Consider the following 54,556-nt stretch of genomic DNA (forward strand, 5'->3'; position numbering starts at 1 on the left):
ATCCTGGTGGCCGATGAGATCGAACAGTTCGACTTTCTCCTCGCTGATCTGCCTGACATCTGGCAGGAACGGCTGGCTGGTAGCTGGCCTGGGCCCAATACCTGGCTGGTGCCACATCAGGGGCGTTTGCCCGAGTGGGTGACGGGTGAGCACGACAGCGTGGCGTTGCGTGTCAGTGCTCACCCTGTGGTGCGTGCGCTTTGCCGCCTGAGCGGGCCGCTGATTTCCACCTCGGCCAACCCGGCCGGTCGCCCCGCTGCGCGTTCGCGCCTGCGCGTCGAGCAGTATTTCCCGGGGGAACTGGACAAGGTGCTCGGCGGCGCGCTGGGTGGGCGCAAGAATCCCAGTCTGATCCGCGACCTGCGCACGGGCGATGTGATTCGGCCGTCCTGACAGGCCAATGCTCGCGGCTAGGGCCTCTTGTGAGAGTGGCGCTGGCCGCGACTGTTTTACGGCAGCAGGATGGTCGAACCTGTGGTCTGCCTCGAACTCAGCGCGTCCTGCGCGGCGGCCGCCTCCTTCAGCGCGTAGCGGTTGCTGATTTCCACCTGCAGCTTGCCGCTGGCGATCATGCCGAACAGCTCGTCGGCCATGGCCTGCAGGCGCTGCGCACTGGTGGCGTAGCCGGCCAGGGTCGGACGGGTGACGTACAGCGAGCCCTTCTGCGCCAGGATGCCCAGGTTGACTCCGGTGACCGCGCCGGAGGCGTTGCCGAAGCTGACCAGCAGGCCGCGCGGCGCCACGCAGTCCAGCGAGGTTTCCCAGGTGTCCTTGCCGACGCCGTCGTAGACCACCGGGCACTTGGCGCCATCGGTCAGCTCCAGCACGCGCTGCACGACGTTCTCATGGCTGTAATCGATGGTCGCCCAGGCGCCCTGCTCTTTCGCTCGCGCCGCCTTCTCTGCCGAACTGACGGTGCCGATCAGCTTCACGCCCAGCGCCTTGGCCCATTGGCAGGCGAAGGAGCCGACACCGCCGGCTGCGGCGTGGAAGAGGATGGTTTCGCCGCCTTTGAGTTCGTAGGTCTGGCGCAGCAGGTACTGCACGGTCAGGCCCTTGAGCATGACGGCGGCGGCCTGTTCGAAGCTGACGCTGTCCGGCAGTTTCACCAGCTTGTCGGCGGGCAACACATGCAGCTCGCTGTAGGCTCCTAGCGGGCCGGTGGCGTAGGCGACGCGGTCACCCACGGCAAAGCCTTCGACTTCGCTGCCGACGGCCTCGACTACACCGGCCCCTTCGGTGCCCAGACTCGAGGGCAGCGCGGGCGGTTGGTACAGGCCGCTGCGGAAATAGGTGTCGATGAAGTTCAGGCCGATGGCCCGGTTGGCCACCCGCACCTCGCGTGGCCCGGGGGCTGCCGGCTGATAGTCGCGGTACTCCAGCACGTCGCTGCCGCCGTGCTGGCTGAACTGAATGCGCTTGGCCATCTCGGATTCCTTGTCTGCAATGAGCCACCTGCTGGCGGCGAAAGGGTCTATCCAATCCTCCCGATTGACCGACGTCAACTGCGGATCAGTCGCCACGAATGCTATGCTGCCCGCCGATTTCGACCCGCTCCCCGCTCAAGGTGCCGCCGTGACTGACCGTACCGAGGCCGTGAAGGCCTACCTGCTCGACCTGCAAGACCGCATCTGCTCCGCCCTGCAAGCCGAGGACGGCCAGGCCGTGTTCGCCGAAGACGCCTGGCAGCGCCCGGCCGGTGGTGGCGGGCGCACGCGGGTGATCGAGAATGGCGCGCTGATCGAAAAAGGCGGGGTGAATTTCTCCCACGTGTTCGGCGACAGCCTGCCGCCTTCGGCCAGTGCCCACCGTCCCGAGCTGGCCGGTCGTGGCTTCCAGGCGCTCGGCGTGTCGCTGGTGATCCACCCGGAAAACCCTTACGTGCCAACCTCGCATGCCAACGTGCGCTTCTTCAGCGCCGAAAAGGCGGGCGAGGAGCCGGTGTGGTGGTTCGGCGGTGGTTTCGATCTGACGCCCTACTACGCCAACGAAGAGGATTGCGTGTTCTGGCACCAGGTCGCCCATGACGCTTGCGCACCGTTCGGCGCCGAGGTCTATCCCAAGTTCAAGGCCTGGTGTGACCGCTACTTCCACCTCAAGCATCGCGGCGAGCCGCGCGGTATCGGCGGGCTGTTCTTCGACGACCTGAACGAGTGGGATTTCGACACCTGCTTCGCTTTCATGCGCGCCATTGGCGATGCCTACATCCAGGCTTACCTGCCCATCGTCCAGCGCCGCAAGGCCATGCCGTTCGGCGAGCGTGAGCGCGAATTCCAGGCTTTCCGCCGTGGTCGTTACGTCGAGTTCAACCTGGTGTTCGACCGTGGCACCCTGTTCGGCCTGCAATCGGGTGGGCGTACCGAGTCGATCCTCATGTCGCTGCCGCCGCACGTGCGCTGGGGCTACGACTGGAAACCCGAGCCGGGCAGCGAGGAAGCGCGGCTGACCGAGTATTTTCTGACTGATCGCGATTGGTTGGCGCGGGCTTAGCTTCCATTCTCTTCTGTAGGAGCTGCGCCCCGCAGCGGTGCTCCTACAGGACGGTGTCAGTTTCGTAGATGTCTACTGTTACAGGACTTTCCATGGATCGTTACTGCGTCTTTGGCAACCCCATCGGCCACAGCAAATCACCGCTGATCCATCGCCTGTTCGCCGAACAGACCGGCCAGGTGCTCGATTACCAGGCGCGGCTGGCGCCGCTGGACGACTTCGCCGGCAATGCCCGCGCCTTTTTCGCCGAAGGCCTGGGTGGCAACGTGACCGTGCCGTTCAAGGAAGAGGCCTTTCGCCTCTGCGACACGCTCACCGAGCGCGCGCGCCGGGCGGGGGCAGTGAACACCCTGAAGAAACTCGAAGACGGCCGCCTGCTGGGTGACAACACCGATGGCGCCGGCCTGACCCGTGACCTGCAGGACAACGCCGGTTTCAGCCTGACCGGCAAGCGCATCCTCATTCTTGGCGCAGGGGGTGCCGTGCGTGGCGTGCTGGAGCCCTTCCTGGCGCAGCGCCCGGCGAGCCTGGTGGTGGCCAACCGCACGCTGTGCAAGGCCGACAAGCTGGCGATGGAGTTCAAGGATCTCGGCCCGTTGCGTGCCGTCGGCTTCGACTGGGTCGATGCGCCGGTAGATCTGATCGTCAATGGCACCTCGGCCAGTCTGGGCGGAGAGCTGCCGCCCATCGCCCCGAGCCTGATCCAGCCTGGCCATACGCTCTGCTACGACATGATGTACGCCAAGGAGCCGACCGCCTTCAACCGCTGGGCGGCCGAGCAGGGCGCCGCGCGTTGCCTGGATGGCCTGGGTATGCTGGTCGAGCAGGCCGCCGAGGCATTCGAGCTGTGGCGCGGCGTGCGCCCCGACACGGTGCCGGTGCTTGCCGAGTTGCGGCGGCAACTGGCGGGTTGAAGAGTCCCCATGGCCGACGAAGCGCTCCCTAGGATCAAGGGCTATCACGCCCACGTCTATTACGACGCCGCTACTCTGCAGCAGGCGCGTGCCCTGTGCGAGGCGGCGGCGCAGCGCTTCCCCCTGCAAATGGGCCGGTTGCACCAGCAGCTCGTCGGGCCACACCCGTGCTGGAGCTGCCAGTTGGCCTTTCGTCCCGAGCTGTTCGCCGATCTGTTGCCCTGGCTGATGCAACACCGCGATGGGCTCGATGTGTTGGTGCACCCGATCACCGGTTTCGAGCTGCGCGATCATCGTGACTGGGCCCTGTGGCTGGGGCGCTCGCATCCTCTGGATCTCAGCGTGCTGGATGCCGACGAGGCCTGAGCGGCGTTACGTCTTTGTTTTGCCGATTGTGTCGCCGTGTTGTCCTGTCGCATCATGCCGGCCGCTTGTCCGCGCGCCCCGTAGAGGCAGGAACCGCTGCAGGGGCGAACAGTCTGGATGAAAGAGTCGCTCGCGGTCTTGCATCCGCCCACGATTCGGATATACCAAGGACACGTCCCTGAAGGAGTGAAGCATGCAGACCTCGCTGCTATGGCTCAAACAGGATCTTCGTCTCGACGATAACCCGGCGCTGCAGGCAGGGCTCAAGAGCGAGCGCCTGTTGCCGCTGTACGTTTTCGACCCCCGCACATTGAGCATGGGGCCTCTGGGCACTCGGCGCCAGGGTGTGCATCGCACCCGCCTGCTGCTGGAAAGCCTCACCGCGTTGGATGGCGCCCTGCGTCAGCGTGGCTCTCGCCTGTTGGTGTTGCAAGGCGAGCCCGAGCGGGTGATCGCGCAACTGGTGGAGCGTCTGGGCGTGCAGGAAGTGCTGACTCACGCCGAGATCGCCCCTGAAGAGCGCGCCCTGCAGATCCGCGTGCGTGACGCCCTGGGGTTGGTGCCGATGCGCGAATTCCCCGGCAATGGGCTGCTGCGCGAGGCGGAGCTGCCCTGCTCGCCCGAGGAACTGCCGCAAGTCTTCACGCGCTTTCGCGAGCTGTGCGAACAGCGCTTGCTGGTGTTCCAGCCACAAGCCGCGCCGGAGGTTCTGCCCGCGCTGCCCGATGCTGCGCTCGACCTGCTGCAGCCATTGCCGACACTCTCTCAGCTCGGCCTCGGTGAGCCGCTCAACGTGCCTGCCAGCGCCTTCCCTTTCTCCGGTGGCGAGGCCGCCGCACAGGCGCGTCTGCGTGATTACCTGTGGAACAGCCAGGGCGTGCGGGAGTACAAGGACACCCGCAACGGCCTGGTCGGCACCGAGTATTCCTCCAAGTTTTCCCCTTGGCTGGCCAATGGCTGCCTCTCTGCCCGGCGCGTGATGGCCGAGCTGCGGCGTCACGAGTCGCAGTACGGGCGCAACGATTCCACGCACTGGTTATGGGTGGAGTTGCTCTGGCGCGATTTCTTCCGCTGGACGCTGGTGCGCCATGGCAGCGCCTTGTTCAAGGCCGGCGGGTTGAAGGCCACCGCGCGCGCGCCGCGCAACCTCGATGAGCGTTTCCAGCGCTGGTGTGCCGGGCGTACCGGCATGCCCTTCGTCGATGCCAACATGCGCGAGCTGGCTGCTACCGGCTTCATGTCCAACCGTGGTCGGCAGGTGGTGGCCAGCTATCTGGTGCACGACCTGCAACAGGATTGGCGGCATGGCGCGGCGTGGTTCGAGGAGCACCTGCTCGACTACGATCCGGCGAGCAACTGGGGTAACTGGGCCTATCTGGCCGGCGTGGGCAGCGATCCTCGGCAGAACCGCGTGTTCAACGTGTTGCGCCAGGCGCGCCAGTACGACCCGGATGCGAGCTACGTGAGCCTGTGGATGCCGGAGCTGCACACGGTAGCCGCGCACCTGCGGCATACGCCATTTTTGCTCCCGGCGTTGCAACTGGAGGCCATGCGCTATCCACGCCTGGAGCAGATGCCGGAGACCTGGCGGCCCTATCTGCCGGCCGCCTAACCCAGTTCGATCCGATTGCGTCCCTCGCCCTTGGCGCGGTAGAGCGCCTTGTCGGCGCGTTCGAAGACCGCGTCGCTGCTTTCGTTGCCACGGAACTCGGTCAGGCCGGCCGAGCAGGTGATCGTCAGCGGTTCGCCCTTGAAATGGAACGGACAGGCAGCCACGGCGTTGCGTAGCGTTTCCAGCAATTGCTGGCCGCCCTCCATGGGCGTGGCGGGAATCAGCAGGACGAATTCCTCACCGCCGAAGCGGGCCATGAAGTCGGTCTTGCGCAGGCGTTTCTGCAGTTCGCTGGCAATGATCTTCAGGACGCGGTCACCGGCCAGGTGGCCGTAGTTGTCGTTGACGCGTTTGAAGTGATCGATGTCCAGCACCGCCAGTAGCAGCTCACCGCCGTAGCGTTGGCGACGCGCCACTTCCAGCTCCAGACGCTCGCTCCAGGCGGCCCGATTGGGCAGGCCTGTCAATGGGTCGAGCAGCGACTTCTGCCGTTGCTCCTCGAGATGATCGCGGAACTGCTGGGCTTCCTGTTCCATCTCCGCAACGCGCTGCACCAGTCCCTGCAGGCGCTCGGCAACCGCTTCCTCGCGCTCGTTGCGCTGGTGCTGATGGGTGGCGACTGTTTGCAGAAGTGCGTCCAGGCGTTGTTCCAGCGCACTTTTCAGTGAGTCCAGATCCACGGCTTCCTGCACGCTGTTCTGCAGCTCATTGACCTGCTCACGCAGTTCCTGATCGAAGCTGCGGGCCTGTTCGACCGAACCGCTGTAGCCTTCGTGCGCCTCGTTGAGGGTGCCGATGAAGACCGCCAGGCGCTCGTTGAGCTGCTTGAGGTAGACGGCAAATTCGCGCTGACCGTTACCGCTGACGGCGAGCACCAGTACCGACAGATCGTCGAGTACGGGCACCAGTTCGTACCAGTTCAACGGCCCAAGCAGACGCTCCAGCAGCGCTTCGCCCTGCGGCTGATGGCGGGGCGGCAGTTCCAGTTCGGCGAGCAGCTTGCGCAGGCTTTCGGCGATATGAGGCGCTACGGTGCTGTAGCCCGGCTCGTTACTCGGCAGGGCAAATTCTGCATCACCCTCAGGCCGCTCAACGGACACCAGGCCGGGAGGTAGAGGCAGGCTGTCGAGCGTTGCCGCTGGCGACGAAGAGGCGGCGACGAGCGGCGGGCGTTCGCTCTCGACCGGCTTGCTCTCAGTGGCTGGTTGAGCCTGAGGCGTAACAGCTATGGGTTGCGCCGCAGGCACGTCAGCGCTCGGGGCGATTGGCGCGGCGGCTTCACTGGCCTCACCCGGTTCGGCGGTGGCACTGTCGCCGCGACCGCCGAACAGGCGTTGCAGCAGGCCCGGCTGTTCCGGCTGACTGCTGCGCAGTTGCTCCAGTGCCTGGCCCTGTAACTGGCTCAGCTGGCTCAGCAGCGCTGGCAGCTTGTAGCTGTGGCTGGTGGCGTCCTCCATCTGCCGGCTGAGTGATTTCAGCGCCTTGCGCACCTCGCGTGGCGGATCCAGCTTCTGCAGCTGTTCGATCACCTGCTGCAGGGCGGTGAGGGCTTCGTCGGAGCGCTGCTGGCGACGTTGCTCGGATTCCAGCACGGCCTTTTCCAGGCGCGGGATCAGGCTGCTGAGCGGAGCATCCATATCGTCGCGGCGGAGGATCTCGCGCATCTCCTTCATGCACTGATCCACGGCCTTGTCGGTACCCTCGGCCGCTAGGCTGCTGCGCACGAGGCCGCGGCGCAGCAGGTCGAGGCGCGCGTCCCAGCGTCTTTCGAGCTTCTCCTGCTGCTCGAGGCTGCTCAGGTACTTGTCTTTCCAGCGCTGGGCGTCATCGCTCATTTGGCTTATTCCAGGGATGGCGGGTTCGTTATAGGCGTTTGGCCACTACTCTGAGCCTTTGGCAGGCGGATTTCCACAGCGACCGGCAGGTGATCCGAGATCGGCTGCTCAAGAACGTTAACTCGACCCAGTTCGAGAGTCGGGCTGAGCAGGATGTGATCGAGGCAGCGCTGCGGTCGCCAACTCGGAAAGGTTGCCTGCGCCTGGGGAGCGAGTAGGCCGAGGTCGCGTAGCGGCGAGTTTTCCAGCAGATCCAGGGCATGGGTGTTCATGTCGCCCATCAGCACCAGATGGCGGTAAGGGGTGACGCGTTCGCGGATGTAGGCGAGCTGGCGCGCACGGGTTTTCGAGCCGAGGGCCAGGTGCATCATCACCACCAGCAGGGCCTGCTCGCCATCGCCCAGTTGCAGGAATATCGCTCCACGCCCGGGCGGACCTGGCAGGGGATGATCCTCGAGCATCTGCGGGCGCAGACGGCTGAGCAGGCCATTGCTGTGCTGGGCGAAGCGCCCCAGGTTGCGGTTGAGCTGCTGGTACCAGTAAGGGAAGGCGCCCAGCTGGGCCAGGTACTCGACCTGATTGACGTAGCCCGAGCGCAGGCTGCCGCCGTCCACTTCCTGGAGGGCGACGAGGTCGAAGTCGGCCAGCAGATCACCGATGCGCTGCAGATTGCCGGCGCGGCCGGCATGGGGCAGCAGGTGTTGCCAACTGCGGGTCAGGTAGTGATGGTAGTGCTGGGTATTGATGCCGACCTGGACGTTGAAACTGAGCAGGCGCAACAGGCCATCGGCCGGCCAGTCGCGTTCCTGAGAGGTGCAGTGCGGGTTGACCTGTGGATCGCACAGGCCAACCGCACGGGTCTTTCGCCAACGGCGCAGCATCGCGAGCGCCTATGACCGATCAGAGCGCTTCGCGCTCCTTGGCGATCAGGTAGTCAGCCACTTCCAGCGCCTGAGTCGGGCCACCGGCCGAGCCGATATCGAAACGGTACTTGCCGCCAACGATCATCACCGGCACACCGCTGATCTGGTAGGCCATGGCGAGTTTCTTGGCTTTCTCCATCTGGCCTTTGACGGCGAAGGAGTTGAAGGTCTTGAGGAAGGCATCGCGATCCACGCCCTGGGTCGCGACGAAATCGGCGAACTCTTCGGGTGTACCCAGCTTCTTCTTCTCCTGGTGAATGGCGTTGAACACGGCGTCATGCACCTTGTGCTCGACCTTCATCATGTCCAGGGTGATGAATGCCTGGCCATGGACGTTCCACAGGCCACCGAACAGCGCCGGGATACGAACGAAGTTGACGTCATCCGGCAGTTGTTTGATCCAGGGGTTGAGCGTCGACTCGAACTGATAGCAGTGCGGGCAGCCGTACCAGAACAGTTCGACCACTTCGATCTTGCCCGGCTTGGATACCGGAACGGGGCTGCTGAGCTCGACATACTGCTGGCCGGCGACCGGTTCGGCGTGGGCGGTGAGGCCGAACAGGCTGCTGATCGCCAGAGCGGCGCCGAAAATCAGGTTACGCATGGGGGAACTCCTTGGCTGGAAAAGCATCGCCCTGATGGCGATTCGGAACTATGACTCGCTATCGTTGAGCCGGTTCCGCCATTGTAGCCATGGCGCATACGAAAAAGGGTGGCCGTAGCCACCCTTCGTCTCGCCAAGTGCAGCGACGGTCTGTCAGTGCAGGCCCTGGATGTAGCTGGAAACCGCTTCGATGTCCTTGTTGCTCAGCTTGGCAGCGATGGAGCGCATGATCATCGCGTCGCCATCGTTGGTGCGGTTGCCTTCGCGGAAATCGGTCAGCTGCTTGGCCACGTACTGGGCATGCTGGCCACCCAGGTGCGGGAAGCCGGCAGCGGCGATGCCGGCGCCGTTGGGCGAATGGCAACCGGTGCAGGCCGGCATGCCTTCTTCCAGCTTGCCGCCGCGGAACAGCGCTTCACCACGCTTGACCAGCTTGGGATCGGCAGCGCCAACGCTCATCTTCTGGCTGGAGAAGTAGGCGGCGATGTCGGCCATGTCCTGGTCGCTGAGGTTGTCCAGCAGGCCGGTCATTTCCACGACCTGGCGATTGCCGGACTTGATGTCGTGCAGTTGCTTGAGCAGGTAGCGCTCGCCTTGGCCGGCCAGCTTGGGAAAGTTTGGTGCAGGGCTGTTGCCATCAACGCCGTGGCAGGCGCCACAGACAGCGACTTTACCCTGACCGGCTTGAGCATCACCGGCAGCCTGTGCCACACCGGTGAGGCCCAGGGTCAACAGCAGACTCACGAGTACTTTGTTCATCAGCTAATCCAATTACGGCTAAGAGAGAAAGGGTTATCGGGCGGTACTGCTCATTCGGTCATCAACTTGATGACCGCCTGGTAGTCCTCTGCCGTGCAGTCCATGCACAGCCCACGGGGCGGCATGGCATTCAAACCATTGGTGACACTCTGCACCAGCGCGTCCATGCCTTTGGCCAGCCGTGGTTCCCATGCAGCTTTGTCACCTTTCTTCGGTGCCATGGGAAGCTGGCCGTTGTGGCAAGCGCCACAGGCGCGGTCGAATACCGCTTGCGGATCTTGTGCGGCATGACCGTTCAAGGACAGCAGGGTTACGGCAGCCGCGAGCAGCATTTTCTTCATCAAATCGACCTCATCAGGGTGGGAACATCCAGCCTCTATCGGGCGGTATGAAATGGTCGTTCCCTATTGCTACGGTTCCTGCGGGTGGGACAAAGCGCACACAAAATCTGCGGCATTATATACTGGCAATGCTGAAACGGAAACGACGCCACCTGCCACACGCCTTTGCGTATGGCAGGTGCGCGGAAATGTCGCAAGTCCCCGATCCCTGTGCCGGATCTGGGCACCCACCGGATATCCCCATGCTCGCGAAGAACCCCATTATCGGTCTGTGTCAGCAGGCCAGCTTCCTCATCAGTGCCGCCAAGGTCGATCAATGCCCCGAGGACAGTGGCCTGGAGGTGGCGTTTGCCGGGCGTTCCAACGCCGGCAAGTCGAGCGCGCTCAACACCCTCACCCACGCCAGCCTGGCGCGCACCTCGAAGACCCCAGGGCGCACCCAGTTGCTCAACTTCTTCCGCCTGGATGACGAGCGTCGCCTGGTCGACCTGCCCGGCTATGGTTATGCCAAGGTGCCGATCCCGCTCAAGCAGCACTGGCAGAAGCACCTGGAGGCCTATCTGGGCAGCCGCGAGAGCCTGTGCGGTCTGGTGCTGATGATGGATATCCGCCATCCGCTGACCGAGTTCGACTGCATGATGCTCGACTGGTCGAAAGCCAGCGGCATGCCGCTGCACATCCTGTTGACCAAGGCCGACAAACTGGCTTTCGGCGCGGCGAAGAACGCCCTGCTCAAGGTGCGTCAGGAGATTCGCAAGCAATGGGGCGATGGCATCGGCATCCAGCTGTTCTCGGCGCCCAAGCGCATGGGCGTGGAAGAGGCGCAGATGGTGCTGGCAGGCTGGTTGGATCTGTTGCCGGAAGAAAGTGACGACGCCTCTGAGGAGGCCTGATGTATCGGGTGCGCTATACGCGCCCGGCGACATCGCTGTCTGGCACTTTTTTCCAGGCAAAAAAAACCCCGAGCTTCGTATGGGGAGGGAGAAGTTCGGGGTTCAAGGTCTGAACCGCTAGGGCGGGGTTCAGATGTCTGCCAACACTTAACACAACAAAGGAGCATTGAAGGGCTTAACGGCCATTCACGAACTCTGACCCGGGCCAAATGCGGAAAGTTCAGCGGTTTTAAAAACTATTTGCCATAACGAATGGCAGAGTCTGCTCTGAAACCCATAAGCTAGAGCGGCCGCGGCTTGGCGCCGCGGCGTGAGGGTCAGTGAGCTTCGTCCCAGTTGCTGCCGACACCGACTTCAACGAGCAGCGGCACGTCCAGGTCGGCGGCGCCGCTCATCAGGTGCTTGAGCTTGGTGCTGACTTCATCGACCAGATCCTCGCGCACCTCCAGCACCAGTTCGTCGTGCACCTGCAGGATGATGCGCGCGTCGATGCCACTGTCCTGCAGCCAGCCGTCCACTTTGATCATGGCGCGCTTGATGATATCCGCTGCCGTGCCCTGCATCGGCGCGTTGATCGCGGCGCGCTCGGCACCCTTGCGCATGGCCTGGTTCTGCGCGTGGATTTCCGGCAGGTACAGGCGACGGCCGTAGACCGTCTCCACATAACCCTGCTCGGCCGCCTGCGCGCGGGTGCTTTCCATGTAGGTCAGCACGCCGGGGTAACGGGCGAAATAACGGTCGATGTAGGCCTGCGCCTCCTTGCGTTCGACGTCGATCTGTTTGGCCAGACCGAAGGCGCTCATGCCGTAGATCAGACCGAAGTTGATCGCCTTGGCCTTGCGCCGCTGATCGCTGCTCACCTCCTCCAGGGCCACACCAAACACCTCGGCAGCGGTAGCCTTGTGTACGTCCAGGTCATGGTGGAAGGCATCGAGCAGGCCTTTGTCCTTGGCCAGGTGGGCCATGATGCGCAGTTCGATCTGCGAGTAGTCCGCCGCCATCAGCTTGTAGCCCTTGGGCGCGACGAAGGCCTGGCGGATACGCCGCCCTTCGGCAGTGCGGATCGGGATGTTCTGCAGGTTCGGGTCGCTGGAGGACAGGCGCCCAGTGGCGGCCACCGCCTGGTGATAGCTGGTGTGGATACGCCCGGTGCGTGGGTTGATCTGCTCCGGCAGCTTGTCGGTGTAGGTGCTCTTGAGCTTGCTCAAGGAGCGGTACTGCATCAGCACCTTGGGCAGTTCGAAGTCCTGCTCGGCCAGTTCGGCCAGCACCGCCTCGGCGGTGGAGGGCTGGCCCTTGGCGGTCTTGCTGATCACCGGGTAGCCGAGCTTTTCATAGAGGATCACGCCGAGCTGCTTGGGCGAGGCCAGGTTGAATTCCTCACCGGCGATCTCGAACGCCTTGCGCTCCAGTTCGACCAGCTTGTCGCCCAGCTCGACACTCTGCTCGCCGAGCAGTTTGGCGTCGACCAGCGCGCCGTTGCGCTCGATGCGCGCCAGTACCGGCACCAGCGGGATTTCGATGTCGCGCAGCACCTTGGCCAGGGACGGCAGCGATTCCAGGCGTCCCCACAGTTCCTGGTGCAGACGCAGGGTCACGTCGGCGTCCTCGGCGGCGTAGGGGCCGGCCTGCTCCAGGGCGATCTGGTCGAAGGTCAGCTGCTTGGCACCCTTGCCGGCGATGTCCTCGAAGCGGATGGTGCTGTGGTTCAGGTACTTCAGCGCCAGGCTGTCCATGTCGTGACGAGTGGCGGTGGAGTCCAGCACGTAGGATTCGAGCATGGTGTCGAAGGCCACGCCCTGAACGGTAATCGGTGTGCTGGCGTTGGCCAGGACGTTGATGTCGTACTTGGCGTGCTGGCCAACCTTGGCCTTGGCCGGGTCTTCGAGGATCGGCTTGAGCGCCTTGAGCACCGCATCGCGATCCAACTGCTGCGGCACGCCCATGTAGGAATGCGCCAACGGGATATAAGCCGCTTCGCCAGCCTTGACCGCAAAGGACAGGCCGACCAGTTGCGCCTGTTGGGCGTCGAGGCTGGTGGTCTCGCTGTCGAAAGCGATCAGCTCGGCCTGTTCCAGCTTCTGCAGCCAGGCGTCGAACTGCGCCTGTTCCAGCACCAACTGATAATCACCGGCGCTGGCTGGCGCTGGCTCGGCTGCCTCTTCGGTGGCTTCGCCAGTCGGTTCGGCGAACAGGTCGCCAGCCGGCGCAGCAGCCTTTGCAGCCAGCGCCTTGTTCTGGCGCAGCAGATCGTCCAGCCAGTTCTTGAATTCCAGCTCGCCGTACAGCTCGACCAGGGCAGCCTGATCCGGCTCGCCGGGATGCAGCGAGTCGATCTCGATATTCAGCGGCACATCGGTCTTGATGGTTGCCAGCTGATAAGACAGGTAGGCCATCTCGCGGTGTTCCTCGAGCTTGGCCGGCAGGCCCTTGGCACCGCGAATGGGCAACGCCGGCACCTTGTCGAGGTTGGCGTAGATCACGTCGAGGCCGCCACCGACACCGACCAGCAGGCCGAGCGCGGTTTTCTCACCCACACCGGGCACGCCGGGAATGTTGTCGACCTTGTCGCCCATCAGCGCCAGGTAATCGATGATCAGCTCAGGCCCGACACCGAATTTCTCTTTCACGCCATCGGCGTCGTAGACGCTTCCGGTCATGGTGTTGACCAGCGTAACGTGCGGGCAGACCAGCTGCGCCATGTCCTTGTCGCCGGTGGAGATGACCACATCGCGCTTTTCCCCGGCGGCCTGACGGGCCAGGGTGCCGATCACGTCATCGGCTTCGACGCCTTCGACGCACAGCAGCGGCAGGCCGAGGGCTCGCACGCTGGCGTGCAGCGGCTCGACCTGCACGCGCAACTCGTCCGGCATGGACGGGCGGTTGGCCTTGTACTCGGCGAACAGCTCATCGCGGAAGGTGCCGCCCTTGGCGTCGAAGACCACGGCAAACGGGCTGTTCGGGTACTGCTTGCGCAGGCTCTTGAGCATGTTCAACACGCCCTTCACCGCTCCGGTGGGCATGCCCTTGGAGGTGGTCAATGGCGGCAGGGCATGGAAGGCGCGGTACAGGTACGAGGAACCGTCGACCAGAACGAGGGGGGCTTGGCTCATGCGCGGGATCAACCTTTTCGGCGGGTGCAGCGGTAGAATGGCTGCATCGGTGAAAAATGAAGGAGCAAGGTTATCATGGGTACGCTGAATCGCCTGTTGCTGGTCGGCCTTATGGCCTGTCTTCCGCTTGCTGCTCATGCCGAGGATCCGGTTTCTGCCGATCCTGACGTCACCATTCGCCAGGATGGCGATCGCACCATTCAGGAATACCGCGTCAATGGCTTCCTCTATGCCATCAAGGTCATTCCGAAGAATGGCAAACCCTATTTCCTCGTTCGCGCCGATGGCAGCGACGGCAACTTCATCCGCTCGGACGACCCGGACATGCTGATCCCGTCCTGGGAAATCTTCAGCTGGTAACAAGGCAACGAAATGTCGGTATTCACCCCCCTGGAGCGTCACGAGCTCGAAGTATTCCTGGCGCCCTACGGGCTGGGTCGGCTGAAGAGCTTTCAAGGCATCGCCGCTGGTAGCGAGAACAGCAACTTCTTCGTCAGCCTGGAGCAGGGCGAATTCGTTCTGACTCTGGTAGAACGTGGCCCGGTCGATGAGATGCCATTCTTCATCGAACTGCTCGACGTGCTGCACGATGCCGGCTTGCCGGTGCCCTACGCCCTGCGCACGCAGGATGGCGAGGCGCTGCGCACCCTGGCCGAGAAGCCGGCGCTGCTGCAGCCGCGCCTGGCCGGCAAGCACCTGCATGAGCCCAATGCCCATCACTGCCAGGAGGTGGGGCGTCTGCTGGCGAACATTCACCTGGCGACGCGTGCACAGCCCATCGAGCGCCGCAGTGATCGCGGATTGGACTGGATGCTGCGCGAAGGGGCGGCCCAGGCCGGCAAGCTGCCGGAAGGGGCGCAGGCGCTGCTGGGGGATGCGCTGGGTGAGATCGAAGGGCTCAAGCCTCGCCTGCTCGCCCTGCCCCGTGCCAACCTGCACGCCGATCTGTTCCGTGACAACGCCCTGTTCGACGGTAACCATCTGGCTGGGGTGATCGATTTCTACAACGCCTGTTCGGGGCCGATGCTCTACGACCTGGCAATCACCCTCAATGACTGGTGCTCGCACGAAGACGGCAGCCTCGACAGCGTTCGCGCGCGCGCGTTGCTCGGCGCCTACGCGGCGCTGCGGCCTTTCACTGCTGCCGAGGCCGAGCTGTGGCCGACCATGCTGCGCGTGGCTTGCGTGCGGTTCTGGCTGTCACGTCTGATCGCCGCCGAGTCCTTCGCGGGCCAGGATGTGCTGATTCATGATCCGGCCGAGTTCGAGCGCCGCCTGGCGCAGCGCCAGCAGATCGACCTGCCACTGCCGTTCGCGTTGTAACACGAAGCGAAACGCCGGCTATTTGTGTGGGGTAGTGGCGTAGGGCGAACCGGGACGCCGGCCGCTCGTAGCGCCAGCGAACAGTCCGCCAGGCTATGCCCAGTTCGGCACCACGACGCTCCAGCGTCATACTGCTTCCGAGCGGCCGGCGTTCCGGACGCCCTACGCCCCTGCCTTTCGCCCTGCGGTGGATGAAAAGAGCGTCATCCACCCTATGTCGGCATCCGCGTCGTATCAGCTACCGCTGACCAACCCCGGCAGTTGCTCGGCCAGCTTGGCGTTGTTGATCGGCGCGCGGATGAAGCCGCGTTGGGTGCCATCCGGGCCGAGGATCACCAGGTTGCCGCTGTGATCGACGGTGTAGTTTTCCTTGCTGGTATCAGCCGGGATGTAGGGGATGCTCACTGCGTTGGCCAGCTTCTGCAGGCTGGCTTCCTCGCCAGTCAGGCCCTGGAAGTTGGCATCGAAGTAACCCAGGTATTTCTTCAGTTGCTCGGGCGTGTCGCGGTTGGGATCGACGCTGACCAACACGATGCGCAGGCGCTCGCGGGTCGCTTCGGGTAGCTGGCTCTTGAGCTGGCGCAACTGGGCCAGGGTCGCCGGGCAGATGTCCGGGCAGAAGGTGTAGCCGAAGAACAGCAGCGTCCAGTCACCCTTGAATTCGTTCACCGGTGTTGCCTGGCCATCCTGATTGGTCATGCTCAGTGCCGGCAGGGTGCGCGGTTGCGGCAGCAGGACTATGCCGGCATCGAGCAGGGCAGCCGGGTCGCCCTGGCCCTTGCTACTCAGCACCTTGTTGACGGTCAGGCCCAGTACCAGGGCAACGACGGCGATGAGAACGAAAACGGTGGTATGGGTGCGGGTCATAAGGGCCTTTACAGATTGAGCAGCAGGTAATGGTCGAGCAACAGGGCGATGAACAGCAGGAAAAGGTACCAGATGCTGTACTTGAAGGTATTGATCGCCGCGTGCGGCAGGCTGTCACGGTACAGCACCCAGGCCCAGTACAGAAAGCGCCCGCCCAGTAGCACCGCACAGGCGAGGTAGAGCGGCCCGCTCATGTGAATGGCGTAGGGCAGCAGGGTCACGGCGAACATCGCCAGGGTGTAGAGCAGGATATGCACCTTGGTGTAATGCTCGCCATGGGTGACCGGCAGCATGGGGATGTCGGCCTTGGCGTATTCCTCCTTGCGGTGGATGGCCAGGGCCCAGAAGTGCGGGGGTGTCCAGGCGAAGATGATCAGCACCAGCAGCAACGGCTCGGCGCTCAGATGACCGGTGGCGGCGACCCAGCCCAGCAGCGGTGGCGCGGCGCCGGCCAGGCCGCCGATGACGATGTTCTGCGGCGTGGCGCGCTTGAGAAAGCCGGTGTAGATCACCGCGTAGCCGAGCAACGAGGCCAGGGTCAGCCAGGCCGTCAGCTCGTTGGTGAAGGCCAGCAGCAGGGCCTGGCCGGCCAGCGCCAGAAGCAGGGCAAAGGTCAGCGCGGAGGTCGGCGAGACGCGCCCGGCCGTGACCGGGCGCTTGTGCGTGCGTGCCATGATCGAGTCGATACGCCGATCCACCACATGGTTGACCGCCGCCGCTGCGCCCGCGCACAAGCCGATGCCGAGGTTGCCGAACACCAGCACCGTCCAGGGCACCCCGGCACGGGTGGCGAGGAACATGCCGACCAGCGAGGTGATGAGCATCAGCAGCACCACCTTGGGCTTGGTCAGTTCCAGGTAGTCGCGCCAGGTGGCGTGTGCGGCGTGGGCACGCAGGGTGGTGGCCATGACGACTCTCCTTTGCTTGGTTATTTACCGACCTGAACCAGGCCGACAGGCGCCAGCGTGTGCTTGGTAACGCGCCTTTCATTCGTGCTGCGCGTGGCCGTGGCCACCTTGCGCAGGCGGTAGTTGACCAGCACCAGTGTGAGCAACAGGGCAGCGCCGCCAGCGTTGTGAGCGACCGCAACCAGCAGCGGCAGGTGGAAGATCACGTTGCTGATGCCCAGGCTGACCTGCGCGGCGAGTGCCAGCAGCACCAGGCCGGCCAGGCGCGACAGTTTCGCCGCGTGCAGGCGCCAGGCCAGCAGCAACAGCGCCAGGCTGACGAACAGTGCGCCAAGGCGATGGCTCATGTGGATGGCCGTGCGCGCATCGCTGTCGAGCTGGCCGCCCAGGTAGTTGGGGCCGATGTGCTGGGTCAGGTGAAAGCCTTTGCCGAAGTCCATCGCCGGCCACCACTGGCCGTGGCAGGTCGGCAGATCCACGCAGGCCACGGCGGCGTAGTTGGAGCTGACCCAGCCGCCGAGGGCGATCTGCCCGATCACCAGCAGCAGGCAGGCGGCGGCCAGTGTGCGTAGCCGTGCTGAAACCTGCAGCATGGTGAAGCGGCCGGACAGGCGCAGCGTGAGCAGCGCCAGCAGGCTCAGGGTGGCGAAACCGCCGAGCAGGTGCGCGGTGACCACCTGCGGCCACAGCTTGAGGGTGACTGTCCACATGCCGAAAGCCGCCTGCACGATCACCAGGGCGAGGATGGCCAGCGGCAGCTTCAGCGGTTGCTGCGGCTGATGGCGCAGGCGCACGGCTTTCATTGCCAGAGCGAGGATGACCATGCCGAGGGCACCAGCGAAATAGCGATGGATCATCTCGGCCCAGCCCTTGGCCACCTCGACCGGTATCTCGGGAAAGCGGCTCTCGGCGATGGCCTGTTTGTGCTCGCTCATCGGTACGCCGAGAAAGCCATAGCAACCTGGCCAGTCAGGGCAACCGAGGCCGGCGTGGGTCAGGCGGGTGTAGGCGCCGAGCAGCACCACCACGGCAGCGAGCAGGGTGGCGAACAGGGCGAGTCGGTATCCGGGTTTGCTCATGTGCTGTCCTCTTCAAAGGTGGGACACAGGGCTTGCTCAACCGATCAGGGAAATTTTCAGCAGGTAGCGCAGGTCATCGAGAATCGCCTTGCCCTGGCTGCTGCTGTCGTAGCGCAGCACCAGGTTGCCGTGCGGGTCGACCAGCCATAGCTGGGCTCCGGGCTGGGCGTCGCTGGCCTGCTGATAGGTACGGCTGTCGAGGCGATAGCGGCCGAGCTGGGGATACTCGCGTTGCAGGGTGGCGCTGTAGTCGGCGCTCAATGGTTCGCCACTGGCCAGGCTGTGGCTGGCGCGTGATGTCTCGCGGTTGAGGCCGATCTGGATCTGCCGCGCCAGGTACACCAGGCGTTGGCAGTCGGCTTCGCAGGCGCCAGGCGTGGTGACCAGGATCTGCCAGCGTGGCGCCAGTTCGCCTTGCACGCCGAGATCCTGCAGGGTGCGCCCATCACCGATCAGCGTGCCGTGATAGGTGCGGGTTTCCGGCACCCAGAACTGCCAGCGATACATGGCGCTGGCCAGTAACATGGGGCCGAAGACGATGGCCAGCAGAAGCAGCAATTGCAGGCGCCCACGCCCTTTGCGTGGGGCTTCAGGCAGGGTGATGGCTGGGTGCATGGCGTTTCTCCCGTGCGTTGTGCACACCGAGGTAGATGAACAGGCCGAGCAGCGCCACCGCCATGGCGAACCATTGCACGGCATAGCCCTGATGCTTGGCCGGGCTCATGGCCACCACCGGCCAGTCGACCCGGTAGCTGGCCAGGCCACTTTCCAGGCGTAGCTCCAGCGGCAGGCCGCCACGACCGAGCCGGCGCCACAGCGCCGCGCTGTCGACCTCGCTGATCAGCTGTGGCCAGTCCTTTCCAGCCGTTGCCTTGCCTTGCAGATGCAGGCCGCCGGGCGGGGCGACATAGACCCAGGCATCGAGCTGGATCGGCCCGTCGGGGGTGCTGTATTGCGGTGCCAGGCGGCGATCCGGCCAGGGCAGCCAGCCGCGGTTGAGCAACACCCAGAGGCCGCTGGGTTGGTCGTAGAAGGGTTGCAGCAGCTCCACGCCGGCGCGGCCATCGCGGATGCGGTTGTCCAGCAGCAGGCTGTGCTCGCCATCGAAATGGCCCTGCAGGTGGACGCGGCGATAGGCAGGGTCTGTGCCCTGCTCGAGTTCCATCAGTCCGACCGGGGCGGCTTGCCGACGCGCCTCGAAGCTGGCCAGCAGCAGGCGCTTTTCTTCGGCGCGTTGCAGTTGCCAGACGCCCAGGCCACAGAACAGCGGCAACAGCAGGGCGACCAGGATGCTGGGCAGCCAGCCGGGGCGGAAGGCGCTCATTGGGCGCCTCCGTTTGGCATGAGCTGGCTGGCTATACTGCAAGGCATCGCCCAATCCCCCCGGAGTCTCGCATGCTCAAGGCCGCGATCGTCCTCATGCTGCTGGCGACCATCGCCAGCCTGTTCAGTGGCCTGTTCTTCCTGGTCAAGGATGAAGGCCGTGGTTCTCGCGTGGTCAATGCCCTGAGCGTCCGCGTCGGGCTGACCGCCATCACCCTGGCCCTGGTCGCCTGGGGCTTCTACTCAGGGCAACTGGTGTCGCATGTCACCTGGTAGCGACATGCCTCACAGCACGTAAACGAAGACGAACAAGCCCAGCCAGACTACGTCGACAAAGTGCCAGTACCAGGACGCGGCTTCGAAACCGAAGTGTTTTTCGGCGTCGAAGTGGCCCTTGTGGATGCGCACCAGCATCACCGTGAGGATCAGCGCGCCGAGGGTGACGTGGGCACCGTGGAAGCCGGTGAGCATGAAGAAGGTCGCCCCGTAGATGCCCGAGCCCAGGGTCAGGCCCAGTTCGGTGTAGGCCTCGATGTATTCCTCCACCTGCAGGAACAGGAAGCAGGCGCCGAGCAGAATGGTCGCGGCCAGCCAGGCTTTCAGGGCGCCCCGGTTGTTCTTCTTCAACGCGTGGTGAGCGAAGGTCACGGTGACGCTGGAGGACACCAGCAGCAGGGTATTGATCAGCGGCAGGTGCCAGGGATCGATCACCGCCGTGGGCGGCGGGAACAGCTTGGAGTCGGGGTTCTGCAGCAGCGGCCAGCTGTATTCGAAACCCTCCCAGAGCATGTTGGCCACACCCTTGTCGCCTTCGCCGCCGAGCCAGGGACCGGCCCACGTGCGGATGTAGAACAGCGCACCGAAGAAGGCAGCGAAGAACATCACCTCGGAGAAGATGAACCAGGTCATGCCCCAGCGGAACGAGCGATCCATCTGCGCGCTGTACAGGCCGCCGCGGCTTTCCCGGATCACATTGCCGAACCAGCCGAATAGCATGTAGGCCAGGATCAGCCCGCCGACGAAGAAGATCAGCGGGCCGTTGGAGGTCTCGCGCCCGGCGGACAGGTCATTGAACCAGGTGCCGACACCGGCGACGCTGGTCAGCAGCCCCAGGGTGGCGATGATCGGCCACTTGCTCTGGGCCGGGACGTAGTAGTTTTCGTGACTCGACATAGCCTATCTCCCTATGGAGCCGCCTGTGCCACGGGCGGTTTGCGCGCGGTGATATCGAACAGGGTGTAACTCAAGGTCAGATGCCTGACGTCCTGCGGCAGGTCGCGGTCGACGATGAAGCGCACCGGCATCTCGATGCGCTCACCCGGCTGCAGCACCTGCTGGGTGAAGCAGAAGCACTCGGTCTTGTGAAAGAAGGCCGCGGCCTTGGACGGCGATACGCTGGGAATGGCCTGCGCCGTCATCGGCTTGTCAGTCGGGTTGTAGGCGACGAACAGCATGTCGCTCGACTGGCCAGGGTGAACCCGCAGTTCATCGGCCTTGGGTGCGAATTCCCAGACCATGCCGGCCGCGTTGGTGGCGAGGAACTGCACTCGCACCTCGCGGCCGATGTCGCTCTGCTGGGTACCTTCATAGGCCCCGGCCGTCTTGCCATTGATGCCGAAGGCGCGGCACATGGCGTCGTAGAACGGCGGCAGGACGAATACGCCGAAGCAGAACATGACCACCACCACGGCCAGCAGACGGATGACCAGGCGCGGTGTGCTCATGGCGTTCATGAGACGCACCCACCTGGAAGAAGTTGGCGGGTTGCACCCGCCCTACCTGGACGTTTCATTTCACCTCCGGCGGCGTGCTGAAGGTGTGGTAGGGCGCCGGTGACGGCACTGTCCATTCCAGACCGTCGGCGCCGTCCCAGGGCTTGGCCGGGGCCGGCTTGCCGCCCCGGATGCACTTGATGACGATGAACAGGAACAGCAACTGCGTGGTGCCGAACAGGAAGGCGCCGATGCTCGACACCATGTTGAAGTTGGCGAACATCAGGTTGTAGTCGGGGATGCGTCGCGGCATGCCGGCCAAACCGACGAAGTGCATGGGGAAGAACGCCAGGTTCATACCGACGAAGCTCAGCCAGAAGTGCAGCTTGGCCAGCACTTCGTCGTACATGTGGCCGGTCCATTTCGGCAGCCAGTAGTAGGCCGAGGCGAAGATGCCGAAGATCGCCCCTGGCACCAGCACGTAGTGAAAGTGCGCCACCACGAAGTAGGTGTCGTGGTACTGGAAGTCCGCCGGGGCGATGGCCAGCATCAGGCCGGAGAAGCCGCCGATGGTGAAGAGGATGACGAAGGCCACGGCGAACAGCATCGGCGCTTCGAAGGTCAGCGAGCCCTGCCACATGGTGCTCACCCAGTTGAACACCTTCACCCCGGTAGGCACGGCGATCAGCATGGTGGCGTACATGAAGAACAGCTCGCCGGTCAGCGGGATGCCCACGGTGAACATGTGGTGCGCCCAGACGATGAACGAGAGGAAGGCGATGCTCGCCGTGGCATAGACCATTGAGGTGTAGCCGAACAGCGGCTTGCGCGAGAAGGCCGGGATGATCGAGCTGACCGCGCCGAAGGCCGGCAGGATCATGATGTACACCTCGGGGTGGCCGAAGAACCAGAACACGTGCTGAAACAACACCGGATCGCCGCCGCCGGCGGCATTGAAGAAGCTGGTGCCGAAGTGGATGTCCATCAGCATCATGGTCACGCAACCGGCCAGCACCGGCATCACCGCGATCAGCAGGAAGGCGGTGATCAGCCAGGTCCAGACGAACAGCGGCATCTTCATCAGGGTCATGCCCGGGGCGCGCAGGTTGAGGATGGTGGCGATCACGTTGATCGCGCCCATGATCGAGCTGATGCCCATGAGGTGGATGGCGAAGATGAAGAAGGTCACCGACTCTGGCGCGTAGGTGGTCGACAGCGGTGCGTAGAAGGTCCAACCGAAGTTCGGCCCGCCGCCTTCCATGAACAGCGTGCTGACCAGCAGACCGAAGGCCGCCGGCAGCAGCCAGAAGCTGAAGTTGTTCATCCGTGGCAGGGCCATGTCCGGCGCGCCGATCATCAGCGGGATCATCCAGTTGGCCAGGCCGACGAAGGCGGGCATCACCGCGCCGAAGACCATGATCAGGCCGTGCATGGTGGTCATCTGGTTGAAGAATTCCGGCTGCACGATCTGCAGGCCCGGCTGGAACAGCTCGGCGCGAATCACCATCGCCATCGAGCCGCCGAGCAGGAACATGCAGAAGCTGAACCACAGGTACATCGTGCCGATGTCCTTGTGGTTGGTGGTCAGCACCCAGCGCATCAGGCCCTTGGCCGGGCCATGGTGGTGGTCAGTATGACCGTGGTCGATCACTGCACTCATGTCCTTACTCCTGCGCCTTGGCGAAGTCGAGAATGTCCTTGGGCGTGACCATGTCACCGACATTGTTGCCCCAGGCATTGCGCTCGTAGGTGATGATGGCGGCCAGGTCGACCGGCGACAGTTGCTTGCCGAAGGCGGCCATGGCGGTGCCCTGCTTGCCGTGATAGACGATGTCCATGTGGCCCTTGGCCGGGCCTGTGGCGATGGCCGAGCCCTTGAGCGCCGGGAACATCGGCGGCAGGCCTTCGCCGGTAGGCTGGTGGCAGGCGGCACAGGTGGTGTTGTAGGCCTTCTCGCCGCGCGCCATCAGCTCTTCCATCGTCCATTCCTTGCTGGTCAGCTCGCGCTCGGCCAGGGCGGCCTGCTTGCGTTCACCCAGCCAGGCGGCGAAGTCTTCCTTGCTCTTGACCTCGACCACGATCGGCATGAAGCCGTGATCCTTGCCGCACAGCTCGGTGCACTGGCCACGGTAGGTGCCGGGCGCCTCGATGCGCGTCCAGGATTCGTTGACGAAGCCGGGAATAGCGTCCTTCTTCACCGCCAGCGCCGGCACCCACCAGGAGTGGATCACGTCGGCCGAAGTGATCAGGAAGCGCACCTTGGCACCCACCGGCAGCACCAACGGTTCGTCCACTTCCAGCAGGTAGTGTTCGCCCTTGGCTTCACGGTTGTTGATCTGCGTGCGCGGGGTGGCCAGGTTGCTGAAGAACTCCACATCCTGGCCCAGGTACTTGTAGTGCCACTTCCACTGGTAGCCGGTGATCTGGATATCCAGATCCGACTCGGAGGTGTCGTAGATGTCGATCAGGGTCTTGGTCGCGGGGATCGCCATGACCACCAGAATCGCCAGCGGCACGACGGTCCAGAGGATTTCCACCGTGGTGCTTTCGTGGAAGTGCGCAGGTTCCTGGCCGGTGGAGCGGCGGTGGATGATCATCGACCAGAACATCGCGCCGAAGACGATCACGCCGATCACGACGCAGATCCAGAAGATGGTCATGTGCAGATCGAAGACGGAGCGGCTGACCTCGGTGACACCGGGCGCCATGTTCACCGTCCACTGGGCGTGCGCCGAGCTCAATATCAGCCACAGCAAGAGGCCCATCCAGACTCGTGGATGTCGCATCATCGCGGGTTCCCCTCGATATTGTTCTTGTTATCTATCCCGCCGGCTGAGCCATGTGGGTGGGGTCGACTGCCACGTGACGGGCCTGGGCCTTCATGTGCCCTGCTCCGTCTCTACTGCTGGCAACTGCTGCCGAAACCTCGTGCCTGAGCCCGTCCGGTTCCATCAGGTACTGCCTTTCGAGTTGGAGTATAGACAGCGACCTTGAGGCCGCAATGTGCCCGCCTGGCCGCCCCGCTGGCGGCGAACGAAGCGGTGGACACCGCATCTGACGCGGGCTGGAGCGAAAATCGAGGCGCCGGATATAGCGCGCTCGCATAAGTATGAAAAAGTTATGACAATCGCGTCTTAGCCGGCCCAAGCCGCCAGCTAAGGTTCACGTCCATGTTCTGAGTTCATCGGAGTCGTCATGAACACTGCTGCCATCCGCCAGTTCATCGCCCAGGCGCGCGAGCATGAAACCGCCAGCCAGGCGCTCAGCCAAACCCTGCAGGCCCGCTTCGCCGGGCTGCACCCTGCCATTCGCTTGCCGGACGAGGATGCCCCCGGAGTGCTGACCGGCTTCGTCATTGCCTATATCGAGGAAGTGCCGGATGTGCTCGACGCGGCGGCCGAAGTGGCGCGCGAAGCCGGCATCGAGGAAGCGATCAAGCCGGTGCTGAAGATCGCCGAGCAGTTCTTTCTCCAGCCCCCCGCGCTGATGGCCGGGCACGAAGGGCTCGATGGCCTGCTCGACGAAGCCTATCTGGCGCATCGCCTGGTGGAAGAGGTCAACGACCGCTATATCGCGCATCTGGGGCGCCCGCTGATTCCGCTGGACACCACCCGCGCCAACCTGATCGCGCACCAGTTGATCGGCGAGCCGTTCGCCAACCAGCTCGACGAGGCGGTGCATCATGCCCTCACCGGCATGCTCGACGACGCCAGCTTCGACCAGCCCTCGGTCGAGGCCTACCGCGAACGCCTGGCTGCGCCGGATACCGAGTCGGCCTGGCTGCGCTGGCCCTGCCTGTCGCGCCAGTTGGGCGTGGATCTGCAGCTTACGGCGTGATTGCCAGGAGAATCAGCGACAGCGTCAGCAGCGAGCCGAGGGTGGAAAACAGGATCGCTCGTGACACCAGCGCTGCCTGGCGCTGGTAATACTCGGCGAGCATGAACGGCCCGGTGCCGGTTGGCAGCGCACTGAGCAGCAGCGCGGCGTGCGCCCAGAACGGTGGCAGGTCGAGCAGCACGAAGGCGATGAACCAGGTCACCAGCGGTTGCAGCACCAGCTTCAGCGCCACCAGCGGCCAGGCGCCCTTGGCCGGGCCGCTCTGTCGCTGCGCCAGGAACAGCCCCAGCGACACCAGCGCGCAGGGCACGGTCGCCGCGCCGAGCAGGCGCAGGAACTCATCCAGCGCTGGCGCCAACTGCAGCCCGCTGAGCGACCAAAGGGCGCCGAGCAGCGGCGCTACCACCAGCGGGTTCTTCAACAGGGCCAGGCTCACCTGAGCAATAGCCCCGCCCAGCCCCTTCTGGCTTTGCAAGCCGACCTCGATGCACACCACGGCCAGGGCGAACAGCACGCAGACCACGATCAGCGAGGCGATCAGCGCCGGCGTCATGCCGTCCTCGCCGAGCACCAGCACGCACAGTGGAATGCCGATGTAGCCGGTATTGGCATAGCCGGCGCTGAGCCCGTCGATACTGGCGTCGACCAGACTGCCGGTGCGCTTCCAGCGGTACGCCAGGGTGACCAGGAACACCGCCAGGGTGCCGCCGCTGAAGGCCAGCAGGAAGCCGGGCTGCCAGATGTGCGCCCAATCGGCCTTGGCCGTGAGGCTGAACAGCAGCGCCGGCAGGCCGAGCCAGACCACGAAGCGGTTCATCTCCGAGGCGGCGGTCGGCCCCAGGCGGTTGGTGCGTCGGCACAGATAACCGACCAGGATCAGGCCGAAGATCGGCAACAGCACATTGAGAACGGTGGACATCGGCACAGCCATTGGCGCAAAGAGGCCGAGCCTAGGGGCGCTGGCCGTCGAGGGCAAGCCGTGGCTGTGATTCCGCTGCCGCGATGGGCGTCTAGCATTGACCTGCCGGGTCAACCCGGCGCTGTCGCGAGCCCGAGCATGCAAGCGCTGTTGAACGAAATCCTCGATGAAGTCCGCCCGCTGATCGGCCAGGGCAAGGTGGCCGACTACATCCCCGCGCTGGCCAGCGTGGTGCCCGACCAACTGGGTATCGCCGTGTACGGCAACGACGGTCAGTTGCATGTCGCCGGTGATGCGCGCACGCCCTTCTCGATCCAGAGCATTTCCAAGGTATTCAGCCTGGTGCAGGCCATCGGTCACAGCGGTGAGGCGATCTGGCAGCGCCTGGGCCACGAGCCCTCCGGGCAGCCGTTCAACTCGCTGGTGCAGCTCGAGTTCGAGCGTGGCAAACCGCGCAACCCGTTCATCAATGCTGGCGCGCTGGTGATCTGCGACATCAACCAGTCACGCTATGCCGCGCCGGCGCTGTCGATGCGCGATTTCGCTCGGCGTCTGTCGGGCAACCCGGAAGTGACGGTGGACAACCATGTCGCCGAGTCCGAATACCAGCACCGTGCGCGTAACGCGGCGATGGCCTACCTGATGCAGGCCTTTGGCAATTTTCACAACGATGTCGAGGCGGTGCTGCGCAGCTATTTCAGTTGCTGCGCGCTGCGCATGAGTTGCGTCGACCTGGCGCGCGCCTTCGGCTTCCTGGCCAACCAGGGCTTCTGCCAGCACAGCGGCGAGCAGGTGCTGTCGCCCCGGCAGAGCAAGCAGGTCAACGCCATCATGGCCACCAGCGGGCTGTACGACGAGGCCGGCAACTTCGCCTACCGCGTCGGTCTGCCGGGCAAGAGTGGTGTCGGCGGCGGCATCGTTGCCGTGGTGCCGGGGCGCTTCAGTGTCTGCGTGTGGTCGCCGGAGCTCAATGCTGCCGGCAACTCGCTGGCGGGTATCCGGGCGTTGGAACTGCTCAGCGAGCGCATTGGCTGGTCGGTGTTCTGAATACGGGGCTGGATGCGCCAGCCCCGGGCCGACTCAGTCGGCCATTTCCCCACACAGATCCAGCGCCAGCCAGCGCTCGACCTCGGCCTGCGCCAGGCCGGCGCCAAGCAGGGCGAACAGCTTGCCCAGCGCCGCTTCACGGGTCATGCCACCGCAGGACACCAGGCCGGCTTCGGCCAGGCGGCTGCCGGCGGCATACACGCCGAACTCGACATGGCCCTGCATGCACTGGCTGATGGCCGCCAGCACCACGCCCTGCTCATGCGCTTCGCGCAGCGCCGCGATGAACTCGGCATCGCCGGCCGGGCCGGTGCCGCTGCCATAGCATTCCAGCAGCAGAGCGCGAGCGCCGCTGGCCACCAGCGCGCGCACCTGGGCGGCCTGCACGCCGGGGTAGAGCGGCAGTACGGCGAGGCTGACCGGCTGGCGCACCTGACGGTAGTCAATGGCTGCATCGATGCTGGCAGCTCGCTCGGCCTGGCGGCTGCGCTGCAGCACCTGGAAGGCGTCGAAGGCATCGCTGCGCAGTTTGGCGCAGCGCGCGCCATGCATCAGCTGGCCGTTGAAGTACAGGTGCACGCCCGGCGCCACGCCCTGGTGCAGCGCACGCAGCGCGCCGAACAGGTTGGGCCAGGCGTCGCCGTTCGGTACGCCTGCCGGCTGCATGGAGCCGGTGAACACCACCGGCACATTCAGGCCCAGCAGCAGGAAGCTCATCGCTGCCGCGCTATAGGCCAGGGTATCGGTGCCGTGCAGCACCAGCACGGCGTCGCAGCCGTCGGCTTCGACTGCCTCGACGATGGTCTCGCGAATGGCCAGCCAGTGCGCCTGGGTCATGTTGGCGCTGTCGATCAGCGGCAGTAGCTCGCGGAAGATCCAGTTCGGCAGCTCGGCCGGGTTTTCCTCGGCCTGCTGAGCACGCATGCGCGCTTCGAAACCGGAGGCCGGAGCCAGGCCAGCTTCGCTCATCTGCATGCCGATGGTGCCGCCGGTGTACAGCACCAGGAGTTTTTCAGGGGTCGCCATGGGCTTTCCTCGGTAAACGTCAGGCAAGAAAAAGGGGGGCAGCGCCCCCCTTGTTTCACGCGGGCATCAACGCTGGTAGACGCGATCGCCAAGTTCGGCATGCGCAGCCGGGGCATCCGCCGGAGCGTGCCAGGCCTTGGGATCGAGATCCAGATCGGCGTACTGCTTCGGATCGAACACCGGCGACTCGACACCGGCCTTGATCTGCGCGTCGTAGTCACGCATCAGGCGCAGGCCGACCTTGAACAGCAGCGCCAGGGCGATCAGGTTGCAGATGGCCAGCAGACCCATGGTCACGTCGGCGAAGGCGAATACGGTGCCCAGATCCTGCACCGAACCCCACAGCACCAGGATCACCACCAGCACGCGGTAAACCATCACCGGCATGCGCTTCTCGGTGAAGAAGCCCAGAGCGTTCTCACCCAGGTAGTAGTTGTAGATCAGGGTGGTGAAGACGAACAGCAGCAGCGCCAGGCTGACGAACACGCGGCCCCACTCACCGACCACGGCCGCCACGGCGGTTTGCGTCAGTACCACACCGGCCATGTCCGCGCCCGGCTGATAGACGCCGGACAGCAGGATGATCAGCGCGGTGCAGGTGCACAGGATCAGGGTGTCGATGAACACGCTCAGCGACTGCACGATGCCCTGCGCGGCCGGGTGCTTGACCTCGGCGACAGCGGCTACGTTCGGTGCGCTGCCCAGACCGGCTTCGTTGGAGAACAGGCCACGCTTGACGCCCATGATGATGGCCGCGCCAATGCCACCGGCAAACGCCGGTTCCAGGCCGAAAGCACTTTTGAAGATCATCGCGAAGGTGGCCGGGATGTGTTCGGCGTTCATGCCGATTACCACCAGCGCCATGGCGATATAGGAGAAGGCCATGACCGGCACCAGTACGTCGGCCATGCTGGCGATGCGCTTGATGCCGCCGAAGATGATCAGGCCGATCACCACGGTCAGGGCAATGCCGCTGGCCAGGGTCGGAACGCCGAAGGTGTCATGCAGTGAGCTGGCCACGGTGAAGGATTGCACGGCGTTGAAGCCGAAGCCGAAGGTCACCAGCAGCAGCAGCGAAACCACGATACCCAACCAACGCTGGCCGAGGCCGTGCTGGATGTAGAACGCCGGGCCGCCACGGTAGGTGCCGTCGGCCTCGCGACGCTTGTACAGCTGCGCCAGGGAGCATTCGAAGTAGCTGGTGGCCATGCCGACCAGTGCCACGACCCACATCCAGAAGATGGCGCCTGGGCCACCGAGCATGATCGCCACGGATACACCGGCGATGTTGCCGGCACCGACGCGGCCCGCCACCGAGAGCATCAGCGCCTGGAACGAGCTGAGCTGACCGGGCTTGCGCTCGAACGCTTCGGCGAAGATGCGGAACATGCTGCCGAAGTAGCGGAACTGGACGAAACGTGAGGCGATGGTGAAGAACAGGCCGAGACCGATCAGCATCACGATCAGCAGCTTGCTCCAGATGAGGTCATTGAGAAGATCGAGCATGGAGGCTTTCTCTCTTGTTGTTCTGAATGGGAAATACGCCTCTCTGGGCGGATTGCGGAATGGTTCGTGATAGAGGCCTCACTGGGCAATTTCGCAGATCGCGGCGAACTGACGCGAGTTGATGCTAGAATCGCGTCACTCGCATCACCTCAGGGCGGCCGTATGTCCGATTCCTTCGGCACCAATCTCAAACTCCTTTGCAGCCACTACCGCTCGATTGCCGAGGTCTGCCGCAAGCTGGCGATCAATCGCGCGCAGTTCAATCGCTACCTGGCCGGGCAGAGCCGGCCGACCGCGCACAACCTCAAGCGCATCTGCGATTTCTTCGGAGTCGAGGCTCATGAGCTGGCGCTGCCGGGCGAGGCGTTCGCTCGTCTGATGGGCACCCGCCATGGCGAGTTGCAGCCGCGTGCCGGCGGTGATCCGTTGCTGGAGCTGTTCGAGCCGCTGCGCGGCCATGCCAGTTCGCTGGCGCGTTATTGCGGCTACTACTTCGAGTATTCCAACTGCATGTCGGTGCCGGGGCAGATCCTGCTGTCGCTGGTGCATCTGCGCGAAGAGCGCGGCAGCTACGTGTTCGAGCGCCAGGAACGGCAGGAGCGCGCGCGCGGCGGCGTTGCCGAGGACTGGGTGCGCTGCCGTTATCTGGGCGCCGCCTTCTACCTGCAGGATCGGCTGTTTCTCATCGACTACGAGTCGCTGACCGGCAACGAGATGAGCCAGACCATTCTCATCCCCAGCTTCAAGAGCCACATCACCCGCCTCAATGGCCTGAAGACCGGCGTCTCCAGCGGCGACCGGCGCACCCCGGCCTGCACCCGCGTGGTCTGGCAATACCTGGGCAGCGAGATCAACCGGGTCAACGCCTACCGCCAAGTGATGCTCTACGCCCCGGATGATCCGCGTATCGACGACGACATCCGCCAACGCCTGGGCGGCGCGCAGTTGCGTGAAGGACTGTTCGAGATCGAATAGCCAGTCTGCAACTAACTCATTGAGACAAAAGGAATATTTTCCTGTCACAGGTGGCTGTGCCGGGCGCATTTCTTTATCGTGCGCGGCCTTCGAACCGGTTCCCCTCGTTCAGGTGGTCTGCCTCGCAGTCCTCGAACCGGCTCCATCCCTCTTGTCCAGGACGTATTGCATGCTCGATAGCACCCTCGCACAACTTGAAAACCTGGTGGCCGAACTGCTGCAGCAGAACCGACAGCTCACCAGCGACAACCAGCAACTTCGCGCTGAGCTGAACAAGGCCAGCGAAGACAACGACGCCCTGCAACTGCAATTGCTGGAGCAGGAAGAACAGCAGAACCACGCCGTCGCCCGTCTGCAGGCGCTGGTACAGCGCGTCGGTGAAGGTCGCGCCGAGGCATGAGCCGCGAGGGCGTGCGCGTCCTGCACCTGTTCGGCCGTGATTACTCGATCAAGACGCCGGAAGCCGGCGCAAATCTGCTGCACGAAGCCATTGGTCTGTTGCAGACGGAAATCGCCAGTAACGAGCAACGCTACCCCAAGGCCGCCGGTCAGGAGTTGCTCCTGCTCAGTGCGCTCAATCTGCTTGCCCGGCAGTTGGCGCAGGCTTCGGCGAGCGATGTCGAGCCACGTTTGCAGGCGCTCAATCAACTGATCCAGGCGCAGTTGCAGGATCGCGCCTAGGCCGACTCGCGCAGCGCCTGCAGACGTTGGCGCTGCTGCCCCTGCTGATCGAAATTCTCTGTCGCCAGCCAGCGCTGGAAGGCGTCGCGACAGCGCGGCCATTCGCCATCGATGATGGAGAACCAGGCCGTGTCGCGGTTCTTGCCCTTGTTTACCCGGTGCTGGCGAAACAGGCCCTCATGGACGAAGCCGAAACGTTCGGCTGCCCGCACGGAGCGGGTGTTGGCCGCGTTGCACTTCCATTCCAGACGGCGATAGCCCAGGTCGTCGAAGGCGTGCCGCGCCAGCAGATAAATGGCCTCGGTCGCACCTGCCGTGCGCTGCATGGGCGCACCAAAGGCCACGTGGCCAATCTCGATGCAGCCATCTTGCGCGACGATATTCAGGTAGCTGAATACCCCCAGAGCGCGGCTGCTGGCCTGGTCGATCACGGCATAGAACAGTGGGTCGCTGTGCTCGGTATTGTTCGTCAGCCAGGCATCAAACTGGCTGCGCTCGCGGAACGGGCCGTAGGGCAGGTAATCCCAGAGCGCCGGATCCGGGCCCTGCAAGGCGCGCCAGAGATCATCGCCATGACGCGCGACTGCGAGTGCCTCGAGACGCACGAAACGGCCCTGAAGCACACGCTGATCGGGTGTCGGGCGGGGTTGCCAGCTCGAAAGGTCTTTGGCCATCAGAAAAGCTTCCTGTACTGGATGAATCCGGAACGGTCGCCGATGCGGTCGTAGAGCATGCGGCCCTGGTAGTTGGTTTCCTGGGTCAGCCAATGCACGCGGCTGGCGCCGGCGGCGCGTGCCTCGGCGTAGATGTGCTCGATCAGCGCACGCCCCACGCCGCCGCCGCGAATGTGCTCGGCCACGAACAGATCCTGCAGGTAGCAGTAGTCACCGGTCGTCCAGCAACTGCGGTGGTAGATGAAGTGCACCAGGCCGACCGCTTCGCCGTCCTGCCAGGCCAGCGCGGCATGCATCGGCTCGGCCTCGTCGAGGAAGCGCTGCCAGGTGATGGCGCTGGTTTCAGCGGGTATCTCGGCCTGGTAGAAGCGCTGGTAGCCCTGCCAGAGCGGCAGCCAGGCGGCGTGATCGGCAGCGGTGATGGGGCGGATGTCGAGCATGGGTGCATTCCTTTCGAGGTCAGTCACTGGTGTTCATCTGCGCGGCCAGTTCGCGCTCGCGCGGGTTGGCTGACGCGGCCAGGCCGGCGCGCACGCCAGCCTGATCCTGCGGCGAGCGGTTCTGGCTGAGTTTCCATTTGCCCTCAATGCGGCGGATCGGCAGGGCGAAGCCGACGATGGCGCGCAGCATGGCGTCGAGGTATTCGCGCGGCGCATCGCTGACCGCCCAGGGCTGCGGGCGGCCCTGTTCGTGGTGGTCGCTGAGGCGGCTGACCAGTTGCAGCAGGCGCTCGGGCTCGTCGAACACCTCGGCTTGGCCCCAGGCATGCACGGCGATGTAGTTCCAGGTCGGCACCACCTTGCCGTGCTCGGCCTTGGCCGGGTACCAGCCGGGGTGCACGTAGGCGTCCGGGCCGCTGAACACCACCAGGGTTTCGGCGCCGTCCGCCAGGTCGCGCCAGTGCGGGTTGGCGCGGGCGAAGTGGCCGTACAGGGTGCCGAACTCGCCTTCGCCGGCTTCCAGCAGCAACGGCAGGTGGCTGGCCTGCAGCCCCTGCTGGCCGGCGCTGCTGAGCAGGGCCAGGCCGCTGGCGCGAATCTGCGCGTGCAGCGCTGTCAGGTCGTCCTGGCGAAAGGCGGTGGGGCAGTACATGGCAGCTTCTCCTGGCGTGATGCACCCATGCTAGGCAGGATATTGGTCTGACGTAAGATCCATTACTGATTACTTCGATGGAGCCAATCCCGCTGCCATGGCCAACACACCCGCCCTGCCCTTCGATCTTTCCGGCATTCGCCTGCAGCCTGGTCAGGGCCTGGCGCGCCAGCTCTACCAGGCGTTGCGCGAGCGCATTCTCGATGGCCGTCTGGCGGGTGGGACGCGCCTGCCGGCCAGCCGAGAGCTGGCGGAGTTGCTCGGCATTTCGCGCAACACCGTGACACGCGCCCTCGATCAGCTCTATGCCGAGGGCTATGTCGCCGGCCGCGTGGGTGACGGCACCTATGTCGCCGAACTGACGCGCCAGCGGCCACAGCCCGCTCCGCCGTCAAGCGATGCGCTCGGCAGCCCGGCCCTGCAACGCCTGCAGCAGCATCACCTGGCATTGCCGCCGGTGGATGCGCCGCGCGCGTTCCGCATCGGCGTGCCGGCCTTCGACCTGTTTCCCTTCGAGACCTGGGCGCGCTTGCAGGCGCGGTTCTGGCGACGGCCGTCACTGGCGCGTCTGGGCTATGGCGATCCGGCGGGAGACTGGCAGTTGCGTGAGCTGATCGCGGCCTATCTGCGTAACGGTCGCGGCCTGGAATGCGACCCCAGCCAGATCGTCATCACCTGCGGTGCGCAGCAAGCCATCAGCCTGTGTGCGCAGTTGCTGATCCAGTCCGGTGATCGCGTGGCAGTGGAGAACCCGGGCTACCGCGCCGCCGGGCATGCCTTCGCCGTGGCCGGCGCGCAGTTGCAGGGCGTGCCGGTGGATGCCGATGGCTTGCAGGTCGAGGCGTTGCTGCGGATAGGCGGCTGCCGGCTGGTCTACCTGACGCCGTCGCATCAGTACCCGACCGGTGTGACCCTGTCGTTGCCACGGCGCCTGGCGCTGCTGGAGTGGGCCAAGCGCGAGGGGGGCTGGATCGTCGAAGACGACTACGATGGCGAGTACCGCTACAGCGGAACGCCTCTGGCGCCGCTGGCCGCGCTGGATCGCCAGCAGCGGGTGATCTACGTCGGCACCTTCGGCAAGCTGGCCTTCCCTGCCCTGCGCCTCGGCTACCTGGTGTTGCCGCCAGCCTTGGCCGAGGCTTTCGCCCAACGGCGGGCGCTGGACATGCGCCATTCCGAGGTCGGCACCCAGGCGGTGATGGCTGAGTTCATCGCCGCCGGGCATTTCCAGCGGCATATCCGGCGCATGCGCCAGGCCGCCAGGTCACGGCGTGACACCCTGCTGCGTGAATGGCCGCAGGCGATCCCGGGTTGTGCGCCGTTGCCGACGGTAGAAGCCGGCCTGCACCTGTGTCTGCGTGTCGACAGCCTGGACCGTGAGCAGGCGCTGGTCAGCGCTGCGCGTAACGCCGGAGTCGAGATGAACGGCTTGAGCGGCTACTGGCTACCCGATAGCCCGGCGCCGGAAGACGCACGCGCTGGCCTGGTGCTGGGTTTTGCCGCCGTGCCCGAGGCGCAGATCGTCGATGCCGTGCAGCGGCTCCGGCAGGCCTGGAAGCTCTAGGGGAGTGTTTGTAAGAGCGGCTTCAGCCGCGATTTGTGTGCCCGTTTCCGGGCAAAAAAAGGGATGGCCGAAGCCATCCCGAAGTGGAGAGGCTGGTGAGGCCTCCTATGAAAATCGTCGTTCAGGCAGCGTTGTCGCTGTTGTAGATCTCCCGATCCAGCTCGTTCTCGCTGCGCGCGACCAGCGTGGTGGTCATCAGGTCGCCGGCGACGTTCACCGTGGTGCGCGCCATGTCGAGGATGCGGTCGATACCGGCGATCAGCGCCACGCCTTCCAGCGGCAGACCCACCGAGCTCAGCACCAGGCCCAGCATGATCAGCCCGGCGCCAGGGATGCCGGCGGTGCCGATGGAGGCCAGCGTGGCGGTGAGGATGATCATCAGGTACTGGCCGGCATTCAGGTCGATGCCGAAAGCCTGGGCGATGAACAGCGCCAGTACGCCCTGGTAGATCGCGGTGCCATCCATGTTGATGGTGGCGCCCACCGGCAGCACGAAGCCGGCCACGCCCTGCGATACGCCGAGGTTTTTGCGCGCGCACTCGATGGACACCGGCAGGGTGCCGGAGCTGCTCGAAGTACTGAAGGCCACCGCCAGCGCCGGGGCGATGCCGCGGAAGAAACGCAGCGGGCTGAGGCGCGCCACGCCACCGATCAGACCGCCGTAGATCAGCAGCAGATGGGCCAGGCTGGCCAGGTAGATCACCCCGATCACGCCGGCCAGGGGCAGCAGCACCTCGATACCGTGGGACGCAACCACGCCAGCGATCAGTGCGAACACGCCGATGGGAGCGAAGCGCATCACCAGGTCGGTGAGCTTGTAGAGCACCTCGGCCAGGCTGTCGAACAGGCGAATCGCTGGCGCGGCCTTTTCTCCGACCAGGTTCATGCTCACGCCCAGAGCGATGGCGAAGACGATGATCTGCAGGATGTTGCCTTCGGCGAAGGCGGTCACCGGATTGGTCGGCACCAGACCTACCAGGATCTGCACCAGCGACGGCGCCTGCTTGGCCTCTTCGCTGCCGCTGGCAACCATGTGCATGCCTTCACCGGGGCTGAATAGGGTGCCGAAGGCCAGGCCGATGCTCACCGCGAAGGCAGTGGTGATCAGGTAGATGGCGATGGTCTTGACGCTGATGCGGCCGAGCTTGGCGCTGTCGCTCATAGCCGTGATGCCCGCCACCAGGGAAATGAACACCAGCGGCACGATCAGCATCTTGATTGCATTGAGGAACAACGCACCGACCGGAACCAGCGCCTGGGCCGTGCTCTTGAACAGCATGCCGACGGCCACGCCGAGCACCAGGCCGACGAGGATCTGTTGCCACAGCGGCACGCGGGCCAGGAAGGATTGGGAAGGGGGATTGCTTTGACTCATGTGGTTATCACCCGGATTGTCATTGTCGTGGGGCCGTCTGAACGGCCTTGAGCGGTGTCGCCCACCGGTTGAGCGAGTTCGGGGGCATAAATGAACACGCCGCCCGGTGGGCGGCGTGGGTCATGCGAGCGATCAACCCTGCAGCGGAACCAGGCGCGGGGCGATCATGTTTTCGGGGCGCAGGATGTCGGCCAGGGTGGCGTCGTCCAGCAGCTTCTCCTCGCGCACCAGCTCCAGCACGCCGCGACCGCTTTCCAATGCGACCTTGGCGATACGGGTGGCGTTCTCGTAGCCGATATAGGGGTTGAGCGCGGTGATCAGGCCGATGGAGTTCTCCATCAGGGCGCGGCAATGCGCTTCGTTGGCGGTGATGCCGTCGATGCACAGCTCGCGCAGCATATCCATGGCGCGGGTCAGCAGGCGGATCGAGTCGAAGATCTTGTAGGCGATCAGCGGCTCCATCACGTTCAGCTGCAGCTGGCCGCCCTCGGCCGCCATGGTCAGCGCCAGGTCGTTGCCGATCACTTCGAAGGCCACCTGGTTGACGGCCTCTGGGATCACCGGGTTGACCTTGCCCGGCATGATCGAACTGCCCGGCTGACGCGCCGGCAGGTTGATCTCGTTGATACCGGTACGCGGGCCGCTGGACAGCAGGCGCAGGTCGTTGCAGATCTTCGACAGCTTGACCGCGGTGCGCTTGAGCATGCCGGAGAACAGCACGAAGGCGCCCATGTCGCTGGTGGCTTCGACCAGGTCAGCCGCCGGCTTGACCGGATGGCCGCTGATCACGCCCAGACGCTTGACGGCCAGGGCCTGATATTTCGGGTCGGCGTTGATGCCGGTGCCGATGGCGGTACCGCCCAGGTTGACCTCGGTGAGCAGCGCCGGGGCGAGCATCTTCAGGTGCTGCAGGTCTTCGCCGAGGGTTGTGGCGAAGGCGTGGAATTCCTGGCCAAGGGTCATCGGTACGGCGTCCTGCAGCTGGGTGCGGCCCATCTTCAGTACATGGCCGAACTCCAGGCCCTTGGCGGCCAGCGACTGGATCAGCTTGTCCAGCGCGGTGAGCAGGCTGTCGTGGCCGAGCAGCAGGCCCAGGCGGATGGCGGTCGGGTAGGCGTCGTTGGTCGACTGCGCCATGTTCACGTCGTTGTTCGGGTGCAGGTACTGGTACTCGCCCTTCTCATGGCCCATGGCTTCCAGGGCGATGTTGGCGATCACCTCGTTGGCGTTCATGTTGGTCGAGGTGCCGGCGCCGCCCTGGATCATGTCGACCACGAACTGCTCGTGGAACTCGCCCTGGATGATGCGCGCACAGGCCGTGCTGATCGCCGTGTGCTTGGCAGCGGACAGGTGGCCCAGCTCGCGGTTGGCGTCCGCCGAGGCCTGCTTGACCATGGCCAGGCCGATCACCAGTTTCGGGTAATGCGACAGCGGCACACCGGACAGGCGGAAGTTCTGCACGGCGCGCAGGGTCTGGACGCCGTAATAGGCATCGGCCGGGACTTCGAGGGTGCCAAGCAGGTCTTTTTCGACACGGAAGGATGCAGCAGCGGACATGATGAGACAGGCTCTCTGGGAGATGCGGCAAGTGCCGCGATGCCCATAGATTAGGTGTCCTGCCGAGGTTTTCGCCAATGCCGTTGCTTGCTGCCCTATGCACAATCGGCATAATGCCGATGTGACGCTGAGCGCCGTTACGGCGTACATGACCGTTGTAGGAAGGGCTTCAGCAGTGCCTGCTCCACGGTTCGCGTCCTATCCATCGGGTCGATCCTCGGGAGCCTGCAATGAACCTGGAAACCAAATGGCTGGAAGACTTCGTCACCCTGGCCGCCACGCGTAGCTTCTCCCAGGCTGCCGAGAAGCGCTTCGTCACCCAGCCTGCGTTCAGCCGGCGCATCCGCAGCCTGGAAGGCATGCTCGGTCTGACCCTGGTCGACCGTTCCTGCACGCCCATCGAGCTGACCGAGTCCGGCAAGCTGTTTCTCGTCACCGCGCGCAGCCTGGTCGAGCAACTTGGCGAGGTGGTGCGCCACCTGCACCACCTCGAAGGCCAGCAGGGCGAAGTGCTGCAGATCGCTGCCGCGCACTCGCTGACCCTCGGCTTCTTCCCGCAATGGATCGCCGGCCTGCGCCGCGACGGCCTGCCGCTCAATACGCGCCTGGTGGCGACCAACGTCGGCGAGGCAGTGCACTCCCTGCGCGAGGGCGCCTGCGATCTGATCCTCGCCTACTACGACCCGGACGCGGCGCTGCAGATGGATCCGCAGATCTTCCCCTCGCTGCACCTGGGCACCACCGCCATGCTGCCGGTGTGCGCCACCGGCGAGGATGGCACGCCGCTGTTCGACCTCGACAGCGGCCAGGCCATCCCGCTGCTGGCCTACAGCGCCGGGGCCTTCCTCGGTCGCTCGGTGAACCTGCTGCTGCGCCAGCGCGTGCTGCGTTCGACCACCGTGTACGAAACCGCCATGGCCGACAGCCTCAAGAGCATGGCCCTGCAGGGTATGGGCGTGGCCTGGGTGCCACGGCTGTCGGTCACCGCCGAACTGGCGCGGGGCGAACTGGCCGTGTGTGGTGGTGAGCACTGGCAGATCCCGCTGGAAATCCGCCTGTACCGCTGCGCCCTGGTGCGCAAGGCGGCGGTGCGTTTGCTCTGGCGCAAGTTGGAGGCAGGGGCGGTTGGGGGGTGAGTGTTGGCTGTTGGTGAGTTGCTCCAACGGGGAGTGCTTCGGTGGTGTTTTGACTGGGCTTACTATGCATTCCTGATCGAGAGGGCGAACGACGCGGTCAAGCGAGTACGCTCAGATATCAGCGGCTAGTAGATAACGCTTGGATTTGATGGAGATTTTTCATGGTGGTTATGATGTAGGTGCGGAGTTATATAGAAGGCTCTATTATCGGATTATTGTCGCCTTCTATCTAATAAATTTTAGATTTCACCATGCCTATGAACGAAGACCTGCACCACAAAGAAGTTTACGCTTATTTCGGGCTGGCAATATACCAAGCCCAGGTCTTAGAGCATGGAATAGTTAATGCCTTGGTTTACTGCGATCTAATTCCAAACAAGGTAAGAACGATAAGATCAAAAGAAGAGTGGGCGGCGCTTTTTGACACGTTCATGGACGGTCATTTTGAGAAGACACTGGGGAAAATGATCAGAACCCTGAAGGCCACATTCCCAATTACCACCGAGCTTGAATCCAAGCTTGCAGAAAGCCTAAAGCTTCGTAACTTCTTAGCGCATCACTACTTCAAAGATCGCATTCATCTCTTTCTCTCCTGTAAAGGAAGAGAACAAATGATTGGTGAGCTTTCTCGTGCGCGCGAGCAGTTTGAGAGCACGGACTCCGAACTGGAATTTTTAATCAAGCCAATTCGAGAGAAACACGGATTTACGGACGAAGTCCTGCAGATGGCGTACAACGACTTCCTTAATGAAAATTCGCCAATAATCTAACTATTCAAATCGCTTGCTCACTGGGACGGTATAAAATCCGGTCTCTAATCAAACGGTTATAGGAATTAGCCTTGCCACTATGAATACCACGTTGAAAAAGATTCTACCTATACTGTGCATTAGTGTTGCATTCGCTGTCGGGGTTAATTACCTCTCATACCAGGCATTAATCCTAATTTCTCAAGCACAGCTTGGGTCAATCCCCGCAAAGCTGATTGCAGAGATTTTTCTCAAAGTCGTATTCCATATGTTCTTGCTATGTGCAGTGCCTGTGTTTCTATCGGTACGAAATAAACATCTATCTAGCTATTTGGCTTTATCCATTATCTCTTCCTTGTATCTCTCATTGATGACTGGCGTGAACGCTATTGGGCCAGTCATAACTTTAGTCATGATTGGCGTTCTGGCCTTTTACGGCTATAAAAAGGCACAAGACCTCTATCGTTACTTCAGAGCCAAATAGGGAGCGCTTTCGGTTTTATGGCACGCAGACTGTTTATCGGTGTTCTGCTGATAGCTCCCGTTTCGCCTCCCGGCGACTTTCTTTTGTCAAACGCCACAAAAGAAAGCAAAAAGTCTTTGCCCCATCATCCGGCTCCGGCTGCGCCGGAGTTCGTTCGCTCCATCGTTGCTCCGAGGGCACGCTGCGAAGGGCCATCCCTGGCCCATCGCAGCTCTCGCGGCATCCATGCCGCTCAACCCTCTCCACAACGACTCCACTCACCCTCCTGAAGGGGCCATTCGCGCGCCTGAACGGACAGGTATGCCATGGGTGCCTGGCGTGTTCTGTCGACTGTGAAGTATTCGTGGCGTACCGGGACGCCGGCCGCTCGGAAGCAGTACTCCGTTGGGAGTGCTGGACGTAGGTTGTGGTTCCAAGGTTGGCATTGCCCGGCGGACTGTTCGTTGGCGCTCCTGAGTCCAGCCCTACGGCCGCCTCCTATTCGAGCCAGAGTCTCAGGGAATAACCGTGGGTTCAGGCGCGTGCAGAGCCCGCCCAGGAGGGCGAACGGAATCGTCGTGGAAGAGGTTGAGCGACATGGATGTCGCGACGACTGCATGGACGCAGGAGGTAGAGCGACGCAGGATGCCAAAGCCGAGAGCCGCGATGGACCAGGGATGGCCCACCGTCGGTGGGCCGCATCCGGTCGGGCCTCTGGAACGACGATGGAGTGAGCGAACCCTCGCGCAGCGAGGGCCGGATGATCGGGTGGAAGGGTTTTGGTGACTTTTGCCCGCAAAAGTCACTCGCCCGGGAGGGCGAAACCAAAGACATCAACAAAAACGCGGCAAGCCAGAACGAGCACTGGAGCAACCGACACACAAACTTGCCAGTACGTAGCCTGGGTAAAGCGCAGCGAAACCCGGGGCCGGTTGATGGGTTTCGCGCTGCTCTACCCATCCGACGGTCTTGTAGAGCTGCCACGCGGCGCAAACATCCAAGTGCCTCGCTAGGCAGGGACTGTCGCGGCTAAAGCCCCTCCCACAACCCCCATGCAGACACCGTAGGAGGGGCTTTAGCCGCGAGCTTTTGCATGCGAAGCACACCATGTGCGCTTACCTGCGCCCACAAAAAAGCCCGCTACGCCAGGCGCAGCGGGCTCGGTACTGGCCGATGGCTCAGTTCATTTCCTGCTTCAGCGCGCGCATGCGGTCATGGCAGGCGCGTACCTTGGGCATTTCCACCGCCAGCAGTACGCGTACATCTTCCTCGGCGCTTTCCAAGGCGTCTTCGAAAGCGTGCAGGATGCGGTCTTCGGCTTCCTCCAACTGGGCGACGTAGGTGGCGTCTTCATCCTTGGCGATGGTCGCGCGGGTGTCGGCGTAGACCTGGCGCAGCTTGCCCATCAGGGTGCCGCCGCTGGCCGGTTCAGTCTGGTTGGCGGCGACCTTGACGGTCAGGGCGTCGATCACTTCGGTCTTGGCGCGCACCATGTCGCGAAACAGCGCCTGCAGGCGGATGTCCTGCACTTCCTCGTGGGCATGCTGGTAGAAGCGCTTGCCGTCACGGGTGATTTCGATGAGTTCGTTGAGTTGTGCGGTCTTGCTGCTCATGGAGGTTCTCCTTGGCTATGGGACTTGCAGGAAAGATGGCTGCGAAAGTCGCAGCCACCGAGGTGATTAGCTGCTGACCAGCAGGGCGTCGGCGTCCACACCGCGTACGCCACGGATGTTGCGGGCGATGTCCATCGCCAGGCGTTTCTCGGCGTTGCTCAACACCTTGCCGCGCAGGGTGACCAGGCCGTCCTGGGTGTTGACCTCGATGTTCAGGCCGTCGAGGTTGCGGCTGTAGAGGAAGCTGGCCTTGACCTTGCTGGTGATCCAGCCATCGCTGATGTTCTCGCGCGCCTCCTCGACGGCGGTCTGCACTTCGCTACTGCTGCTGTCGGCGCTGCTGATGCTCAGGTGGTTGAAGACCTGGCTCACGCCTTCGGTGTTTTCCGCGAGCTGCCCGGCCAGCTCCTTGGCCGCTGAGGTTTGGGCGTTACCGCTGAGGGTGATGGCGCCGTTCTCGCTGCGCACCTGGATGTCCAGGCCGCGCGTGTTGCTGTTCCAAAGCAGCTTGGATTTCACCGTGGCAGCCAGGGTGGCGTCTTCCAGGCGTTGCACCAGGCCCGGAGGATTGCCTTCGGCAATGGCGGGGTCGACTTCGATGCGGTTATCCACCGAGTCGATGCCCTCGACGCTCAGCGCCACCTGTTCGGCCAGATCCTTCTGTACGCCACTCTCGACGCTGCCGTTGAGGGTGGCGCGGCCATCCTTCACATCGATCGACAGCTTGAACGGGTTGAGGTGACGGTTGAGGGCAAAGGCCGTCCAGATCGAACCTTCCTGGCGAGCGGACACCAGTTGCTGCTCCAGCTCGGTTTCCGCGGCGTGAGCGACCAGCGGCGTGCCGCCGATCAGCATGGCCAGAGTGAGGGCCGACAGCAGAGAAGGGACGCGGGGCATGGAGGGGCTCCTGTGCGAGAAAGATATTTTTCCTAACGCAACCGCCATGCCAGACGGAAAATAAGATAAAAAACCTTAAAAAACATAAAGATAGAGTTTTGAAAGGCAATCTGCCTGCATGCAGCCTGCAGGATCAATTTCTACCTGTATTGCAACTTGCACGGTTTTTCCCTAACTAAGCTGCATCACACCTATAAGACGGAGCATGACCATGGCAGATTCAGCACAGACCGGCGGGCGCATCCTGCTGGTGGACGATGAGGCCGCGATCCTGCGCACCTTCCGCTACTGCCTGGAAGATGAAGGCTATGAAGTGGCCGGTGCCAGCAGCGCGGCCCAGGCCGAGGCGCTGCTGCAGCGTCAGGTCTTCGACCTGTGCTTCCTCGACCTGCGCCTGGGCGACGACAGCGGCCTGGACGTGCTGGCGCAGATGCGCGCGCAGGCGCCGTGGATGCGCGTGGTGATCGTCACCGCCTATTCCGCCGTGGATACCGCCGTGGACGCCATGCAGGCTGGCGCCGCCGATTACCTGGTCAAGCCCTGCAGCCCGGAACAACTGCGCATGGCCGCCGCCAAGCAGTTGGAGGTGCGCCAACTGGCGGCGCGCCTGGAGGCGCTGGAAGGCGAAGTCCGTGAAAAAGGCGCGCAGCTCGACAGCCACAGCCCGGTGCTGATGAGCGTGCTGGAGACCGCGCGGCAGGTGGCGGCGACCGACGCCAACATCCTCATTCTCGGTGAGTCCGGCACCGGCAAGGGCGAGCTGGCGCGCGCCATCCATGGCTGGAGCCGCCGCGCCAAGCGCACCTGCGTGACCATCAACTGCCCGTCGCTGACCGCCGAGCTGATGGAGAGCGAGCTGTTCGGCCATGCCAAGGGCTCCTTCACCGGCGCCAGCGAGAGCACCCAGGGCCGGGTCAGCCAGGCCGATGGCGGCACCCTGTTCCTCGACGAGATCGGCGACTTCCCCCTCGCCCTGCAGCCCAAGCTGCTGCGCTTCATTCAGGACAAGGAATACGAGCGCGTGGGCGACCCGGTCACCCGCCGCGCCGACGTGCGCATCGTCGCCGCCACCAACCTGGATCTCGACGAGATGGTGCGTGAGGGGCGTTTCCGCGAAGACCTGCTTTACCGCCTCAACGTCATCACCCTCAAGCTGCCGCCGCTGCGCGAACGTCACGAGGATGTGATGTCGCTGGCCGAGCGCTTTCTCGCTCGTTTCGTCAGCGACTACGGCCGGCCGGCCTGCGCCTTTAGCGCCGAGGCCGTTGCTGCGCTGCAGGCCTACCACTGGCCGGGCAACATCCGCGAGCTGCGCAACGTCATCGAGCGCGCCAGCATCATCTGCCAGCAGGAGACGGTGGAAGTCGCCCACCTGGGCCTCGGTGGTGGCACGGAAGCACCGAGCAGCGCCGTGCGCGTGGGCGCACCGATGAGCCTGGAGGAGCTGGAGAAGGCACACATCGCCGCCGTACTGGCCAGCAGCAACACCCTGGACATGGCTGCCAAGACCCTGGGCATCGACGCTTCGACTCTCTATCGCAAGCGCAAGCAGTACAACCTTTGACCGTGGGGTTTCCATGAAGCTGTCGATGAAGCTTCGCACCCGCTTGTTCCTCAGCATCTCCGCGCTGATCACCGTGGCGCTGCTGGGACTGCTGGTCGGGCTGTTGAGCGTCACGCAGATGGCGCGCAGCCAGAGCGAGCTGATCCAGCGTGGTTTCAGTGCCGTGCAGCTCGGCCAGCAACTGCGCCAGCACCTGGGCGACGAACTGTTGCTGCTGATCGCGCAGAACCCGGATGCGCAGCGCCTGGCCGAGGTGCGCCAGGCCTTCCGTGCGGCGCTGGCCAAGGGCAGCGAAGCAGAGCTGGGCGAGCGCTACGTGGACGGGCTGGAAGAGGCTCAGAGGCTTCACGATGCCATGGTAAGGGCGGCCGACCAAGGCACGCCCGCTGGCCAGAGCCCGCATAACCTGGGGGCCTACCGACCGTTCACCGAGGCCTTCGTGAAGCTGCGCGACCACCTGCTGGACGAGCAGAACCGGGTCGTCGACACGATCATCGGCGCCGAGCAACAGGCCGGTGAGCGCTCGCAACTGATCGCTGCCCTGCTGGCCTTCATCGGTCTGTCGGTCTTGGCCATCGGCGTGCTCACCGCCAACAGCATCGCCCGGCGTTTCGGTGCGCCCATCGACCTGCTGGCGCGTGCCGCCGACCGGGTCGGCCAGGGGCGCTACGACGTGGTGCTGCCGGTGTCACCGGTGTTCGAGCTGGCGGTGCTGAGCCGCCGCTTCGGTCTGATGACCGAAGCCCTGCGCCAGTACCATTCGAGCAACCTCAACCAGTTGCTCAACAGTGAAGGACGCCTGAAGGCGGTGCTCGACAGCATCGACGATGGCCTGGTCATCCTCGATGCCCAGGGCCGCATCGAACACGCCAACCCGGTGGCGCAGCGTCAACTGTCCTGGAACGATGCGGTGCTCGCGCAGCCTATTGGCCCGCTGTTGCCCGACCACGCGGTGGACGAGGCGCTACGCCAGGTGCTGGCCGGCGAACTGCTGCGCGAGCAGCCGGCCGACCTGCGCATCGAGGGCGATGGCGAGGTGCGTCTGCTGGCCTGGGCGCTGACCCCGGTGCAACTGCGCGAAGGCGGCAGTGTGGGCGCTGTGATGGTGCTGCGCGACGTCACCGAACAGCGCACCTTCGAGCGCGTGCGCAACGAATTCGTCCTGCGCGCCTCGCATGAGCTGCGTACGCCGATTACCGGCATGCACATGGCCTTCAGCCTGCTGCGTGAGCGTCTGTCGCTGCCGGAGGGGGGCCGCGAACAGGATCTGATGCGCACCGTCGACGAGGAAATGCACCGGCTGGTTCGCCTGATCGATGACCTGCTGGATTTCTCCCGCTACCAGAACGGCCTGAAAACCCTGCAACGCACCCCCTGCGACCTGGCTGCGATGATCGAGCAGACCCGTGAACGCTTCGCCGATGAGGCCGGCGAGCGCGAGGTGACCCTGGCCTGCTCGATCCAGGCGCCGCTGCCGCCGCTCAATCTCGACGCCGGCCAGGTGCAGCGCCTGCTCGATAACCTGGTCAGCAACGCTCTGCGCCACAGCGACGGGGGCGGCCAGGTCGAGCTGCAGGCCTGTCGCCAGGGCGAGCAGGTCATCGTCACCGTGCAGGATCAGGGCGAGGGCATCCCCTTCGGCCAGCAGGCGCGCATCTTCGAGCCCTTCGTGCAGGTCAGCCGGCGCAAGGGCGGCGTTGGCCTCGGCCTGGCGCTGGCGCGGGAGATCGCCGAGCTGCATGGCGGCCGGCTGGAGGTGCAGTCGCGACCAGGTGAAGGCGCCCGCTTCTGCTGCAGTTTGCCGGTGTGAACGAGGCAGGCAGCAAAACGCCGCGATTGTCGCGGCGTTTTGCAGGGTACGACCGACCAGGCTGGGCCTAGCGCAGCACCGGGTCGAACTTGAAACGGCGGCCCGCCATCAGCGCGCCGAGGAATCCCACGCCGAACACCGCGCTGGCGCATTTCAGGGTCAGGGCGAGCGGTGCGTGCAGGCCGGGATTCAGCCACAGCACGGCTAGGCTGGCGAGGGTCATGAGCAGCAGGACGATGGCACTTCGGGACATGTCGGGACTCCTTGTCGGTCAGAACACCCAGCGCGGGCTCTTGTCGGCGAAGCGCGGTTCGCGGCTGGCATCGCGGCTCTGGCCCTGGCTCGAGACCCGCACCCAGCGGCTGTCGTCGACGTTGGCCGGTTGACGACGCTCAGCGGCAGCCTGCGGCTGAGCGCTGACGCGAGCACCGTTGTCCTGGGTGGGGGAAAGGATGAGGTCGGCGGTCCTGGCACTGGCGCCGGCCGAATCGCTGAAGTCGCTGGCGTAAACCCCGCTGGTCAGCAATGCAGCGGCGCAGAACAGGCTCAGTCCAATCGTGTGCATGACGCTTCTCCATCAGTCGCTCAGTCGGGGCTTACGAGACGGATATTGCAGCGCTCATACCAACTTTTTATTTCTATAAAATCCTTATAAATCAATAAGTTAAACTTTCATCGCGCAGCCGCGGTCATGCGCTTTGCAAGATGCATGAATTGCGACACGTGCAATTTGCACGATCACTCATGCCGGGGCAGCACGATGCTGAAGCAGGAGCCCTCACCGAGCTGGCTGCTCAGCTCGATGCGTCCGCCATGGGCCTGGACGATCTGTTCGCTGATGAACAGGCCCAGCCCCAGCCCCTGCGGAGCGTTGGCCGTAGAGACGCGCTCGAACTGTTCGAACACCCGCTGCTGATCCGCTGCGGAAATGCCCAGGCCCTGATCGCGTACATCCACGCGCACGCCATCAGCGCCGCTGGATACGCGCACCCCGACGGGTTTGCCCTCGCCATAGCGCAGCGCGTTGGTCAGCAGGTTGGCCAGTACCTGCTCGATACGGAACTCGTCCATCAGTACCGGGGCGGGGCCATCGACCTGCAAGTCGATCTGGTTGCCGCTGCTGGTGAACTGCGCGCTGAGGTTTTCCACCACGTTGCCGGCGAGCACGCCGAGGTCGCCCGGCTCCGGGCGCACCGAGAGCTTACCGGTGCGGATGCGCGAGACATCCAGCATGTCGTCGATCAGGCGGCTGAGGCTGCGAATCTGCCGTTCGTCACGGGCGATCATCTCGGCCAGCTTGTCGGGGGTGAAGGCGTCTTCGCGGCCCTGCTCCAGGCGCATCTTGCGCAGTTGGGCGTCGAGAATCAGGCCGTTGAGCGGTGTGCGCAGCTCGTGAGAGACGATGGACATGAAGGTGTCGCGCATCTGCACCGCCTTCTGTAGCTCGGCCTGGGTTTCACGCAGCTCACCGAGCAGCGCCTCCTGCTCGCGGCGTGCGGCCTCGACCGCCTCCAGTTGCTGGCTCAGCGCCTTACGGTGGCGGTACAGCTCAACGAACATCGCCACCTTGCTGCGCACCTCGAAGGGCGATAGCGGCTTATGCAGGAAATCCACCGCGCCGCTCTCATAACCACGGAAGGCGTAGTCCATGTCACGGCCAACGGCGCTAACGAAGATGATCGGAATGCGCTTGGTCTTTGCCGTGCCGCGCATCAGTTCGGCCAGTTCGAAGCCGTTCATGCCTGGCATCTTCACGTCGAGGATGGCCAGGGCGAATTCGTGTTCGAGCAGCAGCGACAGGGCTTCGTCGGCACTGCTGGCCTGGAAGATGGTGCGATCCTCGGTCTGGATCAGCGAGCGCAGGGCCAGCAGGTTTTCCGGCAGGTCGTCGACCAGCAGCACCTTGGCTTCGATCTTTCTCAGCATGGCGGTGTATCCAGTTCGGCCAGCAGCACACGCAGGCTGGCAAGGGGCAGGAGAAAGTCCGGTTGAAGCAACGCCAGCGCGGCCTCCGGCATGGTGGGTACCTGAGCGTCGCCGGGCTCTTGCACCAGGGTCAGGCCGCCAGCCTGCTGGATGGCCAGCAAACCGGCGGCGCCGTCCTCGTTGGCGCCGGTGAGCAGGGCGGCGGCCAAGTGTTCGCCGTAGGCATCGGCGGCGGACTCGAAAAGAATGTCGATCGATGGCCGCGAGAAGTGCCGAGGCTCCTCGCGGCTGAGGGAAAAGCTGTGGTCATGCTCGATGGACAGGTGATAACCGGCGGGGGCTACGTAGACCACGCCGCCGCGCAGGTATTCCTTGTCCTCGGCTTCCTTGACTGGCAGCCGCAGGCGCCGGCCGAGCAGCTCGGCCAGCAGGCTGTCGTTGCGATCCGGCACGTGCAGCAGGCACACCACCGGCAGCCGATAGCCCTGTGGCAGGTCTTCGAGTAGCTGCAGCAGCGCTTCCACGCCGCCGGCCGAGGCGCCGATCAGCAGTGCCTGCAGCGCCGGTCGGTTCAGGCCGCGCAGTTGCATGCGTGGGCCGCTCATCGCTTGCGGAAGATCCGTTCGGGGCGCGACACCGCCTCGAACTGCTGGGCGTAAGCGGAGAAATCCAGACTCTCCTTGCTGCCCAGGCCGAGGAAGCCACGGTGGCAGAGCGATTCGTGGAACAGGCCGAGGGCGCGATCCTGCAGGTCGCGGTTGAAGTAGATCAGCACGTTGCGGCACGACACCAGGTGGGTTTCGGCGAACACGCTGTCGGTGGCCAGGCTGTGGTCGGCGAAGGTCACGTTGGCGCGCAGCGACTTGTCGAACAGCACGCGGTCATAGGCCGCCGAGTAATAGTCGGAAAACGCCCGCTTGCCGCCCGAGAGCTGGTAGTTCTCGGTGTAGGTACGCAGATGGTCGAGGGCGAAGATGCCCTGCTCGGCCTTCTCCAGCGAGTGTGGGTTGATGTCCGTGGCGTAGATCATGCTGCGCTCCAGCAGACCTTCCTCGTGCAGCAGAATGGCCAGGGAGTAAACCTCCTCGCCGGTGCTGCAGCCGGCCACCCAGATCTTCAGCGACGGGTAGGTGTGCAGCAGCGGCACCACCTGTTCGCGCAGCGTGAGGAAGTAGCTGGGGTCGCGAAACATCTCGCTGACCGGGATGGTGAGGTACTGCAACAGCTGCATGAATGCCTGCGGCTCGTGCAGGATGCGCTCCTGCAGCGCCGAGATGGTCGGGCAGTCCAACTGCGTCTGTGCCTGACGCACGCGGCGTTTCAGCGAGGCCTTGGAGTAGTCGCGAAAGTCATAGCTGTAGCGCAGGTAGATCGCTTCGATCAGCAGGCGCAGCTCGATCTCGTCCGGCATCACAGACGCTCCAGCTTGGGCATCCACACGCGGATCAGGGAGAACAGGCGATCCAGGTCGATGGGCTTGGCCAGGTAGTCGTTGGCGCCGGCCTCGCGGCAGCGCTCCTGGTCATCCTTCATCGCCTTGGCGGTCACGGCGATGATCGGCAGGTTCTTCCAGCGTGCCTGCTGGCGGATCTGCCGGGTGGCTTCGTAGCCGTCCATCTCCGGCATCATCACGTCCATCAGCACCAGGTCGATGTCGTCATGCTCGCGCAGCTTGGCCAGCGCCTCATGGCCGTTGCGCGCCACTTCCACCGAAGCGCCCTTCTGCTCCAGCGCGCTGGACAGGGCGAAGATGTTGCGCACGTCGTCATCCACCAGCAACAGGCGGCGGCCCTCGAACAGCTTGTCGCGGCTGCGAGCGGTCTTGAGCATGCGCTGATGCTCGCTGGACAGCTCGGCCTCGACCTTGTGCAGGAACAGGGTGACTTCGTCGAGCAGGCGCTCCGGCGAGCGCGCGCCCTTGATGATGATCGAGCGCGAATACTTGAGCAGCTCGGCCTCTTCGTCGCGGGTCAGGTTGCGCCCGGTGTAGACGATCACCGGCGGGAAGGAGCAGATGTCCTCCTCGGCCATGCGCCGCAGCAGTTCGTTGCCCTGCATGTCGGGCAGCTTGAGGTCGATGATCATGCAGTCGAAGACGGTCGTGCGCAGTTTTTCCAGCGCTTCGCCGGCCAGGGCTACGGCGGTGATCTCGATATCTTCGTCGCCGATCAGGCGGGCCACGCTGTCGCGCTGCAGCGGGTCGTCCTCGACCAGCAGCACGCGCTTGACCTGCTGGTTGAGCTTGGCTTCGAGCTTGCCGAACACCTCCTTGAGCTGGTCGCGGCTGGTGGGCTTGAGCGCATAGCCGACCGCACCCAGGTGCAGGGCCGCTTCACTCTGATCTTCCACCGAGACCACATGCACCGGGATATGCCGGGTCTGCGCGTCGTCCTTGAGGCGCTGCAGCACGCTGAGGCCGGAGCCATCGGGCAGGCGCATGTCGAGCAGGATGGCGTCCGGGCGGTACTGCCGCGCCAGCTCCAGGCCTTCGTCGGCGCAGGTGGCGACCAGGCAGGCGTAGCCCAGCTCATGGGCCAGATCGAAGAGGATGCGCGCGAAGCGCACCTCGTCCTCGACCACCAGCACGCGGCGACCACTGCGCTCGCTGAGCTGCTCGCGATCATCGGCGAACGGCGCCGGCTGGCGGGGTGCTGCTGGCATGGTGGGCGCTGCGGCTGGCGCAATCGGCGCGGCTGCGGGGCTGGGTGCCTGCGCTGCCGGTTTGGGCGCGCTGCCGCCTTCGACCAGCCGTTCGGGCAGCAGCAGGGTGAAGGTGCTGCCCTCGCCCGGTGCGCTGTGCAGGCTGATGGAACCGCCGAGCAGCCCGGCCAGGTCACGCGAGATGGACAGGCCCAGGCCGGTGCCGCCGTAGCGGCGGTTGGTGGTGCCGTCGGCCTGGCGGAAGGCCTGGAAGATCGCTTCCTGCTGATCCGGGGCGATGCCGATGCCGCTGTCGCGCACGGCGAAGGCCAGGGTCTGCTCATCGTGACGCGACACGCTGAGGGTCACCCCGCCACGGTCGGTGAACTTGAAGGCGTTGGACAGCAGGTTGCGCAGGATCTGTTCGGCGCGCTGGCGGTCGGTGAACAGCACCGCGGGCAGGTCGTCCAGCTCTTCGATCACGAAGCTCAGGCCGCGCTCGCGCGACAGCGGCGCGAACACATCGCGCAGGCTTTCGAGCATGCTGGCCAGCGGGGTGCGTTCGGGGCGCACCTCCAGCTTGCCGGCCTCGACCTTGGCGATGTCGAGGATGTCGTTGATCAGGTTGAGCAGGTCATTGCCGGCCGAGTAGATCGACTCGGCGAACTTGATCTGTTCCTCGTCGAGGTTGCCCTTGCCGTTCTCCGCCAGCAGCTTGGCCAGGATCAGCGAGCTGTTGAGCGGCGTGCGCAGCTCGTGGCTCATGTTGGCGAGGAATTCCGACTTGTAGCGGCTGGCGCGCTGCAGTTCCTCGGCGCGTTCTTCCAGTTGCGTCTGGATGCGACCCAGGGTGGTGTTGCGCTGATCCAGCTCGTCGCGCTGATCGGCGAGGGTTTGTGCCTGCTCGGCAAGTTTCTCGTTGGTCTGTTCCAGCTCGGCCTGCTGGGTTTCCAGATGGGCCTGGGATTCCTTGAGCACGCGGGCCTGCTGTTCCAGCTCCTCGTTGGCAGCGCGCAGCTCTTCCTGCTGGGTCTGCAGCTCCTCGTTGAGCTGCTGGGTTTCGCCCAGCACGTCCTGCAGGCGCTGGCGATAGCGTGCGGCTTCCAGGGCCATGCCGACGTTGCTGGCGATGGCTTCGAGAAATTCGCGCTCGCGTGGCGTCAGCGGGCGCAGGAAGGCCAGTTCGATCACCCCGTTGATCCGTTCCTCGGACTGCAGCGGAACCAGCGCAACGCTCACCGGCTGCCCTTCGCCGAGGCTCGATGCGACCTTGATGTAGTCGGCCGGCAGATCGTCCAGATAGACCACTCGGCGGCCGCGCGCGGCCTGACCGACCAGCCCTTCGCCACGGTAGAAATGCGCCTTGACGCCAGCGTCCTCGCTGAAGCCGTAGCCGGCCACGCGTTGCAGATTGCCGGTCTGGGCGTCGCGCAGGTACAGCGCTGCCACCACGCAGCCCAAATAGTCGGCGAGAAACTCCAGCGAGCGATCGGCCAGTTCGCCTACGTTGGGTTGGCCGAGCAGACGCTCCGCCAACTGGGTCTGGCCATCGCCGAGCCAGGCGCGCCGGCGCTGCTCTTCGGCGTATTCGCCCTGCACGCTCATGGCGCGCGAATAGGTCTGGGAGAGATTGAGCAACTCGCGCCGGCCGAACAGCGCCAGCAGGCTGCTGAACAGGATGCTGATCACCAGATAGATGCCCGCTCCCCAGGTGCTGGTATCGCTGACCTCGGTATTGCGCTGCTGGCGCAGCTCGCGCTCGCTGTTGATGAAGGTGTCCAGCTCGCGGCGTATGCCATCCATGAGGTTCTTGCCGCGCCCCCCACTGACCTCGCCGATGAAGCTGGTGCCGGCGCGGCGACTGCCGATCACTTCCTGGGCGAACGACTCCCACTGCTCCTGCAGGGCGCGCACGCGCTCGAGGCGCTGCACCTGCGTGGGGTTGTCGGTCACGATCTCGCTGAGCTGCTCGCTCAAGGGTTTGAACTTGCCGCGTGCCTGTTCATAGGGCGCCAGGTAGTCATCCTGGCCACTGAGCAGGAAGCCGCGCATGCCGGTTTCCATGTCCAGCGTCAGCTTATAGATCTCGCCGGCGCGATTGAGCACCTGATCCGAGTGCTCGACCCAGCGAATCGCGTTGAGCAGGTAGCCGACCACCATGGCGAAGAACAGTGCACCGACCAGCCCCAGGCCGAGCGGCAGGCTGACGTTGCGATTGAGGATGCGGCGGAAACCGGCCTCGTCCATGGCGGACTCATTCGACACTGGGACGTCCATTCGATGATTGTCTCGCTGCTTATCGTGAGGGGGAGGCCTGTGGCACACTGACCGCTTGCAGACGCCGAAGTTTGCCAAACATTTAGCCATCTTGCGCGCATAATCCGAGAACCTCATGACTCAGACCGACTCCGCCGCCATGAAGACCATCGTGCTGGTCGAGGACGACGACGTCGTTCGTACCTTGACTGCGGAGGTGCTGCAGGAGTTCGGCTACCGTGTGCAGGCGCTGCGCGATGGCACCGCCGCGCTGCAGGTGCTGCGCAGTGATCAGCCGGTCGATCTGCTGATGAGCGACATCGGCCTACCCGGCATGGACGGCCGCGAACTGGTCGAGGCCGCACGCCAGCTGCGGCCGAGCCTGCCGGTGTTGTTCGCCAGCGGCTATGACGAGCGTGAATTGCTCGAAGAGGTGCGCGCCCGCGACAGCGCGGCCACCGCCAGCATCGTCAAACCCTACGACCTGAAACTGCTGGCCGCGCGGCTGAGCGAGCTGACCGGCGCCTAACCGGCTGCCTGCTGGTTGAGCACCAGCAGGCGCGCGGCGGTTTCCGCATCCGGCTGGCCGTCGTAGTTGGCGGGGCGGTATTTCATCTGGAAGGCGGCGATGACATTGCGCGTGGCTTCGTCCAGCTCGCCGTTGCGCGGCACCGTGTAGCCCTGACGCGCCAGTTGCTCCTGGAACCACTCGACGCTGGGCAGGCTGACGGCGAACAGCGCCTGCTGGCGCGCCACCTGTGCTTCGTCCGGCCAGGGAATCAGGCCCTCGTCGGCCAGGCGCTTCCAGGGGAACAGCGGGCCCGGATCGACCTTGCGCTGTGGCGCGATATCGCTGTGACCGATGATCGAGCCGAGCGGCAGTTGGTGACGGCGCACGATGTCCTTGAGCAGGGCCACCAGCACGTCGATCTGCTGCGGTGCGAAGGGCTGCCAATAGCGGCCCTTGGGCGTGTCGTAATAGCCCTGGTTGACCAGCTCGATGCCGATGGTCGAGGCATTCAGCCAGGTGCGCCCCTGCCACTCGCTGACCCCGGCATGCCAGGCGCGGCGGTTTTCATCGACCAGGCGATAGAGCGTCGCCGGCCGGTCGCCGATCAGGTAGTGGCTGCTGACGTCGGTGGTGGTCAGCAGATCCAGCGAGCGCGCCAGATCGGCGGAGGTGTAGTGCAGCACCACGTACTGCACACGGCTGTTCTGGCCGACGGCGGTGTGGCTGTCGTCGATGTGCAGGCCGCCGCAGCCGGCGAGCAGAAAGAAACACAGGGCAAGGCAGAAAAACTTCATAGATGACTGAATACGCTTTGCAGGTTGTCCAGCAGCATGTCGACGCTGAGCATGATCAGCAGCATGCCCATCAGTCGCTCCACCGCCATCAACCCGCGGTTACCGAGAAAACGCTGCAGGAACGAAGCCTGCAACAGGATGAATGCCGTCGCCGCCCAGGCCAGGATCAGGGCCAGGTACAGCTCCCAGATTGGCCCGGTGTGGGTGTTGCGCAAGGTCATCAGCACCGCGAGTGCCGAAGGCCCGGCCACCGCCGGCGTGGCCAGTGGCACCAGCATCGGCTCGCCGTCCGGCACGTCGCCGAGCAGGCCCTGCGGGCTGGGGAAGATCAGGCGCATGGCGATGACGAACAGGATGATACCGCCGGCAATCGCGGTCGCCTCCCGCGACAGGCCAAGCCCGGTGAGGAATTTGTCACCAAAGGTGAGAAACAGCAGCAACAGGCCGAGTGCGAACAGCAGCTCGCGGGCGGCGACCCACAGCCGGCGGCGCGGCTCGACGTTCTTCAGCGCGGCGATGTAGATGGCGATGTTGCCGAACGGGTCGGTGACCAGAAAGATCAGTACGGCGATGCTGAAGATATCCATGGCGGCCTCCGGTGAACGAGGCTGCGTAGTCTAGAGGTGCCGCGTGCGGCATGCGAGGGGCTCAGTCCTCGAAGACCAGCGGGCAGCGCTCGGCACCTTCGAGCTTGAGGATTTCCTCCACCACTTGCGGCCGCGCCTGGCGCAGCACCAGCTGGCGCTGCAGCACCTGCAGGCGCCGCGCTTCCTGGTGCAGCATCTCGACGCCGGCATAGTCGATGAAGTTGATGTGCCGGGCATCGATCACCACACGCGGGGCGTGGCTGTTCTGCAGCAGTTGCTGGATGTAGTGGCAGGC

55 protein-coding genes (2 of these 55 only partly in view) are annotated in these 54,556 nt (G+C 64.3%); 20 read left to right on the forward strand and 35 right to left on the reverse strand.

Going from position 1 to position 54,556, the window contains the following annotated elements:
* On the forward strand, nt 1-393 hold the 3' portion of the coding sequence (gene tsaC, locus ACODS1_RS08305) for an L-threonylcarbamoyladenylate synthase type 1 TsaC (protein WP_489085258.1). 165 nt of this gene lie to the left of the window's left edge; the window shows 393 of its 558 coding nt (coding positions 166-558); its start codon lies off the left edge, out of view; its stop codon occupies nt 391-393.
* Between the two features lie 56 nt (nt 394-449).
* Here the strand turns inward: tsaC and ACODS1_RS08310 are convergent, their stop codons facing one another.
* On the reverse strand, nt 450-1,427 hold the full coding sequence (locus ACODS1_RS08310) for an NADPH:quinone reductase (RefSeq protein ID WP_489085259.1): 978 nt from the start codon (nt 1,425-1,427) through the stop codon (nt 450-452).
* A 148-nt stretch (nt 1,428-1,575) separates the two neighbouring features.
* On the opposite strand from ACODS1_RS08310, the gene hemF reads away from it, so the two are divergent.
* From hemF to ACODS1_RS08330, 4 genes are all read left to right on the forward strand, one after another.
* Nucleotides 1,576-2,490: an oxygen-dependent coproporphyrinogen oxidase gene (hemF, locus tag ACODS1_RS08315; RefSeq protein ID WP_489085260.1), complete on the forward strand. Its 915-nt coding sequence runs from the start codon at nt 1,576-1,578 to the stop codon at nt 2,488-2,490.
* Between the two features lie 92 nt (nt 2,491-2,582).
* The gene (aroE, locus tag ACODS1_RS08320; RefSeq protein WP_489085261.1) at nt 2,583-3,404 is read left to right on the forward strand and encodes a shikimate dehydrogenase; all 822 of its coding nucleotides are present in this window, start codon (nt 2,583-2,585) and stop codon (nt 3,402-3,404) included.
* 9 nt (nt 3,405-3,413) lie between these two features.
* Nucleotides 3,414-3,770: a DOPA 4,5-dioxygenase family protein gene (locus tag ACODS1_RS08325; protein ID WP_489085262.1), complete on the forward strand. Its 357-nt coding sequence runs from the start codon at nt 3,414-3,416 to the stop codon at nt 3,768-3,770.
* Nucleotides 3,771-3,963: 193 nt separating this feature from the next.
* On the forward strand, nt 3,964-5,382 hold the full coding sequence (locus ACODS1_RS08330) for a DASH family cryptochrome (protein WP_489085263.1): 1,419 nt from the start codon (nt 3,964-3,966) through the stop codon (nt 5,380-5,382).
* On the opposite strand, the gene ACODS1_RS08335 is transcribed toward ACODS1_RS08330, so the two are convergent.
* The 5 genes from ACODS1_RS08335 to ACODS1_RS08355 all read right to left on the reverse strand — a co-directional run bounded on the left by ACODS1_RS08335 (nt 5,379) and on the right by ACODS1_RS08355 (nt 9,844).
* Nucleotides 5,379-7,217 carry a GGDEF domain-containing protein gene (locus ACODS1_RS08335; protein ID WP_489085264.1) on the reverse strand — a complete coding sequence of 613 codons (1,839 nt, stop codon included), beginning with the start codon at nt 7,215-7,217 and terminating at the stop codon, nt 5,379-5,381. The genes ACODS1_RS08330 and ACODS1_RS08335 overlap by 4 nt on opposite strands.
* Nucleotides 7,218-7,222: 5 nt before the next feature.
* Nucleotides 7,223-8,098 (reverse strand): endonuclease/exonuclease/phosphatase family protein, encoded by an 876-nt coding sequence (locus ACODS1_RS08340; RefSeq protein WP_489085265.1) that lies wholly within the window; start codon nt 8,096-8,098, stop codon nt 7,223-7,225.
* Nucleotides 8,099-8,117: 19 nt separating this feature from the next.
* Nucleotides 8,118-8,744, reverse strand: coding sequence for a thiol:disulfide interchange protein DsbA/DsbL (locus tag ACODS1_RS08345; protein ID WP_489085266.1), 627 nt, complete (start codon nt 8,742-8,744; stop codon nt 8,118-8,120).
* 153 nt (nt 8,745-8,897) lie between these two features.
* Nucleotides 8,898-9,503, reverse strand: a complete 606-nt coding sequence (locus tag ACODS1_RS08350; protein WP_322979979.1) for a c-type cytochrome — start codon at nt 9,501-9,503, stop codon at nt 8,898-8,900.
* Between the two features lie 50 nt (nt 9,504-9,553).
* Nucleotides 9,554-9,844: a c-type cytochrome gene (locus ACODS1_RS08355; RefSeq protein ID WP_322979978.1), complete on the reverse strand. Its 291-nt coding sequence runs from the start codon at nt 9,842-9,844 to the stop codon at nt 9,554-9,556.
* Between the two features lie 242 nt (nt 9,845-10,086).
* Between ACODS1_RS08355 and yihA the strand changes: the two genes are divergently transcribed.
* The gene (yihA, locus tag ACODS1_RS08360) at nt 10,087-10,737 is read left to right on the forward strand and encodes a ribosome biogenesis GTP-binding protein YihA/YsxC (protein WP_322979977.1); all 651 of its coding nucleotides are present in this window, start codon (nt 10,087-10,089) and stop codon (nt 10,735-10,737) included.
* A 317-nt stretch (nt 10,738-11,054) separates the two neighbouring features.
* Here the strand turns inward: yihA and polA are convergent, their stop codons facing one another.
* Entirely contained in the window at nt 11,055-13,850 is a 2,796-nt protein-coding gene (polA, locus tag ACODS1_RS08365; protein ID WP_489085267.1) for a DNA polymerase I, read from the reverse strand.
* A 75-nt stretch (nt 13,851-13,925) separates the two neighbouring features.
* On the opposite strand from polA, the gene ACODS1_RS08370 reads away from it, so the two are divergent.
* Together ACODS1_RS08370 and ACODS1_RS08375 are read left to right on the forward strand one after the other, a co-directional pair.
* Nucleotides 13,926-14,210, forward strand: a complete 285-nt coding sequence (locus ACODS1_RS08370) for a DUF2782 domain-containing protein (RefSeq protein WP_322979975.1) — start codon at nt 13,926-13,928, stop codon at nt 14,208-14,210.
* A gap of 12 nt (nt 14,211-14,222) precedes the next feature.
* A complete protein-coding gene (locus ACODS1_RS08375; RefSeq protein WP_489085268.1) occupies nt 14,223-15,173 on the forward strand; it encodes a homoserine kinase in 951 nt (316 codons plus the stop codon).
* 234 nt (nt 15,174-15,407) lie between these two features.
* Here ACODS1_RS08375 and ACODS1_RS08380 read toward each other — a convergent pair whose 3' ends face one another.
* The 5 genes from ACODS1_RS08380 to ACODS1_RS08400 are packed head-to-tail and all read right to left on the reverse strand — an operon-like array spanning nt 15,408 to nt 19,351.
* Nucleotides 15,408-16,040, reverse strand: a complete 633-nt coding sequence (locus tag ACODS1_RS08380; RefSeq protein WP_489085269.1) for an SCO family protein — start codon at nt 16,038-16,040, stop codon at nt 15,408-15,410.
* 8 nt (nt 16,041-16,048) lie between these two features.
* Nucleotides 16,049-16,948 (reverse strand): heme o synthase, encoded by a 900-nt coding sequence (cyoE, locus tag ACODS1_RS08385; protein WP_489085270.1) that lies wholly within the window; start codon nt 16,946-16,948, stop codon nt 16,049-16,051.
* Nucleotides 16,949-16,968: 20 nt separating this feature from the next.
* Complete coding sequence (locus ACODS1_RS08390) at nt 16,969-18,027, reverse strand: COX15/CtaA family protein (protein ID WP_489085271.1); 1,059 nt, start codon at nt 18,025-18,027, stop codon at nt 16,969-16,971.
* 36 nt (nt 18,028-18,063) lie between these two features.
* Entirely contained in the window at nt 18,064-18,642 is a 579-nt protein-coding gene (locus ACODS1_RS08395; protein ID WP_489085272.1) for an Ntn hydrolase family protein, read from the reverse strand.
* Entirely contained in the window at nt 18,617-19,351 is a 735-nt protein-coding gene (locus ACODS1_RS08400) for an SURF1 family protein (RefSeq protein ID WP_489085273.1), read from the reverse strand. Before ACODS1_RS08400 ends, ACODS1_RS08395 begins: the two co-directional genes overlap by 26 nt.
* 71 nt (nt 19,352-19,422) lie before the next feature.
* Here ACODS1_RS08400 and ACODS1_RS08405 point away from each other — a divergent pair, with 71 nt between their 5' ends.
* Nucleotides 19,423-19,626, forward strand: a complete 204-nt coding sequence (locus ACODS1_RS08405; RefSeq protein ID WP_322979968.1) for a twin transmembrane helix small protein — start codon at nt 19,423-19,425, stop codon at nt 19,624-19,626.
* A 9-nt stretch (nt 19,627-19,635) separates the two neighbouring features.
* Here the strand turns inward: ACODS1_RS08405 and ACODS1_RS08410 are convergent, their stop codons facing one another.
* From ACODS1_RS08410 to coxB, 4 genes are read right to left on the reverse strand one after another with little or no spacing between them, the layout of a single operon-like run.
* Nucleotides 19,636-20,523 carry a cytochrome c oxidase subunit 3 gene (locus ACODS1_RS08410; protein ID WP_489085274.1) on the reverse strand — a complete coding sequence of 296 codons (888 nt, stop codon included), beginning with the start codon at nt 20,521-20,523 and terminating at the stop codon, nt 19,636-19,638.
* A gap of 11 nt (nt 20,524-20,534) precedes the next feature.
* Nucleotides 20,535-21,083, reverse strand: a complete 549-nt coding sequence (locus ACODS1_RS08415) for a cytochrome c oxidase assembly protein (protein WP_489085275.1) — start codon at nt 21,081-21,083, stop codon at nt 20,535-20,537.
* 55 nt (nt 21,084-21,138) lie between these two features.
* Nucleotides 21,139-22,722, reverse strand: a complete 1,584-nt coding sequence (ctaD, locus tag ACODS1_RS08420) for a cytochrome c oxidase subunit I (RefSeq protein ID WP_322979965.1) — start codon at nt 22,720-22,722, stop codon at nt 21,139-21,141.
* 4 nt (nt 22,723-22,726) lie between these two features.
* On the reverse strand, nt 22,727-23,851 hold the full coding sequence (gene coxB, locus ACODS1_RS08425; protein WP_489085276.1) for a cytochrome c oxidase subunit II: 1,125 nt from the start codon (nt 23,849-23,851) through the stop codon (nt 22,727-22,729).
* Nucleotides 23,852-24,257: 406 nt separating this feature from the next.
* On the opposite strand from coxB, the gene ACODS1_RS08430 reads away from it, so the two are divergent.
* Nucleotides 24,258-24,899, forward strand: a complete 642-nt coding sequence (locus ACODS1_RS08430) for a hypothetical protein (RefSeq protein ID WP_489085277.1) — start codon at nt 24,258-24,260, stop codon at nt 24,897-24,899.
* Here ACODS1_RS08430 and ACODS1_RS08435 read toward each other — a convergent pair.
* Nucleotides 24,889-25,818, reverse strand: a complete 930-nt coding sequence (locus tag ACODS1_RS08435; protein ID WP_489085278.1) for an AEC family transporter — start codon at nt 25,816-25,818, stop codon at nt 24,889-24,891. The genes ACODS1_RS08430 and ACODS1_RS08435 overlap by 11 nt on opposite strands.
* A 138-nt stretch (nt 25,819-25,956) precedes the next feature.
* Between ACODS1_RS08435 and glsB the strand changes: the two genes are divergently transcribed.
* Nucleotides 25,957-26,865 (forward strand): glutaminase B, encoded by a 909-nt coding sequence (gene glsB, locus ACODS1_RS08440; protein WP_489085279.1) that lies wholly within the window; start codon nt 25,957-25,959, stop codon nt 26,863-26,865.
* A 33-nt stretch (nt 26,866-26,898) separates the two neighbouring features.
* Here glsB and ACODS1_RS08445 read toward each other — a convergent pair whose 3' ends face one another.
* Both ACODS1_RS08445 and ACODS1_RS08450 read right to left on the reverse strand, forming a co-directional pair.
* Nucleotides 26,899-27,891 carry an asparaginase gene (locus tag ACODS1_RS08445; protein ID WP_489085280.1) on the reverse strand — a complete coding sequence of 331 codons (993 nt, stop codon included), beginning with the start codon at nt 27,889-27,891 and terminating at the stop codon, nt 26,899-26,901.
* 66 nt (nt 27,892-27,957) lie between these two features.
* Nucleotides 27,958-29,397: an alanine/glycine:cation symporter family protein gene (locus tag ACODS1_RS08450; protein WP_322979958.1), complete on the reverse strand. Its 1,440-nt coding sequence runs from the start codon at nt 29,395-29,397 to the stop codon at nt 27,958-27,960.
* Nucleotides 29,398-29,559: 162 nt separating this feature from the next.
* Between ACODS1_RS08450 and ACODS1_RS08455 the strand changes: the two genes are divergently transcribed.
* The 3 genes from ACODS1_RS08455 to zapA all read left to right on the forward strand — a co-directional run bounded on the left by ACODS1_RS08455 (nt 29,560) and on the right by zapA (nt 31,053).
* Nucleotides 29,560-30,372: a helix-turn-helix domain-containing protein gene (locus ACODS1_RS08455; RefSeq protein WP_489085281.1), complete on the forward strand. Its 813-nt coding sequence runs from the start codon at nt 29,560-29,562 to the stop codon at nt 30,370-30,372.
* 169 nt (nt 30,373-30,541) lie between these two features.
* Entirely contained in the window at nt 30,542-30,772 is a 231-nt protein-coding gene (locus ACODS1_RS08460) for a hypothetical protein (protein WP_489085282.1), read from the forward strand.
* Entirely contained in the window at nt 30,769-31,053 is a 285-nt protein-coding gene (gene zapA, locus ACODS1_RS08465) for a cell division protein ZapA (protein WP_322979955.1), read from the forward strand. Before ACODS1_RS08460 ends, zapA begins: the two co-directional genes overlap by 4 nt.
* Here the strand turns inward: zapA and ACODS1_RS08470 are convergent.
* The 3 genes from ACODS1_RS08470 to ACODS1_RS08480 are packed head-to-tail and all read right to left on the reverse strand — an operon-like array spanning nt 31,050 to nt 32,819.
* Nucleotides 31,050-31,727 carry a GNAT family N-acetyltransferase gene (locus ACODS1_RS08470; protein ID WP_489085283.1) on the reverse strand — a complete coding sequence of 226 codons (678 nt, stop codon included), beginning with the start codon at nt 31,725-31,727 and terminating at the stop codon, nt 31,050-31,052. The two genes, zapA and ACODS1_RS08470, sit on opposite strands and share 4 nt — an antisense overlap.
* Nucleotides 31,727-32,167, reverse strand: a complete 441-nt coding sequence (locus ACODS1_RS08475; protein ID WP_489085284.1) for a GNAT family N-acetyltransferase — start codon at nt 32,165-32,167, stop codon at nt 31,727-31,729. The genes ACODS1_RS08470 and ACODS1_RS08475 overlap by 1 nt, the downstream gene beginning before the upstream one ends.
* Nucleotides 32,168-32,186: 19 nt before the next feature.
* Nucleotides 32,187-32,819 carry an FMN-binding negative transcriptional regulator gene (locus tag ACODS1_RS08480; RefSeq protein ID WP_489085285.1) on the reverse strand — a complete coding sequence of 211 codons (633 nt, stop codon included), beginning with the start codon at nt 32,817-32,819 and terminating at the stop codon, nt 32,187-32,189.
* 97 nt (nt 32,820-32,916) lie between these two features.
* Between ACODS1_RS08480 and pdxR the strand changes: the two genes are divergently transcribed.
* A complete protein-coding gene (gene pdxR / locus ACODS1_RS08485; protein WP_489085286.1) occupies nt 32,917-34,383 on the forward strand; it encodes a MocR-like pyridoxine biosynthesis transcription factor PdxR in 1,467 nt (488 codons plus the stop codon).
* A gap of 121 nt (nt 34,384-34,504) precedes the next feature.
* On the opposite strand, the gene ACODS1_RS08490 is transcribed toward pdxR, so the two are convergent.
* Nucleotides 34,505-35,758: a dicarboxylate/amino acid:cation symporter gene (locus ACODS1_RS08490; protein WP_489085287.1), complete on the reverse strand. Its 1,254-nt coding sequence runs from the start codon at nt 35,756-35,758 to the stop codon at nt 34,505-34,507.
* Nucleotides 35,759-35,890: 132 nt separating this feature from the next.
* Nucleotides 35,891-37,315, reverse strand: coding sequence for an aspartate ammonia-lyase (locus tag ACODS1_RS08495; protein ID WP_322979950.1), 1,425 nt, complete (start codon nt 37,313-37,315; stop codon nt 35,891-35,893).
* A gap of 230 nt (nt 37,316-37,545) precedes the next feature.
* Between ACODS1_RS08495 and ACODS1_RS08500 the strand changes: the two genes are divergently transcribed.
* Entirely contained in the window at nt 37,546-38,451 is a 906-nt protein-coding gene (locus ACODS1_RS08500; RefSeq protein ID WP_489085288.1) for a LysR substrate-binding domain-containing protein, read from the forward strand.
* Between the two features lie 251 nt (nt 38,452-38,702).
* Nucleotides 38,703-39,221: a hypothetical protein gene (locus ACODS1_RS08505; protein ID WP_322979948.1), complete on the forward strand. Its 519-nt coding sequence runs from the start codon at nt 38,703-38,705 to the stop codon at nt 39,219-39,221.
* 1,620 nt (nt 39,222-40,841) lie between these two features.
* Here ACODS1_RS08505 and ACODS1_RS08510 read toward each other — a convergent pair.
* Both ACODS1_RS08510 and ACODS1_RS08515 read right to left on the reverse strand, forming a co-directional pair.
* Nucleotides 40,842-41,276: a ferritin-like domain-containing protein gene (locus tag ACODS1_RS08510; RefSeq protein WP_489085289.1), complete on the reverse strand. Its 435-nt coding sequence runs from the start codon at nt 41,274-41,276 to the stop codon at nt 40,842-40,844.
* Between the two features lie 66 nt (nt 41,277-41,342).
* Nucleotides 41,343-42,173: a BON domain-containing protein gene (locus tag ACODS1_RS08515; protein WP_489085290.1), complete on the reverse strand. Its 831-nt coding sequence runs from the start codon at nt 42,171-42,173 to the stop codon at nt 41,343-41,345.
* 211 nt (nt 42,174-42,384) lie between these two features.
* On the opposite strand from ACODS1_RS08515, the gene algB reads away from it, so the two are divergent.
* Together algB and ACODS1_RS08525 are read left to right on the forward strand one after the other, a co-directional pair.
* Nucleotides 42,385-43,737, forward strand: a complete 1,353-nt coding sequence (gene algB / locus ACODS1_RS08520) for a sigma-54-dependent response regulator transcription factor AlgB (protein ID WP_489085291.1) — start codon at nt 42,385-42,387, stop codon at nt 43,735-43,737.
* Between the two features lie 13 nt (nt 43,738-43,750).
* On the forward strand, nt 43,751-45,547 hold the full coding sequence (locus tag ACODS1_RS08525; RefSeq protein ID WP_489085292.1) for an ATP-binding protein: 1,797 nt from the start codon (nt 43,751-43,753) through the stop codon (nt 45,545-45,547).
* A 67-nt stretch (nt 45,548-45,614) separates the two neighbouring features.
* On the opposite strand, the gene ACODS1_RS08530 is transcribed toward ACODS1_RS08525, so the two are convergent.
* The 6 genes from ACODS1_RS08530 to ACODS1_RS08555 form a co-directional block, all read right to left on the reverse strand.
* The gene (locus ACODS1_RS08530) at nt 45,615-45,800 is read right to left on the reverse strand and encodes a PA3371 family protein (RefSeq protein WP_322979943.1); all 186 of its coding nucleotides are present in this window, start codon (nt 45,798-45,800) and stop codon (nt 45,615-45,617) included.
* A gap of 18 nt (nt 45,801-45,818) precedes the next feature.
* Nucleotides 45,819-46,112 (reverse strand): hypothetical protein, encoded by a 294-nt coding sequence (locus tag ACODS1_RS08535; RefSeq protein WP_489085293.1) that lies wholly within the window; start codon nt 46,110-46,112, stop codon nt 45,819-45,821.
* Nucleotides 46,113-46,285: 173 nt separating this feature from the next.
* A complete protein-coding gene (locus tag ACODS1_RS08540; protein WP_489085294.1) occupies nt 46,286-47,473 on the reverse strand; it encodes a hybrid sensor histidine kinase/response regulator in 1,188 nt (395 codons plus the stop codon).
* Nucleotides 47,467-48,078: a chemotaxis protein CheB gene (locus tag ACODS1_RS08545; protein ID WP_489085295.1), complete on the reverse strand. Its 612-nt coding sequence runs from the start codon at nt 48,076-48,078 to the stop codon at nt 47,467-47,469. The genes ACODS1_RS08540 and ACODS1_RS08545 overlap by 7 nt, the downstream gene beginning before the upstream one ends.
* Nucleotides 48,075-48,884, reverse strand: a complete 810-nt coding sequence (locus ACODS1_RS08550) for a CheR family methyltransferase (RefSeq protein WP_489085296.1) — start codon at nt 48,882-48,884, stop codon at nt 48,075-48,077. The genes ACODS1_RS08545 and ACODS1_RS08550 overlap by 4 nt, the downstream gene beginning before the upstream one ends.
* Nucleotides 48,884-52,360, reverse strand: a complete 3,477-nt coding sequence (locus ACODS1_RS08555) for a response regulator (protein ID WP_489085345.1) — start codon at nt 52,358-52,360, stop codon at nt 48,884-48,886. The genes ACODS1_RS08550 and ACODS1_RS08555 overlap by 1 nt, the downstream gene beginning before the upstream one ends.
* Before the next feature lie 145 nt (nt 52,361-52,505).
* Here ACODS1_RS08555 and ACODS1_RS08560 point away from each other — a divergent pair, with 145 nt between their 5' ends.
* Nucleotides 52,506-52,898 carry a response regulator gene (locus ACODS1_RS08560; RefSeq protein WP_489085297.1) on the forward strand — a complete coding sequence of 131 codons (393 nt, stop codon included), beginning with the start codon at nt 52,506-52,508 and terminating at the stop codon, nt 52,896-52,898.
* Here ACODS1_RS08560 and ACODS1_RS08565 read toward each other — a convergent pair.
* The 3 genes from ACODS1_RS08565 to ACODS1_RS08575 form a co-directional block, all read right to left on the reverse strand.
* Nucleotides 52,895-53,674, reverse strand: coding sequence for an N-acetylmuramoyl-L-alanine amidase (locus ACODS1_RS08565; protein ID WP_489085298.1), 780 nt, complete (start codon nt 53,672-53,674; stop codon nt 52,895-52,897). The genes ACODS1_RS08560 and ACODS1_RS08565 overlap by 4 nt on opposite strands.
* Nucleotides 53,671-54,261 (reverse strand): MarC family protein, encoded by a 591-nt coding sequence (locus ACODS1_RS08570; RefSeq protein WP_322979936.1) that lies wholly within the window; start codon nt 54,259-54,261, stop codon nt 53,671-53,673. Before ACODS1_RS08570 ends, ACODS1_RS08565 begins: the two co-directional genes overlap by 4 nt.
* A gap of 61 nt (nt 54,262-54,322) precedes the next feature.
* Nucleotides 54,323-54,556: the 3' end of a SulP family inorganic anion transporter gene (locus ACODS1_RS08575; protein ID WP_489085299.1), read on the reverse strand. 1,338 nt of this gene lie beyond the right edge of the window; 234 of the gene's 1,572 nt are visible here — the last part of the coding sequence; its start codon lies beyond the right edge, outside the window; its stop codon occupies nt 54,323-54,325.

This window comes from Pseudomonas sp. FG29 (genome assembly GCF_057809355.1).

Bases quoted from the DNA above. Each gene is read 5' to 3' on its own strand.
- algB (WP_489085291.1), top strand. From the start codon at position 42,385: ATGGCAGATTCAGCACAGACCGGCGGGCGCATCCTGCTGGTGGACGAT.
- ACODS1_RS08550 (WP_489085296.1), bottom strand. From the start codon at position 48,884: ATGCCGGACGAGATCGAGCTGCGCCTGCTGATCGAAGCGATCTACCTG.
- ACODS1_RS08495 (WP_322979950.1), bottom strand. From the start codon at position 37,315: ATGTCCGCTGCTGCATCCTTCCGTGTCGAAAAAGACCTGCTTGGCACC.
- ctaD (WP_322979965.1), bottom strand. From the start codon at position 22,722: ATGAGTGCAGTGATCGACCACGGTCATACTGACCACCACCATGGCCCG.
- ACODS1_RS08375 (WP_489085268.1), top strand. From the start codon at position 14,223: ATGTCGGTATTCACCCCCCTGGAGCGTCACGAGCTCGAAGTATTCCTG.
- coxB (WP_489085276.1), bottom strand. From the start codon at position 23,851: ATGATGCGACATCCACGAGTCTGGATGGGCCTCTTGCTGTGGCTGATA.
- ACODS1_RS08370 (WP_322979975.1), top strand. From the start codon at position 13,926: ATGGGTACGCTGAATCGCCTGTTGCTGGTCGGCCTTATGGCCTGTCTT.
- ACODS1_RS08390 (WP_489085271.1), bottom strand. From the start codon at position 18,027: ATGAGCAAACCCGGATACCGACTCGCCCTGTTCGCCACCCTGCTCGCT.
- ACODS1_RS08410 (WP_489085274.1), bottom strand. From the start codon at position 20,523: ATGTCGAGTCACGAAAACTACTACGTCCCGGCCCAGAGCAAGTGGCCG.
- ACODS1_RS08540 (WP_489085294.1), bottom strand. From the start codon at position 47,473: ATGCTGAGAAAGATCGAAGCCAAGGTGCTGCTGGTCGACGACCTGCCG.
- ACODS1_RS08545 (WP_489085295.1), bottom strand. From the start codon at position 48,078: ATGAGCGGCCCACGCATGCAACTGCGCGGCCTGAACCGACCGGCGCTG.
- zapA (WP_322979955.1), top strand. From the start codon at position 30,769: ATGAGCCGCGAGGGCGTGCGCGTCCTGCACCTGTTCGGCCGTGATTAC.
- ACODS1_RS08490 (WP_489085287.1), bottom strand. From the start codon at position 35,758: ATGAGTCAAAGCAATCCCCCTTCCCAATCCTTCCTGGCCCGCGTGCCG.
- ACODS1_RS08340 (WP_489085265.1), bottom strand. From the start codon at position 8,098: ATGCTGCGCCGTTGGCGAAAGACCCGTGCGGTTGGCCTGTGCGATCCA.
- ACODS1_RS08470 (WP_489085283.1), bottom strand. From the start codon at position 31,727: ATGGCCAAAGACCTTTCGAGCTGGCAACCCCGCCCGACACCCGATCAG.
- ACODS1_RS08565 (WP_489085298.1), bottom strand. From the start codon at position 53,674: ATGAAGTTTTTCTGCCTTGCCCTGTGTTTCTTTCTGCTCGCCGGCTGC.
- ACODS1_RS08435 (WP_489085278.1), bottom strand. From the start codon at position 25,818: ATGTCCACCGTTCTCAATGTGCTGTTGCCGATCTTCGGCCTGATCCTG.
- ACODS1_RS08535 (WP_489085293.1), bottom strand. From the start codon at position 46,112: ATGCACACGATTGGACTGAGCCTGTTCTGCGCCGCTGCATTGCTGACC.
- cyoE (WP_489085270.1), bottom strand. From the start codon at position 16,948: ATGGCCACCACCCTGCGTGCCCACGCCGCACACGCCACCTGGCGCGAC.
- ACODS1_RS08345 (WP_489085266.1), bottom strand. From the start codon at position 8,744: ATGCGTAACCTGATTTTCGGCGCCGCTCTGGCGATCAGCAGCCTGTTC.
- ACODS1_RS08560 (WP_489085297.1), top strand. From the start codon at position 52,506: ATGACTCAGACCGACTCCGCCGCCATGAAGACCATCGTGCTGGTCGAG.
- ACODS1_RS08330 (WP_489085263.1), top strand. From the start codon at position 3,964: ATGCAGACCTCGCTGCTATGGCTCAAACAGGATCTTCGTCTCGACGAT.
- ACODS1_RS08480 (WP_489085285.1), bottom strand. From the start codon at position 32,819: ATGTACTGCCCCACCGCCTTTCGCCAGGACGACCTGACAGCGCTGCAC.
- pdxR (WP_489085286.1), top strand. From the start codon at position 32,917: ATGGCCAACACACCCGCCCTGCCCTTCGATCTTTCCGGCATTCGCCTG.
- ACODS1_RS08530 (WP_322979943.1), bottom strand. From the start codon at position 45,800: ATGTCCCGAAGTGCCATCGTCCTGCTGCTCATGACCCTCGCCAGCCTA.
- ACODS1_RS08525 (WP_489085292.1), top strand. From the start codon at position 43,751: ATGAAGCTGTCGATGAAGCTTCGCACCCGCTTGTTCCTCAGCATCTCC.
- ACODS1_RS08430 (WP_489085277.1), top strand. From the start codon at position 24,258: ATGAACACTGCTGCCATCCGCCAGTTCATCGCCCAGGCGCGCGAGCAT.
- ACODS1_RS08405 (WP_322979968.1), top strand. From the start codon at position 19,423: ATGCTCAAGGCCGCGATCGTCCTCATGCTGCTGGCGACCATCGCCAGC.
- ACODS1_RS08335 (WP_489085264.1), bottom strand. From the start codon at position 7,217: ATGAGCGATGACGCCCAGCGCTGGAAAGACAAGTACCTGAGCAGCCTC.
- yihA (WP_322979977.1), top strand. From the start codon at position 10,087: ATGCTCGCGAAGAACCCCATTATCGGTCTGTGTCAGCAGGCCAGCTTC.
- ACODS1_RS08460 (WP_489085282.1), top strand. From the start codon at position 30,542: ATGCTCGATAGCACCCTCGCACAACTTGAAAACCTGGTGGCCGAACTG.
- ACODS1_RS08400 (WP_489085273.1), bottom strand. From the start codon at position 19,351: ATGAGCGCCTTCCGCCCCGGCTGGCTGCCCAGCATCCTGGTCGCCCTG.
- ACODS1_RS08395 (WP_489085272.1), bottom strand. From the start codon at position 18,642: ATGCACCCAGCCATCACCCTGCCTGAAGCCCCACGCAAAGGGCGTGGG.
- ACODS1_RS08310 (WP_489085259.1), bottom strand. From the start codon at position 1,427: ATGGCCAAGCGCATTCAGTTCAGCCAGCACGGCGGCAGCGACGTGCTG.
- ACODS1_RS08475 (WP_489085284.1), bottom strand. From the start codon at position 32,167: ATGCTCGACATCCGCCCCATCACCGCTGCCGATCACGCCGCCTGGCTG.
- ACODS1_RS08415 (WP_489085275.1), bottom strand. From the start codon at position 21,083: ATGAACGCCATGAGCACACCGCGCCTGGTCATCCGTCTGCTGGCCGTG.
- glsB (WP_489085279.1), top strand. From the start codon at position 25,957: ATGCAAGCGCTGTTGAACGAAATCCTCGATGAAGTCCGCCCGCTGATC.
- ACODS1_RS08570 (WP_322979936.1), bottom strand. From the start codon at position 54,261: ATGGATATCTTCAGCATCGCCGTACTGATCTTTCTGGTCACCGACCCG.
- ACODS1_RS08325 (WP_489085262.1), top strand. From the start codon at position 3,414: ATGGCCGACGAAGCGCTCCCTAGGATCAAGGGCTATCACGCCCACGTC.
- ACODS1_RS08350 (WP_322979979.1), bottom strand. From the start codon at position 9,503: ATGAACAAAGTACTCGTGAGTCTGCTGTTGACCCTGGGCCTCACCGGT.
- ACODS1_RS08445 (WP_489085280.1), bottom strand. From the start codon at position 27,891: ATGGCGACCCCTGAAAAACTCCTGGTGCTGTACACCGGCGGCACCATC.
- ACODS1_RS08505 (WP_322979948.1), top strand. From the start codon at position 38,703: ATGCCTATGAACGAAGACCTGCACCACAAAGAAGTTTACGCTTATTTC.
- ACODS1_RS08515 (WP_489085290.1), bottom strand. From the start codon at position 42,173: ATGCCCCGCGTCCCTTCTCTGCTGTCGGCCCTCACTCTGGCCATGCTG.
- aroE (WP_489085261.1), top strand. From the start codon at position 2,583: ATGGATCGTTACTGCGTCTTTGGCAACCCCATCGGCCACAGCAAATCA.
- ACODS1_RS08500 (WP_489085288.1), top strand. From the start codon at position 37,546: ATGAACCTGGAAACCAAATGGCTGGAAGACTTCGTCACCCTGGCCGCC.
- polA (WP_489085267.1), bottom strand. From the start codon at position 13,850: ATGAGCCAAGCCCCCCTCGTTCTGGTCGACGGTTCCTCGTACCTGTAC.
- ACODS1_RS08455 (WP_489085281.1), top strand. From the start codon at position 29,560: ATGTCCGATTCCTTCGGCACCAATCTCAAACTCCTTTGCAGCCACTAC.
- ACODS1_RS08380 (WP_489085269.1), bottom strand. From the start codon at position 16,040: ATGACCCGCACCCATACCACCGTTTTCGTTCTCATCGCCGTCGTTGCC.
- ACODS1_RS08555 (WP_489085345.1), bottom strand. From the start codon at position 52,360: ATGGACGAGGCCGGTTTCCGCCGCATCCTCAATCGCAACGTCAGCCTG.
- ACODS1_RS08510 (WP_489085289.1), bottom strand. From the start codon at position 41,276: ATGAGCAGCAAGACCGCACAACTCAACGAACTCATCGAAATCACCCGT.
- ACODS1_RS08355 (WP_322979978.1), bottom strand. From the start codon at position 9,844: ATGAAGAAAATGCTGCTCGCGGCTGCCGTAACCCTGCTGTCCTTGAAC.
- ACODS1_RS08450 (WP_322979958.1), bottom strand. From the start codon at position 29,397: ATGCTCGATCTTCTCAATGACCTCATCTGGAGCAAGCTGCTGATCGTG.